Below are 50,885 nucleotides of genomic sequence, written 5' to 3'. Positions count from 1 at the left end.
CGGGCGGCGATTCGCCGCACCCGAACCCTCCAGGAACGCAACACCTCACGTAACGCCCCGCCCTGGATACCCCCGGGGCGGCGAGAACGACCCCATCCTGTTCGGGGGCGGCGGTGCGCCGCCCTCGATCTTTTGTGTCGGGCGCGGAACCCGAGAGCCGCAGCGGCATGGCTCGGCGCAATGAATCGCCGGCAGACGGCCGCCATACGCAACGATCAGCGGTAGGACGCAACGGTCGCCGGTGGAATCGGCCGGGCGGGCGCGCATAGCGTGGGATACCGGCGCCAGCCCGTGACCAGCGGTGGTCGGGCGCGCCCGACCACTGGGAGCCCGACGATGACGACGGTGGATCCGATCACCACCCGCGAGACCGCACCGGCCACCGGCGCACCCGCGCCGAGCGGCCCGTCGGCCACGGCGCGACGGTACCTGATGTGCCGGCCGAGCCACTTCGCCGTCGACTACGTGATCAACCCCTGGATGGACCCGACCAGCCCCGTCGACGCCGGGCTCGCCGTCGCCCAGTGGGAACGGCTCCGCGAGATCTACCTCGACCTCGGGCACACCGTCGAGGAGATCGACCCGCTGCCCGGGCTGCCGGACATGGTCTTCGCCGCCAACGGCGGTACCGTCGTTGACGGCATCGCGCTCGCCGTGCAGTTCCGCGACCCGCAGCGCGCCGACGAGGCGCCGGCGTACCGGGCCTGGTTCGAGCGCGCGGGCTTCGAGGTGCACGACCCGAAGCACGTCAACGAGGGCGAGGGCGACATCCTGCTCGCCGGGGACCTGCTGCTCGCCGGCACCGGTTTCCGTACCGCCCACGCCGCGCACGCCCAGCTCCAGGAGGTCTTCGGCCGGCCGGTGATCACGCTGCAACTGGTCGACCCGCGCTACTACCACCTCGACACGGCGCTCTGCGTGCTCGACGAGCGGACCGTCGCGTACCTGCCGGAGGCGTTCTCGCCGGGCAGCCGGGCCGCACTGCGCCGCCTCTTCCCCGACGCGATCCTCGCCCGCCCCGCGGACGCCGAGGTCTTCGGGCTCAACGCGGTCAGCGATGGCCGTTATGTCGTACTCCCCGTCCAGGCCGATGGGCTCGCCGCCCAGCTGCGCGAGCGGGGTTACGAACCGATCGGCGTGGACCTGTCCGAGCTGCGCAAGGCCGGAGGCGGTCCGAAATGCTGCACGTTGACGCTGCGCGAACGGGAGGCGAGCAAGTGATAGTGGACGACATGCTGGGGACCCCCTCGGCCGTACGGGACGCGGAGCGCTGGACCGCGCACAACTACCACCCCCTGCCGGTGGTGATCTCGTCCGCCGAGGGCACCGCCGTCACCGACATCGACGGTCGGCGCTACCTCGACTTCCTCGCCGGCTACTCGGCGCTGAACTTCGGTCACCGTCACCCGACGCTGATCGCGGCGGCGCACGCCCAGCTGGACCGGCTCACGCTGACCAGCCGCGCCTTCGTGCACGACCAGTTCGCCGACTTCTGCCGGGAGCTGGCGGAGCTCTGCGGCAAGGACATGGTCCTGCCGATGAACACCGGCGCGGAGGCGGTGGAGACCGCGATCAAGGTGGCGCGCAAGTGGGGCTACCGGGTCAAGGGCGTACCGGACGGGCAGGCCACCATCGTGGTCGCGGAGGGGAACTTCCACGGTCGCACCACCACGATCGTAAGCTTCTCCACCGACTCCGACGCCCGCGACGACTTCGGGCCGTACACCCCCGGCTTCAAGGTCGTCCCGTACGGCGACCTGGCGGCGCTGGCCGAGGCGGTCGACGACACCACCGTGGCCGTGCTGATCGAGCCGATCCAGGGCGAGCAGGGCGTGGTCGTACCGCCGGCCGGCTACCTGACCGGCGTACGCCAGCTCTGCACCGAGCGGAACGTCCTCTTCCTCGCCGACGAGATCCAGTCGGGGCTGGGCCGCACCGGCCGGACCTTCGCCTGCGACCACGAGAACGTGGTTCCCGACATGTACCTGCTCGGCAAGGCCCTCGGCGGCGGCATCGTGCCGGTCTCGGCGGTCGCCGCCAACCGGGACGTGCTCGGCGTGCTGCGCCCCGGCGAGCACGGCTCGACGTTCGGCGGCAACCCGCTGGCCTGCGCGGTGGCGATCGAGGTGGTCCGGCTGCTGGCCACCGGCGAGTTCCAGCGCCGCTCGGCCGAGCTGGGCGCCCACCTGCACGCCGCGCTGGAGAAGCTGGTCGGGCAGGGTCTGGTGGCGGTACGGGGCCGCGGGCTCTGGGCCGGCCTGGACATCGACCCGGCGCTGATGACCGGCCGGGAGGCGTGCGAGCGGCTGGCCGAGCGCGGCATCCTGGCCAAGGACACGCACGGCTCGACGATCCGGCTGGCGCCGCCGCTGGTGGTCACGGTCGAGGAGTTGGACCACGCCGTCGAGCAGCTCGCCGCCGTACTGCGGCAGGCCTGACCCGCGCGCGGCCCCGCCCGTCGATCTAGGGCAAATCCTCGTTAGTGGATCTCTAATCACGACGATTTGCCCTAGATCGACGAGGCCCGGCGGGGGCTGGGCGGCCCGTCCGGTCGTCAGATCTGCTTGGGCAGGCGCATCGCCATGGTCGGGGCCTCGGCCATCACCGAGGACGGGTTGAACCCGCCGCCGGAGGCCAGGCCCGCCGCGCGCCCGACCTGCACCCCGGGGTACAGCTCCACGAAGTCCTTGCTGGCCAGCACGCGGCTCTGCTGGTTGCCGAGCGGCACCCGTTCGGTCTCCGCCATCGAGCCGCCCGGCCGCACACCCGAGCCGTTGGTGCTCACGTCCTGCGCGACCAGTTCGTTGCCGCGCAGCTCGAAGCGGACGTGGTTGCGGCTGATCCAGCGCCGCGCCTCGTCGTTGAGCCACTGGCCGAGCCGGATCCCCTCGGGCTGCTCCGGAGCCCGCCCCACGATCACGGGCTGGTCGGGCGAGACGACGAACCGCTGGCGTACCTGACCGCCGATGCGTACCGCGAGCACCTCGACGCGCGGACGCGGCCCGCCGTCGGTGAGGCGGTGGTCGTGCCGGGGACAGGTCGGCGTCCCGGTACGCAGGCTCGGCGGCGCCTGCGCGGCCGGCTTGCGCTCGACCCGGGCCAGATCGGCGAAGGCCCCGCCTCCGCCCGAGCCGAAAAGCGCGCAGCCGGGTTCGGGGCAGCGCCACAGCCGGGCGAGGACCTTCGCGCCGGCCGGCGACGGACCGATCGCGGTCGGGTAGTCGTTGCCGAAGCGGGCCTTGAGGGTCGGGCCGTTCGGCCCGGAGATCGGGGCCAGCAGGCGGCCCGGTCCCTCGGCCACCCACGGGTACCGCCCGCGCATGCCGTCGAAGCGCTGCCGGCTCAGCACCGGCAGGCCGAGCAGGTCGGCCACCTCCAGCACCCGCTCGGTCGGGTTGTTCAACACCTCCACCAGGCCGTCGTCGGCCCAGCGGCGCACCACCATCCGCTCGTTCGAGGTGAGGTCACCGTCGGAGAGCACCCCCCGGTGCACCACCGCGTAGACCTGCACGCCGTCCTCTTCGAGCTGCCGGCCCAGGGCGTCGATCGTGATGCCCAGCCGCAGCATGCTCGCCGGCCGACCGCCGTCCAGATCCGCGTACCGGATGATTTCCGCCAGGTCGACCACGGCCCGGACGAGTGACGGGTCCACGCAGACCCGGCCCTCGATCGCGTCGAGGACCTTGCTGATCTCGAATCTCACGCTGCTCCCCGGACAATCTCGTCGATGCGGCGGGCCAGCTCGAGGTCCCGCCGGGTGACTCCGCCCACCGAGTGCGTGGCGCAGCGGAAGGTCAGCGTGCGCCAGCGGATGTCGATGTCGGGGTGGTGGTTCAGCTCCTCCGCGACCACCGCGACCCGGTCGACCACCGCGATCGCCTCGGGAAAGCTGGACAGTTCGGCGGTACGACCGATGCCGGCCGGATTACCGGTCCAGCCGTCCAGTCCGTCCAGCGCGCCCCGTACCGCCTCAGCGTCGAGCACCTCTGCCATGCCGCAGACCTTACCGTCGCTGGTCGCGCCCGTGGCGCCAACCGGCAGGGGCCATCCGGCCAGCGGATCGGCACCGCCCGGCCGGCCGACCATCGCCGTCGATCTAGGGCAATCGCGGTGATTAGAGATCATCACACGATGATTTGCCCTAGATCGACGAGAACGCCGGGCCGCGCCGGTCGGTCGGAGCCGGCGCGGCCCGGCGGGCCGAACTGATCGGTGGTGGCGGTCAGACGGCGGTGATGCGCACGGCGTCGGCGATGACGTACCCGGAGGCGCTGCTCCACCGGCTCACGCCGACGACGTCCTTGTCGCCCGCGGTGAGGGTGAAGTTGCCGAGGGTCCGCCAGGCCCCGCCGCCGGTGGTCTGGTTGACCACGACGGTCTGGTTGCCGTCCTTCGCGAGCACGATGTACGGCGTGGCGGTGTTGTAGCCGGCGATGCCCGGATACCAGACGTCGATCTTGTAGAGCCCGTCGGCCGGGATGTTCGCCTTGTAGTACGCGGGGTCGCTGATCGCCTCGGGGTTGGCGTACCGGTAGTCGGCGCCGTACCGCTGGGTGGAGTACGACGAGGTGAGCCAGTTGGCGCTCGCGGTGAAGCGGCCCGTCGTGGTGTTGTCGATGATCGTGCTGAACGTGGGCGGCGGGGTGCTGCCGCCGGCGAGCAGCGCGGCGACGTCGGAGCGCAGCTGCGGCAGCTTGGCGTAGAGCACGTCACCGGGGCAGGCGGTGGCGAGGTAGTCGCGGTGACCGTAGATCTTGGTGGCGTTGATGTTGTACTGGTCGCAGATGTACGCGCAGAGCTGCACGAGCCGGTTGTAGAGCGCCGCCGGCGGGGTGGCGCTGGTGTAGAGGCCCTCGTTCTCGATCCCGATGGCCTTGTCGTTCTGCCCGGGGCAGTGCGCCCCGACGACCATGCCGCTGCCGGCCTGCAACCGGGCCAGGCTGTTGTGCCGGCCCTCCATCACGTACCCGCCCCGGCTGACGGTGAAGTGCTGCCCGGTGTCGGACCAGCCGTTGTCGTCCATGTGCGTGTTCTGGATGCTGCGCGCCACCGCGTACGCGTGCGCCTGCGAGTAGTCGGTGCTGTTGGCGCCCGCGGTGTGGTGCACCAGGATCTTGTCGGGCGACGTGGAGATTACGCTCAGCGACGACGACGGCGGGCGCGCTCCCCAGGTGGCGCAGCTGGCGATGGTCGGCGCGGCGACGGCGGCCATGGCGGGGGTGGCGCCGGCGATCGTGAAACCGCCGGTGGCGGCGCCGACGCCGAGCATCACGGCGCCGCGCATCACGTCACGACGGGAGAGGGGGTTGCCGGTCACGGTAGGCCTCCAGGCGGGGGTTGAAAGATTCTTTGATGCCACCGACCGATGTTGAAGGAATTCTTACCAGAGGATCGACGCCCACCGCTAGGCCCGTTAGCGGGACCTTCCGGACACGCGGAAAGCGCCGGACGCTGAGCCGCCGGTCAGCGGGACAGCGAGGTGGCCGAACAGCGGCGCCGCCGGACGGCGACAAGCGGCTGGCGGTTGGCGGCAAGGGACCGAACAGCAAGGCGGCCGGACGACAAGGGTCCGACGACAAGGCGGCCGGACAGCAAGGCGGCCGGCTCGCCCCCCGCGAACCGGCCGCCCCACTTCCCGCCCCGGCCTCCGTCACCCCCGCCGGACCGTCCGTCACCCCCGCCGCACGGGAGTGGCCGTCACGACCGGCGCAATCCCGCCCCCACCTCGTGCAGGTGCCGCAGCGCCTGCCGGTACGAGTCGACCAGCCCCGTCTCCTCGTACGGGATGCCCTGCTCGGCGCAGTACGCCCGGACGATCGGCTGTGCCCGGCGCAGGTTCGACCGGGGCATGCTCGGGAAGAGGTGGTGCTCGATCTGGTAGTTCAGCCCGCCGAGAGCGAAGTCCACCACCCGCCCGCCCCGGACGTTGCGCGAGGTCAACACCTGCTTGCGGAGGAAGTCCAACTCGTCCTCGGCCGTCACCACGGGCATGCCCTTGTGGTTCGGCGCGAACGAGCAGCCCATGTAGAGCCCCCAGAGCCCCTGGTGGATCGCGATGAAGACCAGCGCCCGCACCGGGGAGAGCACGCTGAACAGCACCAGCGGATAGGCGACCAGGTGCACGGTGAGCAGCAGCGCCTCGACCCGCCGGTGCCGGATCGGCGTACGGTGGGCGCCCGTCGCGCGGTCCCGTTCCACCAGCGCCCGCACGCTCGCGACGTGCAGGTTCAGCCCTTCGAGCAGCAGCAGCGGGAAGAACAGGTACGCCTGCCGCCGCGCCATCCAGCGACCCAGCCCCCGAGTCTCCGCCGCCTGCTCCTCGGTCCAGACCAGCGCTCCCGCCCCGACGTCCGGGTCCTCGTCCTCGTGGTTCGGGTTGGCGTGGTGCCGGGTGTGCTTGTCGATCCACCAGCCGTAACTGAGCCCGACCGCCAGGTTCCCGGCGAGCATTCCGGCCACCTCGCTGGTTCGCCGGGTGCGGAACATCTGCCGGTGCCCGGCGTCGTGACCGAGGAACGCGACCTGGGTGGTCGCGACGGCGAGGAAGGCCGCCACGAACACCTGCGTCCAGGCGTCGCCGACGAGCGCGAACGCCACCCAGCCGGCGACGAAGAGGCCCACCGTGAGTGCGATCTTCGCGACGTACCAGCCGGGGCGGCGTTCGAGCAGACCGGCCGCACCGATCTGCCTTGACAACTGTGCGTAATCACTCCCCCGCCTAAGGGCAGGTTCCGCCACCGCGCCGACCGCCATAATCTCCCCAGTTCCGGTAGATCTCCCCGCGCCGGTCGGCGCGGTACCGTCAAGTTTGAAGATCGCGGTAGCTGTGCGTAACCCTGGTTACCCCCGTATGGCGGGTAGGGCCAGCCCTACCATCGGCGGCTCCGGCGGCGCCCCACGAGGCGTCCCGCCCGCCCCGCCGGGCGGCCGCCGGTCCGCGTCCTACGTCCCGGCGCGTACGCCGCTACGCGCCCGGACGTACCGGAATGGCCGCGCCGCGCCGGATGCCCCGACCGTCCCGTCCCAGCAACATGGGCGGCGATCGACGCGACGCGCGGGCGCTCGCCCGCGCGTCGCCTCCGGCCAAGGGGAGGAAGAGGCGATGGTACGAGGGGGTGCCGGCGCGGCCGGCGGTGGTGTGCCGGTGGAGCGCCGGGAGACGGGCCGGGAGTCGTCCCGATCGCCCGAACCCGGCGCGAACGTCTTCGTCGGCCCGGCCGGCGTGGGCACGACCGCGCGACCGGGCGGTGGCGGCGACCGGAGCTGGGGATGGTGGGCCCCGGTCTTCGTCGTCGCGTTCGTCGCGAGCATCGTCGCCGGTGGGGTGCTGCAGACGGGCGAGAGCCTCTACCTGCCGGAGGCGTCGGTGGCACAGCTGCGGGACTTCTACGGCGGCAACGCGACGGCCGTGCTGGCCCAGTCGGCGCTGCAGCTCCTCGCGGCGGTCGCCCTGTACCGGTTCGGTCGGCGGCTGCGCGCCGCGCTGCCGGGCGCGGGCCCACGGGCCGCGACGGCGCTGACCTGGGGCACCGCGCTGGCCGCCGGCGCGCTGGTCGCCTCCGTGCTCTGCGCGCTCGTCCTGCTGCCGCTCGCCACGTCGGCCGGCGAGGCGGTCGTCGCCGGTCTCGGCAGGGCGGCGCTGCTGTTCGGCGGCGCGCTGCACCTGCTCGGCACCGGCGCGCTGATCACCGCCGCGTCGGTCCTCGGGTGGCGGGCCCGCTCGCGTCCGCGCTGGGTCCTCGGCTACGGCCTGGGCGCGGGCCCGCTGGTGGCGGCCTCCGCGCTGTCGGCCGTGGTGCCGCCGCTGGTCCGCCCGGAGCCCGCGTTCCGCCTGCTCGCGATGGTCTGGCTGGTCGGTGTGGCCGTCGGCGTCCTGCGGGGTCGTCTCGCCGCCGGGTCCGCCCCGGAGGGGGAAACCGCCGGGCGCGGGCCGGGCACGCGGTGACGGGGCGGCCGGGCACGCGGTGACACGGGAACCGGGGTACGCGGTGACGGGGCGGCCGGGAGCGGCTAACCGCGGGTCTGCTCGTGCACCCAGGCGGCGTAGGCGGGCGTCGTCTCCACCCGGGCGACCACGATCTCCGGTACGTCGTACGGGTGGGCGGTCCGGATGTGGTCGACGAGCGCCGCGCTGCGGTCCGCGGCGGTCTTGAACTGCACCGACCACTCGCGGGTGGTCTCCATCCGCGACTGCCACCAGTAGGTGCTGTCCACCGGCCCGCCGACCTGGGCGCACGCCGCCAGCCGACCGGCCACCGCCGCGGCGGCGAGCACGTCCGCGACCGACCGGGAATCGACCACGGTCGTCACGATGCAGATCTGCTCCACGCCGCGCACCCTATAACTAGACCGGGGTATTGCGGTTGGCATCCACCCATTCGTCTATCCGCGCCCACCAGTCGTACAGCCACTCGATCCGTTCCTGCCGCCCCGCCGGTATCTCCTCCGGCGGTACCGACCAGAAGCGCATCACGATCCGCTTGTCCATCGGCAGTTCCCGCCAGACGTCGGTGACCGTCACCATCCGGTCCAGCCCGGTGTGCGCGACGAAGACCACGCCCGAGTCGGGCGCGGCGTCGAGCGCGGCGAGCACCCCGCCGGGCTGCGGCGCGAGCACGTGCCGCAGCCCCTCGGCGCGTACCGCCATCTCCTCCAGTCCCCGGGCCCGCAGCCGGTCGATGGCGCGCAGCCGGCGGCGCGGGGTGAAGTTGCCACCCTCCGGGAAGATCACGAAGGCGTCGTCCTCGTCCAGTCCGGTGGCGAGGTGCCGGATTTGTTCGATCATTGCCTCGCCCGGGTCGTGGCCCGGGGCGATGAAGCGGTTGGGCAGCCGGTTGAGCATCACGTCGACCGCCGGGTCCCACTGGAGCGTGTGCTTCAGCACGATCCGCGGCTCCCGGTCGAACCAGTTGACCAGAGCGTGGATCAGGATGAACGAGTCGCCCGGCCCCGCGTGCCGGCAGAGCACCAGCTCGGGGCGGCCCGGCACGGCGGTGTCGGGGTCCGTGCCGACCACCTCGATGCTCAGCCGCAGCGTCCACTGCGCCTGCCAGAAGAGGAAGGTGAGGAACCAGCCGGTCAGCCGGTAGTGCGCCCGCTGGAACGCCGGCGCCCGCTTCTTCCAGCCGAACCCGGAGGCCAGCCAGAGGCCGAAGAGCGCGAGCACCGCGGCGGCGTCCCAGGCCAGATAGATCACGGCGAGCCAGAGCACCCGCAGCGGGCGCAGGTAGCCCGGCACCAGCGGGCTCGCGGCCGCCGCCAGGATCAGCCAGACCGGCAGCGCGCTGATCACCACAAGGGCGAGCAGCACCACCCCCGGCGCCAGGACGATCCGGCGCAGCCAGCGCGGCGGCAGCGGCATCAGGCGCCGTCCACCTGCGCGAGGTAGCTCCGGGAGGCGATGTAGGCGCGGCTGATCCGCCGCCCCACGGCGGCCATGTCCCGGTACGCCCAGGGCGAGTCGTCGCGCGGGTCGAGCCCGCCGGTCGGCAGTACATGCACCTCCACCCCGTCCGGCAGCGAGGCCATCTCCCGGGCGAAGCGGTGCCGGCGGGCGACCTCGAAGGCGACCTGGGCGATCTCCCAGGGGCGCCGGGGCGGGGCCAGCGACCGCTCGATCCGCCCCACCTGGAGGACGAAGATCCGCTTCGCGCCCTGCTGCACCGCCTCGCCGATCGGGATCGAGTTGACGATCCCGCCGTCGATGAAGTGCTCACCGTCGATCTGCGCGGGTGGCAGCAGGCCCGGTACCGAGGCCGAGGCGAGTACGGCGTCGACCAGCGGTCCGCTGCTGAACCAGTGCTCGGCGGCGCGTTCGATGCTCGCGGCACAGCAGCGGAACGGCACCGCCAGCCCCTCGAAGGTGGCGTCCGCGCCGAGCGCGCCCTCCAGCAGCCGGCGCAGCGGGCCGGGCGAGTGCAGGTGGGTACGGGTGGCGAAGCGGCGCAACTGCCGGGCGACCGAATCGCCGTAGACCTCGCTCGCCTCGGGCGAGGACCAGAGTCGTACCAGCCGGTCGGTGACCTCGTCGGACGGGTCGGCGGCGACGAGCGCCCCGTTCACCGCGCCGATCGACGTACCGACGACCAGGTCCGGGTGGAACCCGGCGCGGAAGAGCGCCCGCAGCATCCCGACCTCGACGGCGCCGAGCACTCCGCCTCCGCCGAGCACGAACGCCACGGGACCGTCGACCATGCCGTTCATCCTGGCACGGGTGCCGCCACCCCGCCCGTCGGCGGAGCCCGCCCCCCGACCGTCCGGCGCAGCGGCGCCACCGCCCGACGACCCGACACCGGGGCGCCGCACGCGGGCCGCGCCCGTTCCGTGCGTTATGCCGGCGGTCCTCCGTCCGGTAATGCGGCAATGATGCCGACAGGTACCGAACCGTTGACAGGCCGTATCCGTTCCCGCAACCTGGTACGACCCGCAGGGCGTAGCCCGCGATCCGTGACCACGCCCTCATGCCCGGTACGACCTGAGGCAGGTGCGACGAAGATGCGACCGCTGTACCCCGGCGGCCTGCTCGCCCGCAGGTACCGTCTCATCGACCAGATCGGTGCCGGCGGAATGTCCGTCATCTGGCGCGCCCGCGACGAGGTGCTCGACCGTACGGTGGCGCTCAAGGTCCTCGCCCCGTCGCTCGCCGCCGACGAGCGGTTCCGCGACATGGTCCGCGAGGAGGCCCGCGCCGCCGCGCAGCTGGTGCACCCGCACGTCACGGCGGTGCACGACTACGGCGAGAGCTTCGCGCCGGACGGCACGGTCATCTCGTTCGTGGTGATGGAGCTGCTGGCCGGGGAGGAGTTGGAGGCCCGGCTGAGGGACGGGCCGCTGCCCTGGGCGGAGGCGGTGGAGATCTGCGCGCAGGTGGCGGAGGCGCTCGCCGCCGCGCACCGGCTCGGCATCGTGCACCGCGACGTGACGCCCGCCAACATCATGATGACCGCGACCGGCGCCAAGGTGCTCGACTTCGGCATCGCCACGCACGTGGGCGCGCCGGACGAGGACGAGGACGGCGCCACCTTCGGTACCCCGGCGTACGTCGCGCCGGAACGGCTGGACGGTACGCCCGCGCAGCCGGCCACCGACGCGTACTCGCTCGGCGTGCTGCTCTACGAGACGCTGACCGGTCGCGTCCCCTTCCCGGCCGAGACCTGGGACGACCTGACGGTCGCGCTGCGCGCGACGACGGTACCGCCGCCGCTGACCGGCGTACCCGGCCTGCCGCCCGGGGTGGCCGAGATCTGCCTGCGCTGCCTGGCCCGCGATCCGCTCCACCGCCCGACCGCCGCGCAGGTGGCCCGGGCGCTGCGCGACCAGTTGCGCTCCCCCGGACCACCGGCCGTTCCCCGGCCGACGGCGCCGGGGCCGGTCGGGCCGGCCGTGCCGACTCCGGCCGTCGAGGCCGCGGCCGGGCCGGAAGCGGGAGCGGCGGAATCGGCCGCGGCGCCGGGAGTCGCGGGATCGGCTCCGGCGGGAGCTCCCCCGCCGCCGGCCCGGCCACGCCGGATCTCGCTGCGCGCCACCGCCCTCGGCGCGGCCATGCTCATCGGCCTCGCCGTGGCGGTACCGGTCGGTCTGGCGCTGCGCGGCGGCGACGGCTCGCCACGCGGCGGCCCCACCCCCGCCGGCCCCGGCACGCCTTCGTCGCCGACGCCGACCGCGCCCGCCGGCCGGAGCAGCTCCCCGCCCCTGTTCGCGCCGGGGCCCCTACCCGACGCCACGGGGGCCACCGGGGTCCACGACGCGATCGCCCGGCTCGATCGGGCGATCGCCGACGGGGTCGCCTCCGGGGACATCCGCGACGACGCCGGCCTCGACCTGCGCAACCAGGTGCGCAACCTGCGATCGGGGCTGCGCACCGGCTCCGACGGTCTCGCCGGGGAGGTGGCCGGGCTGCGGGACAAGATCGCGGTACGGGTCGGCGAGGGCGCGATCAGCGCCGGGTACGCCCAACTGCTCGACGCCGCGCTCGTCGACGTCGCCGCCGCGGTGTGAGGACGGGCCCCTTGCCATCGCGCCGATGACAAGGGGCCTCGGTCGACCGGACTGGTGGCCCGGTCCGGGCCGGCGGTCCGATCGGGACAGGTGGCCCGGACCGGGCGGGTGGTCCGTCCGGTCAGGGCAGCGCGTTCAGGAACGGCTCGTGGCTGTTGCGGAATTCCCAGCCGTAGTACCGGTCCCAGTTGATCGACCACGTCATCAGTCCGCGGAAGCCGGGATTGGTGCCGCTGCGCGGGGCGTACCCGCCGCAGCCGGTGCCGCGAACCAGGCAGTTGACCGCCTGCTGCACCCCGGCCGGCGCCACGTAGCCGTTGCCCGCGCTGACCGCCGCCGGCGTACCGAAGGCCACCTGGTCCTCGCGCAGCGCCGGGAAGACGTTGGCGGTGTTACCGGCCACCGGGAACCCGGCGAGCAGCATGTCGGTCATGGCGATGTGGAAGTCCGCGCCGCCCATGTTGTGGTACTGGTTGTCCAGCCCCATGATCGGCCCCGAGTTGTAGTCCTGGACGTGCAGCACCGTCAGGTCGTTGCGCAGCGCGTGGATCACCGGCAGGTACGAGCCGGCGCGCGGGTCCTGGCCGCCGAACGGGCCCGAACCGTAATACTGGTACCCGAGCTGCACGAAGAACGTCTCCGGCGCCATCGTCAGTACGAAGCCCGCCCCGTACCGCTGCTTGAGGCTGCGGATGGCGGAGATCAGGTTGACGATCACCGGGGTGGTCGGGTTGCGGAAGTCGGTGTCGCCGGCGTTGAGCGACAGCGAGTGACCCTCGAAGTCGATGTCCAGCCCGTTCAGCCCGTACCGGTCGATGATGGCGCTGACCGAGCGGACGAACGCGTCCCGGGCCGCGGTGGTGGTGAGCTGCACCTGCCCGTTCTGGCCGCCGATCGAGATCAGCACCTTCTTGCCCTGCTGCTGCTTGGCCCGGATCGCGGCGGTGAACTCCGCCTCGGACTCCACTCCGGGGCACTCGCTGGCCGGGCAGAGGTTGAACCGGATGTCGCCCGAGGTGACCGAGGTGGGCTCTCCGAAGGCCAGGTTGATGATGTCCCATTCGGACGGCACGTCGGCCATCCGCAGGTACCCCGAGCCGTTGGCGAAGCTGGCGTGCAGGTACCCGATCAGGGCGTGCTTGGGCAGTCCCGTGTTCGGGGGTGGGCTGGTGGGTGGCGGTGTGGTGGGTGGTGGCGTGGTGGGTGGTGGCGTGGTGGGTGGTGGGGTCGTTGGTGGCGGGGTGGTGGCCGGTGGGGTGGTGGGGGTGGTGCCGCCGGCGCAGGGTTGGTTGTTGATGGTGCAGTTGGTGGGGGTTCCGGGTCCGGTGGCGTTGAAGCCGAAGCTGGTGGTGGTGCCGGGGGTGAGGGTGCCGTTGTAGGTGCGGTTGGTGAAGGTGTGGTGGGTGCCGGTGGTGGTGAGTTGGGTGTCCCAGTAGGTGGTGATGGTGGTGCCGGTGGGGAGGTCGAGGGTGAGGGTCCAGGTGGTGATGGTGGTGGGGCCGGGGTTGGTGATGGTGTATTTGCCTTCCCAGCCGGTGCCCCAGTCGCTGGTTTTGGTGAAGGTGGCGGTGGGTCCGGCGGCGTAGGCGGGGGTGGTGAGCGCGATTGCGGCGGTGGTGGCGGTCAGGGTGGTGGTGAGGGTGGCGAGTAGGAGGGTGCGGGTGCGGGGGCGCGAAGGTGGCCGGGAGCGTGGGTGGGGTGTGTGGGGGCGGGTCATGGGTGGCCTCCACTGGGGGTGTGGGGGTATTGAGGTGCGTCGACGGTTCGCCAATTATTAGGACTGTTAACTGTTCCTGTCCAGACCCCGCCCCATCGGGATTACCGGACCGGACCACGAGCGCGGGTCGCCGCACCCCGCGTCGGGATCACGGCAACGTGATGCGCTCCCCCGCCCGGTCGAAGAGCAGCATCCGCGCCAGGTCGACCGCGAGCACCATCGACTCGCCCCGGCGCACCCGGGCCGGCCCGGCGAGCCGTACCACCAGGTCCGCGCCGGCCGCCTCCGCCGGCAGCTCCGGGTCGTAGACGGGGTAGAAGCCGTACTCGGTGCGGGCGGTCGCCGGGACCTCCGCCGGCCGCCGCGACGGGATCATGCGGGCGAGCGCCTGCCGCAACGGCCGCATCGGGCCCGCACCACCCGTACCCGCGGTCGCGGTGCCCGCGCTCCACGCGGCCGGCCGGGCGCCCGGCGCCCGGTCCCCGGGCGGCTCGGTCAGATGCCGGCCGGGCTCGGGCAGTTCCAGCCGCGACTGCGCGGGCGCGGCGGGCAGCGCCCCGATGTCCACCCGCACCAGCGACTCGTGGCCGAGGTTCTCCACCGACCGGACGGTCCCGCGCAGCTCCGGCCCGCGTACCGCGCCGGGCGCGACCGGGGTCAGCGCCTCCGGCCGCAGCACCACGGTGACCCGCTCGGTGTGCCGGTCGGCGAGCGGCGCCCAGCGCGGGTCGTCGCGGGGCAGCTCGATCGTCTGCGACCCGAGGTCGACGACGACCCGGTCGGGCTCCGCGTAGACGGCGGCCTGCGCGAGGCTCGGGCGCGGCGAGCCGAGGAACGCGGCGACGAAGAGCGTGCGCGGGTCCGCGTAGAGCCGCGCGGGCGTGCCGATCTGCTGTAGCGAACCGCGCCGGAGCACCGCCACCCGGTCCGCCATCGTCATCGCCTCGACCTGGTCGTGCGTGACGTGGAGCGTGGTCACGCCGAGCCGGCGGGCCAGCGCCGCCACCTCCGTACGCAGCTGCGCGCGCAGCCCGGCGTCCAGGTTGGAGAGCGGCTCGTCGAGCAGGAACGCGGCGGGTTGCCGGACGATCGCGCGGGCGACCGCGACGCGCTGGCGTTCGCCGCCGGAGAGCTGGCGCGGGCGGCGGTCCAGCAGCTCCACGATCCCCAGGTGGCGGGCCACCTCGGCGACCCGGGCCGGGATGTCGACCCCGGGCTCCGGGTCGCTGCGCAGCGGAAACCCGATGTTCTGCGCCACGGTCAGGTGCGGGTAGAGGGCGTAGTCCTGGAAGACCATCGCCACCCGCCGCTCGCGGGTGGACAGCTCGTCCGCGATCCGGCCGTCCAGCAGCACGTGTCCGGCGGTCGGCTGCTCCAGGCCGGCCACCAGCCGCAGGATCGTGGACTTGCCGCAACCGGTCGGCCCGAGCAGCGCCACCACCTCGCCCTCGGCCACGTCGAGGCTGACCCCGTCGACCGCGACGACGTCGCCGTACGTCTTGGTCAGCCGGTCCGTGCCGATGGTGACCATGACGACCACCTCCCGCCGCCATCGTCCGGGTCGGGCCGCCGCCACCGCCACCCCGCTGCGCCGGACGGTCGGCCCCGGCCCGCCGGACGGTCGCCCGGCAACCCGCGCCCGGCCCGGCAGCGGGCCCGCCAGAGGATCGCCCGGCACCGGCGGAGGAGCACGCGCTCCGGCGGCGGACGCTCAGTGGCGCGCGGTCGCCGGGGCCAGGCCGGCGCGGACCGGCTCGGGGGCGGCGGAGACCGCGAAGTCGCGGTAGAGGGCCTCGTAGCCCTCGGCCATCCGCTCCGCCGAGAAGCGCGTCCGGACGTGGGTCACGCAGTCTCCCGGGTCCAGCACCGCGGCCTGGCGCAACGCGTCCGGAAGCTCGGCCGGGTCCCGGCAGACCACCCCGGTCACCCCGGATCGGATCAGCTCCGGCACCGCGCCCCGGTCGAGCGCCACGACCGGCGTACCGGTGGCCATCGCCTCCAGCATCACCATGCCGAACGGCTCCTCCCAGCGGATCGGCAGCACCATGCTCCGGGCGGCGAGCAGGAGCTCGAGGCAGGTCTCCCGGTCGGGGTTGCGCACCACGCGCACGTCCGGCCCGAGCATCGGTTCGACCACCTCGGCGAAGTAGCGCTTCTCCAGCGGATCGTCGAGCTTGCCGGCGAGCACCAGCGGCAGCCCGGCGGCGCGGCAGGAGCGGATGGCCAGGTCGGGCCCCTTGTCGGCGCTGAAACGCGCCAGCCAGAGGACCGGGCCGGTCCCGGGCGTCGACTTGTGCGGCAGGCCGTCCCAGCGGATGCCGTGGTGCACCGTGGCCGCCCAGCGCAGCTCGGGGTGGAGCCGGCGCTGCGCCGCCGAGATCGCCACCAGCCCGACGGAGGGGTCCACCTCGCGGAGGATGTCGCCCAGTTCCCCCTTCGGCCGGCCGTGCACCGTCGCGACGGTCGGTACCGGGCGCAGCGGCGCGACCAGCGGTCCGGTGGTGGTGTGGTCGTGGACCAGGTCGAATACCTCCGGCGAGATCAGGCGGTTGACCCGGGCCAGGTGCGCCAGCTCGGGCAGTGCCTGGCCGAGCCGGTGCGCCTGCAACTCGGCCTCGGTCGGCACGAACCGGGCGGAGGTTCCGGTCGAGGCGCCCGCCCCGAAGAGTGTCACCTCGTGCCCGCGCTCGACCAGGGCGTCCACCAGCGCGGCGCAGACCTGCTCCAGGCCGCCGTACCCGGGGGGCGGCAGCTCGTACCAGGGCGGCACGACCATCGCGATCCGCAGCGCGCCCTGCCGGGGCGGGCGATGGACCGAGGTCTGGTTCACGTACCCGAGCCCTCCTGGTCGTTCGTGGACGGAGACCGCCGGCCCGCGTATCGGCCGGATGCCCCTGCCGCTCAGCCGAGTACTCCGAGCCTGGTCCGCACCGCGCAGACCCCCGGCGCCGACCAGGCGGTCCGTTCCACCAGCTCGCGCTCCTGCCAGGAGCGGACCGTGCCGACGACGACCACCTCGTCGCCGTCGACCTCGACGGTGATCCGTTCCATGTCGACGGGGGTGGTACGGATCAGCGCCTCCCGGACGTCCCGCTTGATCTCGTCCGGCTCCGGCCGGACGCCGGGCCGGACCGCGATCAGGTTCGTGACGCCCCGGACCCCGGCCAGCCGGCGTACGCCACGCTCGGCGGCGAGCCGCTGGTAGCCCCACTCGACCTCGCCCCGCAGCATCACCCAGCCGTTGGAGACGGTGACGTCGAGCCCCTCGGACGGTACGAAGGCGTCCCACTCCAGCGAGCGGGTCACCGCGGTGGCCAGCTCGGTGTCCGTACGCTCGGCCGAGCCGGGCAGCCGCACCTCGATGTCGTTGGCGACCCCGCGTACGCCGCGCAGCCGGTGTGCCGCCCGCTCCGCCGCCCACCTCTTGGCGTAGTTGTCCACCCACCCGGTCAGCACCACCACGCCGTCCCGCACGGTCACGCCGACCTCGTTCGGCTGTACCCGCGCGTCCCAGCGCAGCTCCTCCAGGACGTCGCGCTGGATCTCGGTGTCCCCGCGCCTGGCGGTCTCCGTGGTCATCGGAAGCCCTCCCACGGTCGGTCCCTCACGTTCCCGCTCTGGCGATCCTCGGCCGCGCCGGGGTGAGCGTCCCTCACCCGGGACGGGTGAAGCGCGGCCGCAGACGCGAGGACCGGCCCGAGGCGCACGGACCGGCCGGAGACGTAGAAGCGGCGGGTGACGTGACCAACCCCCTTGGTCACATCACCCGCCGCTCGTGGGGAGGGACAAGCCTCCGGATGAGGGAAGCCTGCGCCCGCAGGTGGTCGGGGTGCTGATACTTACGACGTCTCAGCCAGCGTCACGGTTGCAGTCTTTTCCGCCCCGTTCCGGGTGAAGGTCAGCTGTACCTGGTCACCGACCTTGCCGGACTGGACGGCGGCCACGAGGTCGTTCGAGCCGTTGATGATCTTGTCGCCGAACCTGGTGACCACGTCGCCCTGCTGGAGGCCGGCCTTCTCAGCCGGGCTGCCCGGCGTCACGGAGCTGATCACCGCGCCGCCGCTCTCGTTGTCGCCGACGCCCACACCGAGCGACGGGTGGCTGACCTTCTTGCCCTGGCGCAGCAGGTCGGCCACGGCCTTGGCCTTGTTGCTCGGGATGGCGAAGCCGACGCCGATGTTGCCGTTGCTCTGGCCCGCGGTGGCGATGGCCGTGTTGATGCCGATCACCTCGCTGCGGGTGTTGATCAGAGCGCCGCCCGAGTTGCCGGGGTTGATCGGCGCGTCGGTCTGCAGCAGGCCGGAGATCGAGCTGACCGGGGCCTGCTGCTGCGGCCGCTGGAACGGGTTGGTCGGCTCCTGCTCGTCCTCGCCACCGGTCTGGATGGTGCGGTCGCGGGCGCTGATGATGCCGGCCGTAACCGAGCCCTGCAGGCCGAGCGGGCTACCGAGCGCGAGCACGGTGTCGCCCACCTGCATCGCGTCGCTGTCGCCGAACTTGGCCGGGGTGAGCCCGGAGACGCCGTCCGCCTTGATCACGGCGAGGTCGGTCTTCGGGTCGGTACCGATGATCTTCGCGCTCGCGGTCTTGCCGTCGGCGAAGACCACCTTGACCGTGTTGCCCTGGGCGCTCGCCACCACGTGGTTGTTGCTGAGTACGTAACCGTCCGCGCTGAGCACCACCCCGGAGCCCTCGGCGCTACCGGTGGTGATCGAAACGACGCTGTTCTCGACCTGCGCCGCGATCTTCGGCAGGTCCGCGCTGTTCAGCACGGGCGCGGCCGAGTAGGTGCGGGTCACGCCGGCCGGGCCGTCGTGCCGGATGGCCAGGGCGGCGACGCCACCGGCGATACCGGAGCCGACCATCAGCACCAGCGCGGCGGCGCCGACCGCGGCCACCTTCGCCAGCCGTCCGGCGACGGCGTTGGGCCGGGGACCGGCCGGTCCCTGGGCCCACGGCGGCAGCGGCGGACCGGCGGGGTGCTGTCCCGGCGGGGGTACGTTCACGCCCGGCCCGTGCTGGCCGGGGTAGCTGGGGTTGGCCGCCCAGCCCGGCTGGTTGTGCTGGGCGCTGTGCTGGTAGCCGGGGTGCCACGGGTTCGGCTGGTAGCCGACCTGGTGCGTACCGTCCGGCAGGCGGCCCGCGCCCGGCGCGGAGGGGACCGGCCCGGCCGGGTACGGCGACCCGGTGGGCGAGCTGATCGGGGTGACCGGGGCGGTGGGGGCCTCGCCACCACCGGGGGCCGCCGGAGCGCCCGGGGCGCCGGGCGCCGGACTGCCGAACGGCGCGGGACCGCCGGCCGGGGGGAGCGGGGCGGTGCTGGGCTCGCCGGTACCGGCCGCGGGCGGCTGGTGCGACGGCGCGGCCCAGGCGGAGCCGGTGGTGCCCGGCTCGGACGCCGGCGTGGCGGAGTCGGACTGCCCGCGATCACGAGGCAGCTCGGCGGTGGGATGCGACGGCTCGGCGTCTGGGGTGGCCGGCGGCCGCTGCGGGTCGGTCTCGTACTCGTTCATGTCCCTCACTCTGCCCCTGCGCTCTGCGACTGAACTGGATTGCGGCTGGGTTTTAGCTGTGAGTGTCGCTGTCCGTTTCGGCCGGATCCGCGAGCGGCAGGCGGACCCGGAAGGTGGCGCCGCCGCCCGGCGTGGTCAGCACCTCGACGGTGCCGTGGTGGGCGGCGACCAGGGCGGCGACGATGGCCAGCCCCAGCCCGGTACCGGTGGCGCCGCCCGCCCGGCGGCTGCGCGCGGCGTCCGCCCGGTAGAACCGTTCGAAGACCCGTTCGGCCTGCTCCGGCGTGAGTCCCGGACCGGTGTCGGCGACCTCCACCACCGCCACGTTGCCCGGTTCGCCGCGCAGCCGCAGCGTCACCGAGGCGGTCGGTGGGGTGTGGGTGATCGCGTTGGTCATCAGGTTGCCGAGCACCTGCCGCAGGCGCGCGTCGTCGCCGAGCACCACCAGCTGACCGGCCCCCGGCGCGATCTCCAACTCGATCTGCCGCTCGGGCGCGACGGCGGCCGCGGCCTGCACCGCCTCGGTGGCGAGCACCCGCAGCTCGACCGGGGCGAGCGCGAGCGGGCGCTCCCGGTCCAGCCGGGCCAGCAGGAGCAGGTCCTCGACCAGCAGCCCCATCCGGGCCGCCTCGTCCTCGATCCGGCGCAGCAGCCGGGTGACATCCTCCGGCGAGGTCGCCGCGCCCTGCCGGTACAACTCGGCGAAGCCGCGGATGGTGGTCAGCGGGGTGCGCAGCTCGTGCGAGGCGTCCGCCACGAACTGCCGCATCCGCTCCTCGGAGCGGCGGGCCCGGGCCTCGGATGCCTGGGCCGCCACGGCCGCGTCCCGGGCCGCGGACTCGGCCGCGCGGGCGGCGGTCTCGGAGGCCGCGCGGGCCCGGAAGGCCGCCTCGATCTGGGTCAGCATCATGTTCAGCGCCCGGGAGAGCCGGCCCAGCTCGCTCTGCGGCTCGGCCGCCCCGGGCTCCGGGTCGGGCACCCGACGGGTCAGGTCCCCGCCGGCGATCGCCGCGGCCGTACGCTCGATGTCCACCAGCGGCCTGAGGCTGGTACGGACGCCGGCCGCGCCGAGCGAGGCGAGCAGGATCAGCACCGCCCCGCCGACCAGCACGTCGATCCAGATGAGCCGCTTCACCACCAGGTCCACGTCGATCAACTGCTGCCCAGCGGCGATCATCGGCCCGCCCGGCAACCGGGTGTAGAGCATCCGCCACCGCACACTGCTGTCCCGGGCCCGCACGGTGAACGGCGCGCCCTGCAGCTTGGCGAAGCCGTCGGCGTCCGCCGGCCACTGCGGCAGGTCCTGCACCCGGAAGCGGCCGGTGTCGTAGACGACCTGGTCGTCCACCCGACCGGTCTGCGGGTCGGTCATCACCACCAGGTAGTCGGTGGGCAGCGTGACCCGGACCGTACCGGGCTGCTGCGTCTCCTGGAGCTCCTGCGCGATCGACGAGAACGTCTGGATGGAGCCCTTCAGCTCCGAGTCGACCTGGCCGACGAGGTAGCTGTGCAGGAAGAACGTGGTGCTGACGCTGATCACCAGCAGGGCGGCGGCGACCAGGGCCAGTACCGCCGCGACCAGCTTGATCCGCAGGGGCGTACCGCGCAGCTTGCCCTTGAGCGGCAGGTGGTCGTGCAGGCCGGACCGCGCCACGCGCTCACGCAGGTCGGCCAGCGGCTGCGGGCCGTTCACGCCGCCGGTTTACGCAGCACGTAGCCGACCCCGCGGAGGGTGTGGATCAGTCGAGGCTGCGTGTTGTCCACTTTTCGGCGCAGGTAGGAGATGTACGACTCGACGATGTTGTCGTCGCCGCGGAAGTCGTAGTTCCAGACGTGGTCGAGGATCTGCGCCTTGGAGAGCACCCGGTTGGCGTTGAGCATCAGGTAGCGCAGGAGCTTGAACTCGGTCGGCGAGAGCTGCACCCGCTGGCCGGCCCGGTGCACCTCGTGGGTCTCCTCGTCCAGCTCCAGGTCGGCGAAGGTGAGCCGGGACGGGGCCCGCTCCCCCGTGGCCGTACGGCGCAGCACCGCCCGGATCCGGGCGGTCAGCTCCTCCAGGCTGAACGGCTTGGTGACGTAGTCGTCGCCGCCGAGCGTCAGCCCGCGGATCTTGTCGTCGGTGGCGTCCCGGGCGGTCAGGAAGACCACCGGGGTACGCGTGCCGCCCTCGCGCAGCAGCCGGATGACCTCGAAGCCGTCGAGGTCCGGCAGCATGACGTCGAGCACGACCAGGTCGGGACGGCGCTCCTTGGCGGCTGTGACCGCCCCGCTGCCGCTCGTGGCGGTGGCGACGTCGAACCCGGCGAAGCGCAGGCTCGCGGAGAGCAGTTCGAGGATGTTGGGGTCGTCCTCGACCACGAGTAGTCGTGCCTCGGTCTGGGTTGCGGCGGCCATGCGCCCATCTTGCGCCCCGCCGCTGCGTCTCCGCTGGGGGCGGCCTGAAAAATTCCTGAGAAGCGCCACAGGTTCCGCGGCGGCGGGCGGCCCGCCGCCGGCCGCGCCCGCCCGGGGCTACCTGAGCAGCCGCCGCAGCCCGTCGAGCGCCCCGTCCAGCACCCGGATCGCGGTACGCAGCTGCGAGTCGGTGAAGCGCCGGCCGCGTACCAGCGCCCGTACCTCGTCCACCAGCGCGACGAGCCGGCGGTCGAACTCGTCGGCGACGTCGCCACCGCCATTGTCACCGCTGGGCGCGGCCCGCGGGACGGTACGGGGCGGGAGCACCCGCTCGCGCCGCGCCTCCGCCCGCAGCTCCCGCTTGAGGTCGCGCACCGAGCCGCGTACCTCGCTCTGGATCTCCCCGGCGAGGCTGGCGAGATCCGCGACGGAGTTCCTGATGTCCGATTCGAGCGTCGCCAGCTCGCCGGCGCGCTGTCGCAGCTCGGCGCGGCCCGCGTCGGTGATCTCGTAGACCTTGCGCCCGCCGGCGGCGGTGTGGGTCACCAGACGCTCGGCCTCCATCCGCGCCAGGCGGGGGTAGATTGTGCCGGCGCTCGGCGCGTAGAGCCCGAGGAAGCGGTCCTCCAGCAGCCGGATCAGCTCGTAGCCGTGCTTCGGACCGTCGTCGAGCAGCTTGAGCAGGTAGAGCCGGAGCCGACCGTGGCTGAAGACGGCGGTCACGGCCTCGCCCCGCTTCCCGTACGCCCGGGCCGGCGGGCGGGATCCGTGCGCGCCTGGGTCACCGCTCCTCCTCCTCGTGTACGGGCCGGGCCAGCAGCGCGACGCTGCCCGAGGTCGAGGAGGCCCACAGCTTCCCCTCCCCGGCGCCCAACACGCCCCGGCTGTCCTTCGACCAACTCGGCCCCTCGCCGGCGCGCAGCTGCGGAAAGGCGCTCGTGATCCGCCCCGACGTGGTGTGCAGGTGCACCGCGAGGTCGCTGTCCTCGCGGACGCGTACCGTCACGCTACCGGAGGTGGCGCTCAAGTTGATCTCACTTCCCCGCGGGTTGTCGAGATCGCAGGTGATCGCGCCGGAGACCGTGGTGGCGCGCACCCGGTCGGCGGAGCTGTCCGCCAGGATCAGCTCGCCGGAAATGGTCTCCATGGTGAGGTCGCCGCCGACACCGAGCGCCTCGACCGGCCCGGAGACCAGCTTGGCGAAGGTCCGCCCGCGCAACCCCATCAGGGTGATCTTGCCCGAGGTGACCTCCACCCGGGTGTCGGACCGCAGCCCGGAGGCGACCACGGACCCGTCGATCAGTCGCAGCTCGGCCCGGACCTGGGCCGGTACGGCGATCGAGACGTCGACCCGGTAGCGGCGCCCGATCTGCCAGAGCCACCAGAAGAGGCCGGGCCACTTCGGCACCCGGGGGTGGCGGATGCCGAGCCGCCCGTCGGTGTGCTCCACGGTGAGCGGCTGCCGACCGGTCCGGGTTATCTCGACCCGGGCCGGCCCGTCCGTGCCGACCACGTTGAGCCGCCCCGTGATCAGATAGACGTCGAGCCGGTCGACCGGGCCGTCCAGGGTGAGCCGCTCCGGCTCCTTGATGGTCCAGCTCGGCATGGTCTCCCCCTCGCGTCGACGGTCCGCGCCGGTCGTCGGGTACGGCGACGACCGGTCGCTTCACGATAACGCGATACATCGCGATATGCCAAGGAGGCGACCGGCCCGCGCGAGAGGCGGTACGCCGCACCCGAGCCGGCCCGGGTGCGGGTGCCCTCGTACGTGGTCAGGCGGCCAGGTCCAGCACCTCCCCCGCCGCCGGCGGGACCGGCTCGGCCGGAGCCGACGGCGCCGGGACGGCCGGCGGTACCGGCACCGCGGGCGGCGTGCCGACGGCCGGCCGCGGCGCGGCGAGCCGTACCGCCGACTCGGCCGCCCGGGCCAGCCGGCGCCGGTCGGCGGCCGGTTCCGGATGCAGCGCCGCGGTGGCGGTCGCGCAGACCACCAGCTTCCGTACGGCGATCACCCGGCGCACCGAGGCCCAGAGGGTGTCGTCGCCCAGGAAGGCGGCGGCCGTGGTGGTGGCGTCGCTGCTGCGGCCCGTCTGGTAGCGCAGGGTGAGCGGCACCACCAGCGCCCCGGCGTCGATCGCCGCCTGGAACACGGCCGGGCGGAACCGGCCGGAGGACCCGCAGCCGCAGCCGGCCGGGCAGCCGACCACCCCGCACCAGGTCGTACCCTCCGGGAAGGTGGCGACCACGCCGTCCGCGCGCAGGACGTCGGCGATCCGCCGCACCGTGTCGGGCAGGTCCCGGGGGCGGGTCCGGTTCACGAAGATCGTTCCGCCGGCCGCGGCCAGCGCCCCGATCAGAGGCCAGCCGCGGACCTCGTGCTTGGCGAGGAGCCGCGCCGGGGTGATCGCCAGCACGGCGACGATGTCCAGCCAGGAGATGTGGTTGGCGACCAGCAGCACCCGCCGCCGGGGCACCCGGCCGCGGACGAGGAGTTCGACCCCGAGCGCCCGCAGCACCGTACGGGCCCAGGCGCGGCCGGCGAACCAGCGTCCCGAGGCGGGCAGCACCGGCAGTACGGGCAGCAGCAGCGCGCCGAAGAGCAGGGCACCCACGAGGGCGGCCAGCCGGCCGGCCCGGCGCGCGGCGGAGACCGTCCCGACCTGTTCCGGCCCCGGCAGGCAGTCCGGGCCGCAGTCCGAGCGGGGCTGCCAGAGCGTGCCCGAGCCGTACCGGCCGGACCGGGCGACGGTGAGCATCACCGCTCCCCGAGGAAGTGCCGGCGGTACCGGGGGTGCATCCGGTCCAGCGAGAGCAGCACGTAGAGGTCGGCCACCCGGAAGTCCGGGTCGTACGCGGGCTCGCCGCAGACCCAGGCACCCAGCCGCAGGTACCCGCGCAGCAGCGCCGGTACCGCCGCCCGGACCTCGCCCGCCGGGTCGGCCTGCGCCGCCGCGACCGCCTCCGGCTCGGCGAGCCAGGGCCGGTGCGGACGGACCCGCATGGGCGGCGGGGAGAGGTGCCGGGCGGAGATCTGCCGCCAGACCGCCAGGGCGTTGGCGCCACCGTCCTCCAACCCCACCGAGGCGCACCCGCCGAGCCAGCGCAGGTCGCGCAGGTAGAGGTAGCGGGCGATGCCGGCCCACATCAGGTTGATGACCGCGCCGGACCGGTGCTCCGGGTGCACGCAGGAGCGGCCGATCTCCACCACCTGGTCCCGCAGCGGGGCGAGGCTGGCGAGGTCGAACTCGCCCTCGGAGTACCGCCGGCCGGCCCGGGCGACGCGGTCCGGCGGCAGCATGCGGTACGTGCCGACCACCTCGCCCGTCGCGTCGTCGCGCACGATCAGGTGGTCACAGTGCTCGTCGAACCCGTCGGCGTCGAGCCCGGCGAGTGCGGTGTGCAGGGTCGCGCCGAGTTCCTCGGCGAAGACCTCGTGCCGCAGCCGCTGCGCGGCGGCGACCTGTCGCTCATCTTCGGCGATCAGCAGCGTGTACCCGCTGGTCCCGGTGGGTGCGGGAGCGGTGAGCAGAACGGCCATGATGACTGTGTAAGGCCGCTGACCACCCGTGACGTGTCGGCCGTTGGTTAGCCGGGTGTCGATCGGGTGAACGCCGTCCGCACGCGCGGCCCGACGCCGGCAACCGCTTCCCCGCGCCCGCCCCGACCTCCCCGGCGTCCCCCGCGGCGACGGGCGCGGGTCATGCGCGAGGAGGAGCACATCCTGCCGTGGTAGGACGCGGGTTTGCGTACCGAGCCGGATTGATTTCCCCACCCGCAGCCGTCACGCTTTGCGACGGCGAGACCCGCCAGGTCACGCCTTTCAGGGGGAGGAGAGAAATGTCCGACGGGCAAGCACGTCCCGCGGCGACGGACGGCCAGATAGTGGTGTCCAACCTGACGAAGCAGTACCGCAACGTCCGAGCTGTCGACAATTTGTCGTTCACCATCCGCCCCGGTCGGGTGACCGGGTTCCTGGGGCCGAACGGCGCCGGCAAGACCACGACGCTGCGGATGCTGCTCAACCTGGTCACCCCGACCGCGGGGAGCGCCACGATAGGCGGCCGGCGCTACGCCGACCTGAGCGACCCGCTGCGCCACGTCGGGGCCGTACTGGAGGCGTCGAGCGCGCACAAGGGCCGTACCGGCATCAACCACCTGCGGGTCGTCTGCGCCGCCGCCGGACTGCCGCGCAGCCGGGCCGACGAGGCGCTGGCCCTGGTGGGCCTGACCCCGGCGGCGAACCGCAAGTTCAAGGGTTACTCGCTGGGCATGAAGCAGCGGCTCGGCATCGCCGCGGCGATGCTGGGCGACCCCCGGGTGCTGATCCTCGACGAGCCGGCCAACGGGCTCGACCCGGAGGGGATCCGCTGGATGCGCGGGTTCCTGAAGGGACTCGCCAGCGAGGGCCGTACGGTCCTGGTCTCCAGCCACCTGCTCTCGGAGATGCAACTGCTCGCCGACGACGTGGTGATCATCGCGGCCGGCAAGCTGGTCCGGCAGGGGTCGGTCGAGGACGTCGTCGGGTCGATGGCCCAGGGCGGCCGGGTACGGGTCCGTACCCCGCAGACCGCCGAGCTGACCAAGGCGCTGGAGGCGCAGCGGGCGACGGTCAGCGCGGGCGAGGACGGCGCGCTGCTGGTCGCCGGGGTGGACGCGCCGGCCGTGGGGCGGGCCGCGCTCGCCGCGCAGGCGGAGCTGCACGAGCTGACCACGGAGCGGCTCGACCTCGAAGGGGTCTTCCTGGAACTGACGGCCGGAAAGGCGGGCATCCGATGAACCTGGTCCGAGCCGAGCTGTTGAAGATCCGTACCACCAGCACCTGGTGGTGGCTGGCCATCGGGGCCTTCCTGTCGATCGTGTTGGCGTTCGCGTTCAACGCCTGGATCGCCAGCGAGGTGCTCAACGGCAAGGGCGAGACGTACGGCGTCACCGGGGAGAGCGCCGGGGTGGCGGCGCAGGCCGCCAACATCTACACCTCCGGCCAGTACCTCGGCCTGATGTTCGTGATGCTCATCGGCATCCTGATGGTCACGAACGAGTTCTTCCACCAGACCGCGACCACCACCTTCCTGGCGACGCCCCGGCGCAGCACGGTGATCGTGGGGAAGCTCGTCGCCGCCTGCGTGCTCGGCTTCACCTTCTGGCTGGCCACCACGGTGATCGACCTGATCGCGGGCGGGGTGTTCCTGGGCCTCAACGACCAGGGTCCGCAGCTGGGCGAGTGGACCGTGCAGCGGGCGCTGCTGTTCAACCTGCTCGCGTACGCGATCTGGACGGTCCTCGGCGTGGGCATCGGCACCCTCATCACCAACCAGCTCGGCGCCGTGATCACCGCGGCGGTGCTCTACCTGGTCGGTACGCAGGTGGTGCAGCTGCTGTTCCTTCTGCTGTCGCGGCTGCTCGACAACGAGGTCGTCATGAAGTGGCAGGTGATCTGGCCGGCGGTCGCGTCCCAGGTCATGATCAGCTCGTCGCCGACGGAGTTCACGCCCGCCTGGTGGGTCGGTGCGCTCGTGCTGGTCGGTTACGCGGTGCTCAGCGGCGCCATCGGCATCATGCTGACCCGACGGCGCGACATCGCCTGATCCGCCGGAGTCGACCGGGGGCTGGCCCCGACGCGGGCCACCCCCGGCACGGCCGTGACGCTCCCCGGATTGAGCTGGAGTTGCCCCGATTTGCGCCGGTCTGACGCCCACACTTGAACAGTGGCTGTATTTTTTGTGAATCCCGACACGGCCAGCATGCGGCAATGCCGCCGGGTGGGGCACAGCGTAGCCTTGGACAGGTCTTGACAGCCTGTGTGGCGACAGACCCCGCGAGACACACCACCCGCGTGAAAGAGGCGATTACCGGCCGTGTCGACCCAGCAAACTTCGCAGGAGAACCCACTGGCGGGCTTCGGCCCGAACGAGTGGATCGTCGAGGAGATGTACCAGCGCTACCTCGCCGACCCCACGAGCGTCGATTCAGCCTGGCACGACTTCTTTGCCGACTACCGCCCGACGACCGACGCCAGGGCCGGGACCGCGCCCGCCAAGCCGGCGGCCGACGGTAAGCAGCCGGTCGCGGACGGCAAGGCGCCGAGCGCGGACGGGAACCAGCCGCCCGCCACGACCGCCGCACCGGCGGCTCCCCCGGCCCCGAGCAAGGCCGCGCCGGCCAAGACCGCCCCGGCGGGCAAGGCCGCCCCGGCCGCCGCCCCGAAGACCACCCCGGCCGCCAAGGCCGCCGCGCCGGCCCCGGCCGAGGGCGCCCGGACCACCCCGCTGCGCGGGGTCGCGGCCCGGATCGTGCAGAACATGGACGCCTCGCTCTCCGTACCGACCGCGACCAGCGTCCGCGCGATCCCCGCCAAGCTGCTGGTGGACAACCGGATTGTGATCAACAACCACCTCGCCCGCGGGCGGGGCGGCAAGGTCAGCTTCACCCACCTGGTGGGGTACGCGCTGGTCAAGGCGCTGGCCAAGCACCCGGAGATGAACGCCTCCTACACCGAGGTGGACGGCAAGCCCGCGGTGGTGCAGCCCGCGCACGTCAACCTCGGCATCGCCATCGACCTGGCCCGCCCGGACGGCACCCGTACCCTGGTCGTGCCCTCGATCAAGGCGTGCGAGCGGATGGACTTCCGCCAGTTCTGGCAGGCGTACGAGGACGTGATCCGGCGCGCCCGCCGCAACGAACTGACCATGGAGGACTACGGCGGCACGACGATCTCGCTGACCAACCCGGGCGGGATCGGCACCGTGCACTCCCAGCCCCGGCTGATGGTCGGCCAGGGCGCCATCATCGGCGTCGGCGCGATGGAGTACCCGGCGCCCTACGCCGGCATGTCCGAGGAGACCCTGGCCGAGCTCGCGGTCAGCAAGGTGATCACCCTCACCAGCACGTACGACCACCGGATCATCCAGGGTGCCCAGTCGGGCGAGTTCCTGAAGGTCATCCACGAACTGGCCCTCGGTGAGCACGGCTTCTACGACGAGATCTTCACCTCCCTGCGCATCCCGTACGAGCCGGTGCGCTGGATGCGCGACGTCGCGGTCAGCTCCGAGGGCCAGATCGACAAGACCGCCCGGGTGATCGAGCTGATCCACGCCTACCGGGTGCGCGGTCACCTGATGGCCGACACCGACCCGCTGGAGTTCGAGATCCGGCGGCACCCGGACCTGGACGTGCTCCAGCACGGCCTGACCCTCTGGGACCTGGACCGCAGCTTCCCGGTCGGCGGCTTCGCCGGCAAGCGGACCATGAAGCTGCGGGACATCCTCGGTGTGCTGCGCGACTCGTACTGCCGCCGCGTCGGCGTCGAGTACATGCACATCCAGGACCCGGAGGAGCGGCGCTGGATCCAGGACCGGATCGAGCGCAAGTACGAGAAGCCCTCGGCGGACGAGCAGAAGCACGTGCTGAACCGGCTCAACGCGGCCGAGGCGTTCGAGACCTTCCTGCAGACCAAGTACGTCGGCCAGAAGCGCTTCTCGCTGGAGGGCGGCGAGTCGCTGATCCCGCTGCTCGGCGAGGTCCTGGAGGCCGCCGCCGAGGACCGGCTGGACGAGGTCGTCATCGGCATGGCCCACCGTGGCCGGCTGAACGTGCTCGCCAACATCGTCGGCAAGCCGTACGAGAAGATCTTCTCGGAGTTCGAGGGGCACCTCGACCCGCGGTCCACCCAGGGCTCCGGCGACGTCAAGTACCACCTGGGCCAGGCCGGCAAGTTCACCACCCCGGACGGCGAGCACTCGATCAAGGTGTCGGTGACGGCGAACCCGTCCCACCTGGAGGCCGTCGACCCGGTGCTGGAGGGGATCGTCCGGGCCAAGCAGGACCGCATCGACCTCAAGCTCGAGGGTTACACCGTGCTGCCGGTGGCGGTGCACGGCGACGCGGCCTTCGCCGGCCAGGGCGTGGTCGCCGAGACGCTCAACCTCTCCCAGCTGCGCGGATACCGCACCGGCGGCACCGTGCACGTGGTGGTCAACAACCAGGTCGGCTTCACCACCGCCCCGGAGTACTCGCGCTCCAGCCTCTACAGCACCGACGTGGCGCGGATGATCCAGGCGCCGATCTTCCACGTCAACGGCGACGACCCCGAGGCCGTGGTCCGGGTCGCCCGGCTCGCCTTCCAGTACCGGCAGGCGTTCAACAAGGACGTCGTGATCGACCTGGTCTGCTACCGGCGGCGCGGCCACAACGAGGGCGACGACCCGTCGATGTCCAACCCGCAGATGTACCAGATCATCGACGCGAAGCGTTCGGTCCGGAAGCTCTACACCGAGGAGCTGATCGGCCGCGGCGACATCACGGTGGAGGACGCGGAGGAGCTGCTCCGCGACTACCAGGCGCAGCTGGAGCGGGTCTTCAAGGCGACCCGCGACGCCGCGTCGAGCCCGGTGCGCCAGGTCTCCCGCCGCCGGTCGGAGGAGCCCGAGCCCGTGGTCGAGACCGCCGTGGACGCCTCGGTCGTCCGCGCGATCGGCGAGGCGCACCTGGCCCTGCCGGAGGGCTTCACCCCGCACAAGCGGATCCAGCAGCTGCTCGACCGGCGGGCCAAGATGGCCGTCGAGGGCAACATCGACTGGGGCTTCGGCGAGATCATCGCGTTCGGCTCGCTGCTGCACGACGGGGTGACCGTGCGGCTGGCCGGCCAGGACTCCCGCCGGGGCACGTTCGTGCAGCGGCACGCGGTGATCGTCGACGCCCGTACCGGGCAGGAGCACATCCCGCTCTCCGCGCTGACCGGCGACCGGGCCCGGTTCTTCGTGCACGACTCGCTGCTCAGCGAGTACGCCGCGATGGGCTTCGAGTACGGCTACTCGGTGGAGAACACCGAGGCGCTGGTGGCCTGGGAGGCGCAGTTCGGCGACTTCGCCAACGGCGCGCAGTCCGTGGTGGACGAGTTCATCTCCTCGGGCGAGGTGAAGTGGGGCCAGCAGTCCGCGGTGACGCTGCTGCTGCCGCACGGGCACGAGGGGCAGGGCCCGGACCACACCTCGGGCCGGCCGGAGCGCTTCCTGCAGATCTGCGCCGAGGACAACATCCGGGTCACCAACCCCACCACCCCGGCGAACTACTTCCACCTGCTGCGCCGCCAGGCGCTGTCGCCGAAGCGCAAGCCGCTGGTCGTCTTCACGCCCAAGTCGCTGCTGCGGCACAAGCTCTGCGTCTCCTCGGTGGAGGACTTCACCACCGGCCGGTTCCAGCCGGTGCTGCGGGACACCGGGAACCTCGACGCCGCGTCGGTCAAGCGGGTGCTGCTCTGCACCGGCAAGGTCTACTACGACCTGGTGCAGGCCCGGGCCGAGCGGGGCATCACGGACACCGCGATCATCCGGATGGAGCAGCTCTACCCGCTGCCCGTCGAGGAGCTGCGCGCGGCGCTGGCCGAGTTCCCCAACGCCGAGGACTTCGCGTGGGTCCAGGAGGAGCCGGCCAACCAGGGCGCCTGGTCGTTCGTCGCGCTCAACCTGCTGGAGCACCTGGAAGGCGTACGGCTGCGGCGGATCTCCCGCCCGGCGGCCGCCGCCCCGGCGGTCGGCTCGGCGAAGATGCACGAGGTGGAGCAGACCGCCCTGGTCGAGGCGGCGCTCCCCCGGCCGTGACCGGATGATCCCGGCGGGCCGGCGACGGCCCGCCGGGCGGGCAACGAACGACGCAGGGGGTGTTCCCCGGGCTCCGGCCCGGTGCGGGCACCCCCTGTCCGGCACTGGAGGAAGACGTTGTACTTCACCGATCGCGGCATCGAGGAGCTCGTCACCCGGCGTGGCGAGGAGACGGTCACCCTGGAGTGGCTCGGCGAGCGGCTGCGCGACTTCGTGGACCTGAACCCGGAGTTCGAAACCCCGGTCGAGCGCTTCGCCACCTGGCTCGCCCGGCTGGACGACGAGGACGACCTCTAGCCGTCCCGCATCCGCCAGTCAGGCCCGCATCCGCCGGCCGGGGCGCGCGGGCGCGGCCGGGTGGACTCCGGCGACGGCTCGTACGGTACCGGCGCCCGGAGGTACGTTGACTTCCACGGCGGCGACGAGCGGTGCGGAGGAGGGGTGTTGACCCGGGTCCTGGTGCTCAACTGCGGCTCCTCCTCGGCGAAGTACCGCCTCTACGACGGGGAGCGCGAGACGGCGCACGGCGTGGTCGAGCGGGTCGGCGAGCCGGGCGGGCCGCCCGACCACGAGCACGCGCTGCACCAGGTCTTCTCGGCCCTCGACCGCGCCGGGCTGACCGCCGTGGGGCACCGGGTGGTGCACGGCGGGGAGCGGTTCACCGCACCGACGCTGATCGACGACGAGGTGATCGAGGGGATAGCCGCCCTGGTCCCGCTCGCGCCACTGCACAACCGGGCCAACCTCACCGGCATCTCGCTCGCCCGCCGGATGCTGCCGGGCGTACCGCAGGTCGCCGTCTTCGACACCGCGTTCCACGCGACGCTGCCCCCGGCCGAGGCCAGCTACGCGATCGACGCCGGGGTGGCCGCGGCGCACGGCATCAGGCGGTACGGCTTCCACGGCACCTCGCACGCGTACGTCTCCCGCCGCACCGCCGAACTGCTCGGCCGGGCGTACGCGGAGACCAACACGATCACCCTGCACCTCGGCAACGGGGCGAGCGCCTGCGCGGTGGCGGGCGGTCGCAGCGTCGCCACCTCGATGGGGATGTCGCCGCTGGCGGGGCTGGTGATGGGCACCCGCGGCGGCGATCTCGACCCGACGGTGGTGCTGCACCTGCAGCGGACCGCCGGGTTCGGCACCGACGAGGTCGACCGGCTGCTCAACGAGCAGAGCGGGCTGTCGGGGCTTTGCGGCGCCAGCGACATGCGCGAGGTGCTGCGCCGCCGGGCCGACGGGGACGCGGCCGCCTCGCTCGCCTTCGACGTCTACTGCCGGCGGATCACCGCGTACGTCGGCGCCTACTACGCGCTGCTCGGCCGGCTCGACGCGGTCACCTTCACGGCCGGCGTCGGCGAGCACGCGGCGCCCGTACGCGCGGCGGCGCTGGCCGGGCTGGAACGGCTCGGTATCGCCGTGGACGAGAGCCGCAACGCGGCCGGCGGCGATCGGGTGATCTCCCCGCCGGACGCCGCGGTGGCGGTCTGCGTCGTGGCGACCGACGAGGAGTTGGAGATCGCCCGGGAGACGCGGGCCGTCACCGCCGGCTCGGCCGGATAAGGGCTCAGCCGAGCGCGAGCCAGGCCACCAGGGCGATCACCACGACCGCCGCCACCACGACACCGATGATCAGCGGCAGCTTCGAGGACGGCTCCGCCTGCTCGGCCCGCTCCGGGGTGTTCGCGAAGGCGCGGAACGCCTGGGTGTTGCCGCTCGGGTCCACGTACTCGTCAGCCATGCCGAAGACCATATCGAACGGCAGCACGGTGGCGGTGGCCCTACCCGCGCCGCAGCGCCCGCCCCGTCCCGGCCCGGTGGCCCGAGCCGCCCCGTCCCGGCCCGGTGGCCCGAGCCGCCCCGTCCCGGCCCGGTGCGCATAACACCAGCCGCCCGGCCCCGAAGAGGAAGACCAAAGGTTGGGTCCGCCGGATGACAACGCGCCGTACTGTCGTCTCGTGAGTGCTCCGCGGCTGATCGCCGGACTGATCACCCTGCTCCTGCCGCTCGCGCTCACGGACTGCGGGCGGGCGGTCACCGCACCCGCGCTGGCGCAGAGCGCCAGGTCGGCGCCCGAGGGGTCGTACGCGGTCGGCGTGCGTACGTTCACCCTCGGCCGCGGCACCGCTCGCCCGCTCAGCGTCACCGTCTGGTACCCCGCCGACGGGGAGCCCGTGCTCCCGGCCGCCGCGGCCTCGACCGCCGCCCCCGGCCGGGCGCCCACCTGCCCGGCACCGACCGGCGGCGCGTCGACCGTCGGGGTGGCGCCGGCGCCACAGCCGAAGCGGGACGCGGCGATGGCGCCGGGACGCTTCCCGGTGGTGCTCTACAGTCACGGGCTCTACAGCCTGCCCGAGCTGCACGCGCCGCTGACCAGCCGCTGGGCCGCGGCCGGGTTCGTGGTCGCGGCGCCCACGTACCCGCACACGAACCGGCGGACGAAGCACTTCAGCCGGGCGGACATCGCCAACCAGCCGGGAGACGCGTGGCGGGTCATCCAGTACCTGCTACGCCTCAACGCCGTACCGGGGGATGCCTTCGCGGGGCACCTCGACGCCACCCACGTCGGCGCGGCCGGTCATTCCGCCGGGGGCTACACCACGGCCGGCCTCTTCAGCGCCGGTCACTCGGAGCGCCTGCGGGCCGGCATCATCATCGCGGGCGCCGGCATGAAGGGCGCCTTCGCCGGTCCGCCGGCCACGATGCTCTTCGTACACGGCAGCGCCGACCAGACCGTGCCGAGGTCCCGGGCCCGCGCCGCGTACGACCAGCTGAACTGGCCGAAGGCGTTCCTGACGCTGGCCCGGCAGGGCCACGGGGAGTACCTCAGCCCCGGCCGGGCCGGCTTCGAGCAGGTGCTGCGCACCACCACGGACTTCCTGCGCTGGCAGCTGTACGGCGACACCGCCGCGCACGAACGTATCCCCGACGACGCCCGCTGCCCCGGCCTCACCGAGCTGGTCACCCAGCTCTGACGGCCGAGGCGGGCCGGACCGGCTCCGGCGCCGTTTGGCGCGTACCTCGCCCGGCGGGGCAGAATTCAGCTCATGTACCGCTACCGCGGCCCGAGGCGGGCGCTCGCCGCCGGCGTGGCCGCGCTCCTCGGCGCCGCCTCGCTCGGCGCCTGCTCCTCCCCGCCGGAGCGGCCGGCCGGTTCGGCGTCGCGGCCGGGCCCCTCGGGTACGGCCACCGCCCCGACACCGCGCGCCGGCGCGACGGATCTGCCGCACACCTCGGTCGCCCCCGGGACCGCGCCGGACCGGCCCTTCGCGGTCGGCGTACGGGAGCTGCGGCTCCACCGGGGCGACCGGCCGCTGCCGGTGACCGTCTGGTACCCGGCCCGGGGATCGGCGGGTGGCGAACCGGAGCGAGGGGCGGCGGTCGCGGCGGGCCGTTTCCCACTGGTGCTCTTCAGCCACGGCCTGACCGGGCGCCCCGCCGACTACGAGGCACTGCTCACCGGCTGGGCGGCGGGCGGCTTCGTGGTCGCCGCGCCGGCCTACCCGCGGACCAGCCGCCGGAACGCCTCGACCGCCGACGCCCTCGACGTGATCAACCAGCCGGCCGACGCGTCGTACGCGCTGACCCAGGTGCTCGCGCTCGACGCCCGCTCCGGTGATCCGCTGCGCGGCCACCTCGATCCGGAACGGGTCGGCGCGGCCGGCCACTCGGCCGGCGGCATCACCACGATCGGGCTCTTCACGGTGGCCCGGGACGCGCGGCTCGACGCGGGCGTGGTGCTCGCCGGCAGCGCCCTCGGGGTCGGTACCACCTTCACCGGCCCGGCCGCCCCGCAGCTCTTCGTCCACGGTCAACTCGACGAGGTGGTCTCGTACGCCTCGGGCAGGGCCGTTTACGACCAGGTGCCCTGGCCGAAGGCGATGCTCAGCCTGCCCAAGGGTGACCACGGCGGCTCGCTGCGCGACGGGGACGCCGCCTTCGACGTGATCGCGGCGACCACGCTCGACTTCCTCCGCTGGTCGCTCTACGGCGACCCGGCCGGTCGACGCCGGCTGCCGGCCACGGCGGCTCGGGGTGGCCTCGCCGCGCTCGACGACCGGCTCTGAGCGGCCGTACCCGTCCCAAGCGCGGCGCGGTGCACCGGAACGGGCCCGCGCCGGTCGCGCGGGCCCGTCGGGGTGGGGTGAATCCGGGGCCGCACCGGAGGACCCCACCGGTACCGGCTCCCGCCACCGAGACGGCGGGGCCGGGGGTACCGGACGCCGGCTACCGGACGACCGGCTTGCGGTTGTCCGCCCAGACGTTGGTCGACTGGTGCCAGAGGATGCCCGGGTGGGCCGGTCGGGCCACGATGCCGAAGCGGCAGTCCCGGCCGAAGACGTTGTTCTGAATCTTGACGTTCACCGCCCTGAGGTCCGTCCGGATCCCGATCGAGTAGTTGCCGCCGTTGCAGTAGTTCTCCTCGAAGACCAGGTTCGACACGACCGGGCCGGTGGTGGAGCCGAGCATCAGGCAGGCGTTGAGCGGGTCGTCGATGTCCGGGTTGTACGCCTCCAGCGTGTTGCCCCGGACCACGATGTTGGACGCGCCGGTGGTCTGCAACGCGTCGTTGTGCGAGTCCCCGACCCGGACCAGGTGGTGGATCCAGGAGTCCTCGACGACGGTGTTGTCGGAGAGCCGGGGCCCGTCGATGACGTTGCGGATCTCCACCCGGCGCAGCGTGTAGCCGTCGCAGCAGACCGCCGCCCCGTTGCGTCCCATGCCGTCGATCTCCACGTCCTGGACGAGCAGGTTCTCCGACCCGAAGGTCTTGATCGAGTACGGTCCGCCGCAGGTGATCCGCGACCGCTGGATCACGACGTCGCGGGCCGTCACCGTGACGCAGCCGACGATGTCCAGTCCGCTGACCACCTGCCCGTCCCGGGTGAGGGTCAACGAGCCGGAGCGCTTCAGCGTCGTACCCGCCGGGACCCCGGTGTCGTCCGGGCCGGGATGACCCGCGCCCGCGGTCGCCGCCGCACCCTCCCGGGCCGTGGCGGTGGCGCCCGGCGTCGGTCCGCGCGCGGGCAGGGTGGCGGTACCGCTCCGGGAGGGTCCGGCCCCCAGTCCGACCTCCACCACGGCCACGGGCTCGCCGTTCCAGGTCGAGTCGACGATTTCCGCCGGCGCCGACTCGCCGTACATGAAAGCCTTTCGACAACCGACGACCGTCACGCGCCGGGCAAGATAATTTCCGAAGACCACACCATTGGTCCGGTCACCCTCGCAGTAAATCCGACTGTCCTCGATCACGATCCCCGTGAAGCCGTCGAATACGCGGACGGCGTGGCTGCCGCCATAGCGTACGGTGACATTTCTGACGATGACATTGTCGGCCCTGATGTGCAGGTAGCCATGGATGACGCGGTCGGCGACGACGGCGCCTGCGGTGGTGACCGTCATCGATCCACTGGGCGGCGCGGAGCTGCCCGGGGAGTCCGCCAGCGCCGCGCCCACCCCGATCGTACCGGTGGTGAGCACGACCAGACCGAGCACCAGCGAGCGCCTGGGGCGCCAGCCCCGGCCGCCGCGCCGGGCGGACCGGGGTGCCCGCCGAATACCTTTGTATGCCGCCGAGAGCCTCAAGTTTTGATCCTTCCACGCAGGTGCCGAATTTACGGTCAGCAGCAGAACGGGGCCGACTGTACCCGGCATTGCAATTGATCGGGATCAACCGCCGAAGAGGCCGTGGCGGCGAGTCTTTAGTTTTCCTGAGGCGAGCTTTTGCGAGGACTTATCCGACCGTCACGCCGCGCCGGGAAAACCCGCCACGCCGAGGCGCGAAAGTCCTGATTTTCAGAATACGAACCGGCGTGTTCCCGCGTTCGTCGATCTAGGGCAAATCGTGGTGATCGGAGATCAGCTAACGAGGATTTGCCCTAGATCGACGAGGCTGGGTCGCGGGTCAGCGCGAGTGGTCCAGCACGATCTTGCCGAACGCCTCGCCCGACGCGAGCCGGTCGAACGCGGTCACCACCTCGGAGAAGCCGTACACCGTGTCGACCACGGGCCGTACCCCGCGCTCCTGGCAGAAGGCGAGCAGGTCGGCCAGCTCGGCGGGGGTACCCATCGAGGTACCGAGTATCTCCAACTGCAGGGCGAAGACCCGGCGGAGGTTCACCTTCGGCTCGTGGCCGGCGGTCGCCCCCGACACCACGATCCGCGCGCCCGGTGCCGCCGACTTCATCGAGTGCTCGAAGGTCGCCGCGCCGACGGTCTCGATCACCACGTCGACCCGCTCGGGCAACCGCGCCCCGCTGGCCAGCGCGGTGGCGCCGAGTTCGGCCACCCGCTCCCGCTTGGCGGCGTCCCGGCTGGTCACGTAGACCCGCTTGCCGGCCGCGACGGCGAGCGCCACGGCCGCCGTGGCCACGCCCCCGCCGGCGCCCTGGACCAGTACCGCCTCGGCCTCGTCGAGGCGGCCCCGGGTGGTCAGCATCCGCCAGGCCGTCAGCCAGGCGGTCGGCAGGCAGGCCGCGTCCGTGAAGGAGATCGCGGCCGGCTTCGGTACCAGGTTGGCGCGCGGTACGGCGACCCGCTCGGCGAGCGTGCCGGGGTGGTTCTCGGAGAGGATCGACAGGCCGCGCGGGTCGCCCGGGTCGGGCACGACCGGGTAGACGACCACCTCGTTGCCGTCCGGGTCCACCCCGGCGGCGTCGCAACCGAGGATCATCGGCAGGCGCTCGGCGGAGAGCCCGACGCCGCGCAGCGACCAGAGGTCGTGGTGGTTCAGCGAACTCGCCCGGACCTCGACCGTCACCCAGTCGGGCTCGGGGTGGGCCGGCTCCGGCCGCTCGCCGACCGAGAGCGCGGCGAGCGGGTTGTCGGCGTCGAACATCGGGACGTAGGCGGCATGCATGCGCCGAACCTACTGAAGACGTCCCACCCCGGCCAGTGCCGGCCCGTTCAGCCGGCCGCCGCGACCGCCTTCGCCACCGCCGGCGCGACCCTCGGGTCGAGCGGGGACGGCATGATCCAGTCCGCCCGCAGCGGCGCCGGTACGCCGTCCGGCTCGGCGGCGAGCGCGGCGATCGCCTCGGCCGCGGCGACCTTCATGGCCTCGGTGATCCGGTCGGCGCGGGCGTCGAGGGCACCCCGGAAGACCCCGGGGAAGGCGAGCACGTTGTTGATCTGGTTCGGGAAGTCGCTGCGGCCGGTCGCGACGACGGCGGCGTACCGGGCGGCCACGTCCGGGTGCACCTCGGGCGTGGGGTTGGCGAGCGCGAAGATCGCTCCACCGGGTGCCATGCCGGCGAGCGCGCTCTCCGGGATCTGGCCGCCGGAGACGCCGACCAGCACGTCCGCGCCGCGCAGCGCCGCGGCGATGTCGCCGGTACGGCCGGCGCCGTTGGTGAGCGCGGCCAGCTCGGCCTTCACCGGGGTGAGGTCGGCCCGCCCCCGGTGCAGGATGCCCCGGGAGTCGCAGACCAGCACCTCGGCCGGGTTGACCCCGCCTGCCACCAGCATCCGGGTGACCGCGACCCCGGCGGCGCCGGCCCCGCTCACCACCACCCGCAGGTCGCCGAGCTTGCGGTTGAGCAGGGTGGCGGCGTTGCGCAGCGCGGCCAGCACCACGATCGCCGTACCGTGCTGGTCGTCGTGGAAGACCGGGATCGGCAGCGCCTCGTCGAGCCGGCGCTCGATCTCGAAGCAGCGCGGGGCGCTGATGTCCTCCAGGTTGATCCCGCCGAAGGAGGGCGCCAGCGCGGTGACCGTGGCGACGATCTCGTCCACGTCCTGCGTGTCCAGGCAGATCGGCACCGCGTCGACGCCGCCGAACTGCTTGAAGAGCACCGCCTTGCCCTCCATCACCGGCATCGCGGCCCGCGGGCCGATGTTGCCGAGGCCCAGTACGGCCGAGCCGTCGGTCACCACCGCGACGGTGTGCGAGACCCAGGTGTAGTCGGCGGCGAGGGCCGGCTCCGCGGCGATCGCCTCGCAGACCCGGGCGACGCCGGGCGTGTACGCGAGCGAGAGGTCCTCGCGACTGGCCAGCGGCACGGTCGAGGCGACCGCCAGCTTGCCGGCGCGGTGCAGGGCGAAGACCGGATCCGTGGGATCCACGGTGGACGATGACATTGGTGACTGACTCCCAGAAGGCGTCGAGCGGATGGACCGGCCGGCTCGGCGCGAGGTCAGCGATGACCGGCGGTGCGTTCCGGGGGTCACCCGGGTATCTGCCGCCGAGCATAGTGGCGCCCGCCGGGGGCACCTGTGAGCAGGGTCATACCGGCGAGTAACGGGGGTCGGTCCCCGGCGGACGGGGCAGCCGGCCGGGGCGGGGCCAGTAGCGCAGCACCACCCGGCCGAGCACGTCGGCGACCCCGTAGGCGCGCGAGTCGTCGGTGACGAGGTCGTTGTCCCCGCGTACCCACCAACCGCCCGCCTCGGGCCGGACCGCGCGCTTGACGACCAGCAGTTCGGGACGGGTCCGGAAGGTGGCCACCACCACGTCCCCGGGCCGGATGGCGCGCCCGCCGCGCCGCACCAGCAGCGCGTCGCCCGCCCGCAGGGTGGGCGACATCGACGGCCCGCTGACGAGTACGGCGAAGAGCGGACCGCGCGTCCCGGCCCGAGCGGTGCCGCCGTCGGTGGTCACAGGTTTCACCTCCGCCACAACGGGGACATGCCTCGGGTAGTGTCGGCTCGGATCATCGCAAACGCTTCTGGAGGATCCTGATGCGACTTCCGCGCATTCTCACTCCACAGACCGTCGTGCACGCGCACTGTGACCTGCCGTGCGGCGTGTACGACCCGGCCCAGGCCCGGATCGAGGCCGAGTCGATCAAGGCCATCTGTGAGAAGTACCAGGCGAACACCGACCCGGAGTTCCGCACCCGTGCTCTGATCATCAAGGAGCAGCGGGCCGAGCTGGTCAAGCACCACCTGTGGGTGCTCTGGACCGACTACTTCAAGCCGCCGCACTTCGAGAAGTACCCGAACCTGCACCAGCTCTTCAACGAGGCGACCAAGCTCGCCGGCGGTGGCGGCGGCGCGAAGGCCTCGACCGACCCGGCGAAGGCGGACGAGCTGCTGCAGAAGATCGAGGAGATTTCCAAGATCTTCTGGGAGACCAAGCAGGCGTGAGCCTCGCGACACCCTCCGGGCCGACGTCCGTACGGGACGCCGGCCCGGCACCGGTCGTGCGGCCGGCGCGTCCCGCGGACGTGCCGGCCATCGTCGCGATGGTGCACGAGCTGGCGGAGTACGAACGCGCTCCCGAGGAGTGCCACCTCACCGCCGAGCAGTTGACGGCGGCGCTGTTCGACCCGCGACCGGCGCTGTACGGGCACGTCGCGGTGGACGCCGACGACCGGCCGTACGGCATCGCCCTGTGGTTCCTGAACTTCTCCACCTGGCACGGGGTGCACGGCGTCTACCTCGAAGACCTCTACGTCCGCCCGACCGCACGGGGCACCGGCGCCGGGCGCGCCCTGCTCGCCACGCTGGCCGCGATCTGCGTCGAGCGCGGCTACGCGCGGCTCGAGTGGAGCATGATCGACTGGAATCCGGCGGGGAGCTTCTATCGCGCCGTCGGCGCGGTGGAGAACACCGGGTGGGTACCGTTCCGTCTGACCGGTGCCGCCCTGCGCGAACTCGCCGCCCGGGCTCCCGGGGCCGGTTCCGGCCAGGATTAGAGTCCAGGCCAGGTCTAGAGTCCGACATCGGGGGTGGGCCGCGGTGAGCCAACTGACTACCGAACCGACGATCGACGACGACGTCGTGCTGCTCTCGGTACCGGCCGACGGGGGTTACCTCGGCGTGCTGCGTACCGCGACCGCCGGACTCGCGGCCCGCCTCCAGTTCGCCCTCGACGAGATCGAGGACCTGCGCATCGCCGTCGACGAGGCCTGCGCCATGCTGCTCGCCGTCGCCGCCCCGGACGCGGAACTCGCCTGCCGGTTCACGGTCACCGAGGACGCGCTCGCCGTGGAGGTCACGGTGGCGACGGTACGCGGCGCGCGGCTGCCGGCCGAGTCGTCCTTCGCCTGGAAGGTGCTGACCGCGTTGACCACCGCCGCCTCGGCCGAGGCCGGGCCGGGCCGGGCGTCGATCACCCTGCTCACCCGGCGCGCCGGCGCGCACTGACCCGGGGCGGCCCGCACACCGCTCCCCGGCCGGCGGCACACGGCTCTCCGCCCGGCCGCCGGGCGGGCGTCAGCCGAGAGCGCGGGATGTCGGGGCGCGCGTCAGCCGGAGCGCGGGACGTCGGGGCGGGCGTCAGCCGAGAGCGCGGGATGTCGGGGCGCGCGTCCGCCGAGAGCGCGGGCGGGCGTCAGCCGACGCCGAGGGTGGGTCTCAGCCGACGCCGAGGGCGCGGGTGGTGGGCGGGCTGACCAGCAGCCCGGCGACCAGCAGCCCCAGCGCGATCAGCGGGATCCCGAGCCAGCCGAGACCGCCCTGCACCATGTAGTAGCCCACCGGCAGCAGCATGAGCTGGAGCACGATCGCCGGGGCGCGGGCGCCGGAGCGGCGCCGCGACAGGGCCGCGCCGAGCAGCCAGAGCACGACGGCCCCACCGACCGCGAACCCGGTCACGAAGAGTGCGGACGCCAGGTCCGTCGCGGTGGCGGTCACGTCCTGGTAGACGAGGAAGGCGGCGAGCAGTCCGAGCGCGACCGCTTCGCCCCGCAGCAGCCAGACCGCCCAGCGCAGGGGCCCCGGCGCGGCGGTGGAGTCGGTGGTCACGGACGGAACGATACCCGGGGCGGGTCGCGGTACAGTGCCGCCCATGCGGGCCGTCCTGGTCGTCAACCCGAAGGCGACCACCACCAGTGAGCGCAGCCGGGACGTTCTCGTCCGGGCGTTGCGCAGCGAGGTCGACCTCACCGTGGCGTACACGCGGCGGCGCGGACACGCGATGGCGCTCGCCGCGGCGGCGGCCGCCGACGGGGTCGACCTGGTGGTGACGCTGGGTGGCGACGGGACGGTCAACGAGGTCGTCAACGGCCTGCTCGCCGGCGAGGTCCCGGGCGCGGTCGAGTCCCCTCCCCCGGCCGATCGGCTGCCCGCCCTGGCCGTCGTACCGGGCGGGTCGACGAACGTCTTCGCCCGCGCCCTGGGGCTGCCGCGCGAGTGGCCGGAGAGCACGAGCGTGATCCTGGAGGCGTTGCGCGAGGGCCGCCACCGCACGATCGGGCTCGGCCGGGCCGACGACCGCTACTTCACCTTCTGCGCGGGATTCGGACTGGACGCCGCGGTGGTGCACCGCGTCGAGAAGGCGCGCCACCGGGGCCGGAAATCAACACCGGCGCTATATCTGCGGGCGACATTGGGCCAGTACTTCCTCGCCTCCGATCGGCGGCATCCGGCGATAGCACTGGAGCGTCCGGGAGAACGGACAGAGGGTGCGCTGGCGACCGTAATCATTCAGAACACGGCTCCGTGGACCTATCTCGGCGACCGGGAGATCAACCCCAACCCCCAAGCCTCGTTCGATCTCGGACTTGACGTGATGGCCTTCCGTCAACTAAGGGTCCCGAGCACTGCACGGACAGTGACCCAGATCCTGTCGCGAAACGCGGAGCCGAACGGACCACAGGTCCTGCGACTACACGATCTTGATGAGTTCACCCTGGTCTCGGCCCGTCCCCAGGCGTTCCAGCTAGATGGGGACTATCTCGGGGAGCGAGAAAAAGTTAGATTCACCTGCGTCCGGGCAGCACTAAGAGTAATCTGCTGACCCTGGGGTACCAGGATCGCGAAGCCAGTCGAACCGGGCCGAACGAGGACAGGTGCCTGAAATGCCTGCAATGTCGCGCGGACTGTACTATATTGACTATTGGCTGTGGCACACCGGGTGGCGGCAAGCGCCAAAATCCGGACAAAGGGGTCGTGAGCTTGCTCACCCGCTCAGACTTTTTCCGAGCGTTACCCTTGACATCACGGGAGTTCGTGAAAGTATTCACAAGCGAACTTGAGTCACCGGGGCATCGCCTGGACGGGCTTGTTTAAACGAGCGGTCCGGCGCGGTTTCCCACGGGCCCAACAGCCTGCTCACGCGCTGCCAAACGGATGGATGCACACCGTCGCGAATGGCACGCGGATGCATATAGGAAAGATCCAGCAATAACTGCCACCCACCCAGAATGAGGAGTGTTGCCGCCATGGACTGGCGTCACCATGCTGCCTGCCGCGACGAGGACCCGGAGCTGTTCTTCCCGATCGGGACGTCTGGCCCGGCTCTCCTGCAGGTCGAGCAGGCCAAGGCCGTCTGCCGGCGCTGCTCCGTGACCGATGAGTGCCTGCAGTGGGCGCTCGAGTCAGGTCAGGACGCTGGCGTCTGGGGCGGGATGAGCGAGGAGGAGCGCCGCGCCGTCAAGCGCCGCGGCGGCCTTCGGGTGCTGCGCGCTCACACCGCCTGACCAACCACCACAAGCACTGACGCCCTGGGGGAACCCCACTCCCCCAGGGCGTTCTGTTTGCACGGTGACCGACCGTACACCCGGGCGTACTGCCGCCCCGATCCGGGGCGCCGGGTGCGAACCGGCCGTGATCTCAGGTCCGGGTGTACCGGGCCGCCGGTTCCGCCGCCACCCGGGCGAGCACCAGCCGGGCCAGTTCCGGGGCCGCTCCCAACGGGGCCGCCACCGCCACCACCCCCTCGGCGCGGGCGGAGGCACAGGCCGTCTCGTAGAGCCGGCCCGGCGCCAGGAAATAGGCGGCCACCGCCACCCGCCGAGCCCCCCGCTCCCGCAGCTCGGCCACCGCGGCCCCGGCGGTCGGCGGCGCGGCCGAGGCGTACGCCGCCAGGCACGGCACGTCCAGCAGCTCACCCAGCGCCCGCGCCGCCTCGTCGACGGTACGGCGGGCGGCCTCGTCCCGGGTGCCGGCGGCGGCCAGCACGATCCCGTCCGCCGCCGGGGCGACCGGACCGGGCGCCGACCCTACCCCGGTCGACGCGGCGCCCCGGTCGACGGGCACCGCGCCCGTCTCGGCCGGCACCGCGCCCGTCTCGGCCGGCACCGCGCCCGTCTCGGCCAACCGTCGGCGCAGCCCGGCCAGCAGCAGCTCGTCCACCACGCCGCCCACCGGCCCGAGCACGTCGGTGACCGCCACCGGCATGCGCAACCCGGCCACCCGGGCCGCGGTGATCGCGCCGGGGATGTCCACCCGGCCGTGGTACGCGGCCGTGAGCAGCAGCGGCACCACGGCCGCGCCCCGGTGCCCGGCCGCCTCCAGAGCGCGCAGCACCTGACCGGGCCCCGGCCGGGTGTGGTCGAGGAAGCTCGCGCGTACCTGCGCGTCCGGGCGCTCGGCCTGCACGGCCCGGACCAGGGCCCGGGTCGCCGAGGCGGCCCGGGGATCCCGGCTACCGTGGGCCACGAGCACGATCGGCCCCGCCGGACGGGCGGTCGTCGGGGCCACCGGCCCGGTGCTCGTCGGGGCCACCGGCCCGGTGCTCATACGTGCAGGCCGCACTCGGTCTTGTCGAACATCGCCCAGCGACCGGCCCGCGGGTCCTCCCCGGCCTTGGTACGCCGGGTGCAGGGCCAGCAGCCGATCGAGGTGTAGCCCTGCCGGAACAGCTCGTTCACCGGCACGTTCCAGCGGGCGATGTAGCCGTCCACGTCGGCCTCGGTCCACGCCGCGATCGGGTTGACCTTGACCTTGCCCCGCCGCTCGTCGAAGGCCACCACCGGCGTGTTCGCCCGGGTCGGGGACTCGTCCCGGCGCAGCCCCGCCGCCCACGCGTCGTAGTCGGCGAGCGCCCGCTCCAGCGGTTCGACCTTGCGCAGGGCGCAGCACTCGTCCGGCGCCCGGGAGAAGAGGCGGGGACCGTACTCGCCGTCCTGCTGACCCACGGTGAGCCGGGGTCGGATGGAGCGGACCCGGACCGGCAGCGTACGGGCCACCGTGTCGCGGACCTGGAGCGTCTCGGGGAAGTGCAGTCCGGTGTCGAGGAAGACCACGTCCACGCCGGGCGCCACCCGGGACACCAGGTGGGCCAGGACGGCGTCCGCCATCGAGCTGGTCACGCAGAAGCGCTCCCCGAAGGTACGCGCCGCCCAGCCCGCGATCTCCTCCGCCGGGGCGCCCTCCAGTTCCCGGCCCGCCTCCTCGGCCAGCGCCCGCAGCTCGTCCGGGCCGCGCCGGCCGGCGTCCGTCCGATCCGGAGTGCCGCCCCTCGGCGCGGAGGCCGAACCGTCCTCGAAGGACCGGGCCGTCGCCGGTGTCCCCGCCGGCCCGAGCGTGATCAGGCCGAGCCCGGCGGCCGAGACCGGGCTCACGGCCGCACCGCCGAGGCGAGCAGCCCGGTGAACTTCACCGTGAAGACGCGGGCACAGCCGTGGCACTCCCAGGCGCCGTGCGACTCCTCGTTCGGCCGCAGGTCCTCCTCGCCGCAGTACGGGCAGTACAGGGGCGCGGCACGCTGATCACTCATCGCAACTCCTCCTCGTCGACCCGGACGACCCACTGGGTGAACGACTCGCCCTCGGCGCGACCGGCCAGGTAGCGGCGGGCCAGTCGCTCGACGTACTCGGGCAGCTCCGCCGCGGTGGTCTTGAGCCCGCGCAGCTTGCGGCCGAATCCGGCGGTCTGCCCCTCGGCCATGCCCAGCCCACCGCCGAGGTGCACCTGGAAGCCCTCGACCTGGCGCCCGTCCGGCCCCAGCACCAGCTGTCCCTTGAGGCCGATGTCCGCGGTCTGGGTGCGGGCGCAGGCGTTCGGGCAGCCGTTGAGGTGGATGGAGATGTCGGCGTCGAAGCCGCGCAACCGCTCCTCCAGGCGGGCCACCAGCTCCTCGCCCCGGGCCTTGGTCTCGACGATGGCGAGCTTGCAGTACTCCAGCCCGGTGCAGGCCATCGTGCCCCGCCGCCAGGCCGACGGCTCGGCCTCCAGGCCGATCCGGCGCAGCGCCCCGACCAGCGAGTCGACCCGCTCCGGCGCGACGTCCAGCACCAGCAGCTTCTGGTACGGGGTGAGCCGCACCCGGTCGCTGCCGTGCGCGGCGACGACGTCGGCGAGCGCCTGGAGCTGGTCCCCGGAGACGCGCCCGACGACCGGGGCGACGCCGACGTAGCGGAGCCCGTCGCGCTGCGGGTGGACGCCGATGTGGTCGATCGGCTTCTCCGGCAGCCGCGGCGCCGGCCCGTCGAGCAGGGTCCGACCGAGGTACTCCTTCTCCAGCACCTCGCGGAACTTCGCCACCCCCCAGTCGGCGACCAGGAACTTGAGGCGGGCGCGGTGGCGCAGCCGGCGGTAGCCGTAGTCCCGGAAGATCGACACGACCCCGGCCCAGACGTCGGGGATCTCCGCCAGCGGCACCCAGACCCCCAGCCGCTGGGCGAGCATCGGGTTGGTGCTGAGGCCGCCACCGACCCAGAGGTCGAAGCCGGGGCCGTACTCGGGGTGCTCCACGCCGAGGAAGGAGATGTCGTTCACCTCGTACGGCATGTCCGCCAGCCAGGAGACCGACGACTTGAACTTGCGTGGCAGGTTGGCGAAGGCCGGGTCGCCGACGTACCGCTGGACGATCTCGTCGATCGCCGGCGTCGGGTCGATCCGCTCCGCCTCGGCGACCCCGGCGACCGGGCTGCCGAGCACCACCCGCGGGCAGTCGCCGCACGCCTCGGTGGTCTGCAGGCCGACCGACTCCAGCTCGCGCCAGATCGCGGGCACGTCCTCGATCCGTACCCAGTGCAGCTGGATGTTCTGCCGGTCGGTGACGTCGGCGGTGCCCCGGGCGTACCGCTGCGAGATGCCGGCGACGGTACGCAGCTGCTCCAGGTTGAGCTGCCCGCCGTCGATGCGTACCCGCAGCATGAAGTACTCGTCTTCGAGCTCGTGCGGCTCCAGGACCGCCGTACGCCCGCCGTCGATGCCGGCCTTGCGCTGGGTGTAGAGCCCCCACCAGCGGAACCGCCCGCGCAGGTCGGCGGGGTCGATGGAGGCGAAGCCGCGGTGGGCGTAGATGTTCTCGATCCGGGCCCGTACGTTGAGCGGGTTGTCGTCCTTCTTGGTCCGCTCGTTCGGGTTGAGCGGCTCGCGGTGCCCGAGCGCCCACTGCCCCTCGCCCCGCGGGCGGCGGGGCGCGCGGGCGGGCCTCGGCTCCGCGCTGGGTGTCGACTCGCCGGTCCGGGTGGGGGTGCTGCTGACCGCCATCGCGGCGTCCTCCGTTGTCTGCTGGGCGGGCCGCCCGGTCAACGCGCGAAGAGGGCGCCGGCCAGCCGAGACGCGAGGGCTGGAGCGACAACGATGTCGGGAGCTACCGGCGCGGCGCGCGCCCGAACGGATGGTCGGACGACGTCAGTGCGTCGGACAGATGGCGCTGCGCACGCGGCCGTAGTCGACGTGCCGCCGGGACGTGAGTCCCGGGGTGACGACGCGGCGCTCGGCGGCGGGCATGCCGTCCATGCTGCCATACGCGGTTACGCCCGGCCAATGGCAACGTCACTCGTCCCGCACCACGGACGGGCCGCCACCGGTACCCCGGCCGACCGGCCACGGAAAGCGGACAGGACACCTAAAATCTGACCCACAGCTACCAAACGGCTACTTTTGGTGATCAGCGGGGTCAGAGAGCGATGAGGCAACCGGTCTTGAGCGATTCACATCGACGGTCCACACCCGCCCGGTACGGCGCCGGGGAACCGGAGGCCACGGCCCGACCGGGGATGGGCCGGTCCGCCACGTCGCCGCCGGCACCGACCGGACCCGCCGCGGCGCCGCCGTCGACGACGACGCAGAGTCCGTCCGGGCGTGGGCAAAGGCCCGGGCCCGACCAGCCGGCGACCCGGCCGGCGCCGCTCGCCCCGCCGACCGGTACGCCCCGACCGGACCGACCGGAGCCGGGACTGCCGGACAGCCTGCGCCACACGCTCTGGGTCTGGCCCGCGCTGGCCACCCTGGCGGTCACCCTCTTCGAGGCCAACCGCGCCCAGCTCTGGCGCGACGAGCTGGCCACCTGGAGCGTCGCCACCCGCCCCACCGGTGACCTGGTCCGGGTCCTCGGCCACATCGACGCGGTGACCGGCCCCTACTACCTGCTGATGCACGGCTGGATCCGACTCTTCGGCGACTCCGTGCTGAGCCTGCGACTGCCCTCCGTCCTCGCCACGGCGGGCGCCGCCGCACTGCTGGCGCTGCTCGGCGAACGGCTGCTCGGCGCGCGTGCCGGACTCGTCGGCGGGCTCCTCTTCGCGGTGGTGCCGAGCACCTCCCGGTACGCCCAGGAGGCCCGCCCGTACGCCTTCGCCGGCCTCTTCGCGGTGCTCGCCACGCTCGCGCTGGTGGGGGCGGTACGCCGGCCGGGCTGGTGGCGCTGGATCGGGTACGCCGCCGCGGTGCTCGGCCTCGGGCTGTCCCACCTGATCGCGCTGAGCCTGCTCGCCGGGCACGCGGCGCTGATCCTGCTCGCCCGCCGGCCCCGTACCGCCCCGACCGGCGGCGGGAGCCGGGGCGGCGACGGCGGGCCCTGGCGGCCGCTGCTGCGCTGGCTGGTGGTGCTGGTACCGACCCTGCTGCTGCTCACCCCGCTGGCCCTGGTCGGGCGCGGCCAGCAGGGCCGCCAGCTCGACTGGGTGGACCCGTCCCGGCTGGGCGACATCCCGGTGCTGCCCGGCGGAGTCCTCCAGGGCAGCACCGTCGGCGGGCTGGTGGTGGGGCTCGCCCTGGTCGGTGGGCTGTCCCGGGGGCGCCGCGGGCTGGCGCTCGGGCTCTGCGCCCTGCTCCCGGCGGTGCTGCTCTACGTCGGGGGCCTGGTCAGCCCGCTCTGGGTGCCCCGGTACCTGGTCTTCACGGTGCCGTTCCTCTGCCTGCTCGCCGGGGCGGTACTCGCCGGGCTCCGGATGGCGTTGGCACTGGTCGTGGTGCTGGCGGCCGGCGTCGTCGGCGTGCCCGAGCAGCAGGGCCTCCGGCACACGCACGAGTGGCCCCGCAGCGCCGAGATCGACTACCGGGGGGCCGCCGAGATCATCGCCGTGGGACGGCAACCGGGCGACGGGATCGTCTACTCACCGCGTACCGGGTGGAAGTTCCTGGACCTCGGCATCGCGTACCAGTTGGGGGCGCACGCGCCCCGGGACGTGCTGGCGGTCCGCGGCCGCCGGGACCGGGCCGACCTGTGGGTGAGCGAGTGCCCGCAGCCGGCGAGCTGCCTCGCCCCGGTCTCGCGGGTCTGGGTGCTGGTGACCGGCCGGAAGGGCGATCCGTTGCAGGGCATGCCGGCGGCGAAGGCGGACCCGCTGCGGGCCGGCTTCGACACCGACGCGGTCTGGCACGTGCCCGGCCTCACCCTCGCCCTGCTCACCCGACGCGGCACCTGACCCGCGGCCCCTGACCGAGGCGCCTGACCGCGGCGCTTGACCCGCGGCCCCTGACCCGCGGCGCTTGGCCGGTGCTCGGCGGAGCCGGGTCCGGGCCGGCACGCCGGTGCTCGGCGGGCCGGTGCCGGGCCCGACCGGCGCTCAGCGGGATTTGGTCGGGGCCAGCGGGACGACCAGGACGGCCTCGGTGCCGCCCTCGGCCCGGTTGCGCAGCTCGATCGTGCCGCGCAGCTCACCGGTGGCGAGCGCCCGGACGATCTGCAACCCGAGCCGGCCGCCCCGCTCGGCGTCGAACTCCTCGGGCAGGCCCCGGCCGTTGTCGGCGACCGTGACGTGCAGCTGCTTGCGGAAGCGGTGGGCCGAAACCACCACCTCGGCCGGCTGCTCGGGCACCCCCTCCGCCGGGAAGCCGTGCTCCACGGCGTTGAGCAGCAGCTCGTTGAGGACCATCACGAGCGAGGTGGCGATCTCGGCGGGCAGGATGCCGAAGGTCCCCTCCCGACGCATCCGTACCGTGAACTCGGTCGCGCCGACCTCGGCCGCCGCGGAGGCCACCCGGTCGACGATCCCGTCGAACTCGACCGCCTCGTCGCTGGACATCGAGAGGGTCTCGTGCACCAGCGCGATCGACGCGACCCGCCGCACCGACTCCTCCAGCGCCGCCCGGGCGGCCGGGATGCCGACCCGGCGGGCCTGCAGCCGCAGCAGCGCCGCGACGGTCTGAAGGTTGTTCTTCACCCGGTGGTGGATCTCCCGGATGGTCGCGTCCTTGGTGATCAGTGCCCGGTCCCGGCGGCGGACCTCGGTCATGTCGCGGACCAGCACCAGCGCGCCGATCGGCACCCCGGCCGGCATCAGCGGCAGCGCCCGGGTCAGCACCGTCGCCCCGCGCGCGTCGATCTCCCGCCGCGGCGGCGCCTCGCCGCGCAGGGCGGCGAGCACGCGGTTCGCGGCCTCGGTCCCCTCCAGCGGGTCCGCGGCGAGCCGGCCGTTCAGCGCGGCCAGGTCCTCGCCGACAAGGTGCGAGGAGAAGCCGAGCCGGCGGTACGCCGACTGGGCGTTCGGGCTGGCGTAGGTGACCTTTCCGTTGGCGTCGAGCCGGATCAGGCCGTCGCCGACCCGGGGCGCCGAGGTGGTCTCGCCCCGGTGCCGCGGCGGCGGGAAGGTCCCGTCGGCGACCATCTGGGCCAGGTCGTCGGCGGTGGTCAGGTAGTTGAGCTCCAGCTGGCTGGGGGTACGGGCGGTGGAGAGGTTGGTGTCCCGGCCGACGACCGCGATCACCTCACCGGTCTCGCCGCCGGCGGCGCGCAGCCGGACCGGGATCGCCTCGTGCCGGGCGGGCGTGTCGCCGTACCAGACCGGGTCGCCCTCCCGCCAGATCCGGCCCTGGTGGTACGCG

At 73.1% G+C, this 50,885-nt stretch carries 46 protein-coding genes (1 of these 46 only partly in view); 17 read left to right on the top strand and 29 right to left on the bottom strand.

Annotated elements, in window-relative coordinates; genetic code table 11:
• The first annotated feature begins 336 nt into the window (after nt 1–336).
• Together ddaH and rocD are read left to right on the top strand one after the other, a co-directional pair.
• Nucleotides 337–1,221: a dimethylargininase gene (gene ddaH, locus AB0J86_RS24830; RefSeq protein ID WP_363859992.1), complete on the top strand. Its 885-nt coding sequence runs from the start codon at nt 337–339 to the stop codon at nt 1,219–1,221.
• Complete coding sequence (rocD, locus tag AB0J86_RS24825) at nt 1,221–2,438, top strand: ornithine--oxo-acid transaminase (RefSeq protein WP_363860019.1); 1,218 nt, start codon at nt 1,221–1,223, stop codon at nt 2,436–2,438. The genes ddaH and rocD overlap by 1 nt, the downstream gene beginning before the upstream one ends.
• 116 nt (nt 2,439–2,554) lie before the next feature.
• On the opposite strand, the gene AB0J86_RS24820 is transcribed toward rocD, so the two are convergent.
• From AB0J86_RS24820 to AB0J86_RS24805, 4 genes are all read right to left on the bottom strand, one after another.
• Entirely contained in the window at nt 2,555–3,703 is a 1,149-nt protein-coding gene (locus tag AB0J86_RS24820) for an FHA domain-containing protein (RefSeq protein WP_363859991.1), read from the bottom strand.
• Nucleotides 3,700–3,993, bottom strand: a complete 294-nt coding sequence (locus tag AB0J86_RS24815; protein WP_363859990.1) for a 4a-hydroxytetrahydrobiopterin dehydratase — start codon at nt 3,991–3,993, stop codon at nt 3,700–3,702. Before AB0J86_RS24815 ends, AB0J86_RS24820 begins: the two co-directional genes overlap by 4 nt.
• A gap of 229 nt (nt 3,994–4,222) precedes the next feature.
• Nucleotides 4,223–5,317: an N-acetylmuramoyl-L-alanine amidase gene (locus AB0J86_RS24810; RefSeq protein WP_363859989.1), complete on the bottom strand. Its 1,095-nt coding sequence runs from the start codon at nt 5,315–5,317 to the stop codon at nt 4,223–4,225.
• Between the two features lie 380 nt (nt 5,318–5,697).
• Entirely contained in the window at nt 5,698–6,753 is a 1,056-nt protein-coding gene (locus tag AB0J86_RS24805; protein WP_363859988.1) for an acyl-CoA desaturase, read from the bottom strand.
• Between the two features lie 349 nt (nt 6,754–7,102).
• Between AB0J86_RS24805 and AB0J86_RS24800 the strand changes: the two genes are divergently transcribed.
• Nucleotides 7,103–7,945, top strand: coding sequence for a hypothetical protein (locus AB0J86_RS24800; RefSeq protein ID WP_363859987.1), 843 nt, complete (start codon nt 7,103–7,105; stop codon nt 7,943–7,945).
• 65 nt (nt 7,946–8,010) lie between these two features.
• Here the strand turns inward: AB0J86_RS24800 and cutA are convergent, their stop codons facing one another.
• Genes cutA through AB0J86_RS24785 form a run of 3 tightly spaced genes read right to left on the bottom strand, consistent with a single transcriptional unit; the run spans nt 8,011 to nt 10,194 of the window.
• Nucleotides 8,011–8,328 carry a divalent cation tolerance protein CutA gene (cutA, locus tag AB0J86_RS24795; protein WP_363859986.1) on the bottom strand — a complete coding sequence of 106 codons (318 nt, stop codon included), beginning with the start codon at nt 8,326–8,328 and terminating at the stop codon, nt 8,011–8,013.
• 16 nt (nt 8,329–8,344) lie between these two features.
• On the bottom strand, nt 8,345–9,361 hold the full coding sequence (locus AB0J86_RS24790) for a 1-acyl-sn-glycerol-3-phosphate acyltransferase (RefSeq protein WP_363859985.1): 1,017 nt from the start codon (nt 9,359–9,361) through the stop codon (nt 8,345–8,347).
• On the bottom strand, nt 9,361–10,194 hold the full coding sequence (locus AB0J86_RS24785; protein ID WP_363859984.1) for a patatin-like phospholipase family protein: 834 nt from the start codon (nt 10,192–10,194) through the stop codon (nt 9,361–9,363). The genes AB0J86_RS24790 and AB0J86_RS24785 overlap by 1 nt, the downstream gene beginning before the upstream one ends.
• A gap of 300 nt (nt 10,195–10,494) precedes the next feature.
• On the opposite strand from AB0J86_RS24785, the gene AB0J86_RS24780 reads away from it, so the two are divergent.
• The gene (locus tag AB0J86_RS24780; protein ID WP_363859983.1) at nt 10,495–11,997 is read left to right on the top strand and encodes a protein kinase; all 1,503 of its coding nucleotides are present in this window, start codon (nt 10,495–10,497) and stop codon (nt 11,995–11,997) included.
• A 121-nt stretch (nt 11,998–12,118) separates the two neighbouring features.
• Here the strand turns inward: AB0J86_RS24780 and AB0J86_RS24775 are convergent, their stop codons facing one another.
• The 11 genes from AB0J86_RS24775 to AB0J86_RS24725 form a co-directional block, all read right to left on the bottom strand.
• Nucleotides 12,119–13,714, bottom strand: coding sequence for a cellulose binding domain-containing protein (locus tag AB0J86_RS24775; RefSeq protein ID WP_363859982.1), 1,596 nt, complete (start codon nt 13,712–13,714; stop codon nt 12,119–12,121).
• A 148-nt stretch (nt 13,715–13,862) separates the two neighbouring features.
• Nucleotides 13,863–15,245, bottom strand: coding sequence for an ABC transporter ATP-binding protein (locus tag AB0J86_RS24770; protein ID WP_363859981.1), 1,383 nt, complete (start codon nt 15,243–15,245; stop codon nt 13,863–13,865).
• A gap of 180 nt (nt 15,246–15,425) precedes the next feature.
• Nucleotides 15,426–16,490 carry a glycosyltransferase family 4 protein gene (locus AB0J86_RS24765; protein ID WP_363860018.1) on the bottom strand — a complete coding sequence of 355 codons (1,065 nt, stop codon included), beginning with the start codon at nt 16,488–16,490 and terminating at the stop codon, nt 15,426–15,428.
• 125 nt (nt 16,491–16,615) lie between these two features.
• Nucleotides 16,616–17,293, bottom strand: a complete 678-nt coding sequence (locus AB0J86_RS24760; RefSeq protein ID WP_363859980.1) for a BON domain-containing protein — start codon at nt 17,291–17,293, stop codon at nt 16,616–16,618.
• A 260-nt stretch (nt 17,294–17,553) separates the two neighbouring features.
• Nucleotides 17,554–19,227 (bottom strand): trypsin-like peptidase domain-containing protein, encoded by a 1,674-nt coding sequence (locus tag AB0J86_RS24755; RefSeq protein WP_363859979.1) that lies wholly within the window; start codon nt 19,225–19,227, stop codon nt 17,554–17,556.
• 52 nt (nt 19,228–19,279) lie between these two features.
• Complete coding sequence (locus AB0J86_RS24750; RefSeq protein WP_363860017.1) at nt 19,280–20,866, bottom strand: HAMP domain-containing sensor histidine kinase; 1,587 nt, start codon at nt 20,864–20,866, stop codon at nt 19,280–19,282.
• A 50-nt stretch (nt 20,867–20,916) separates the two neighbouring features.
• The gene (locus AB0J86_RS24745; protein ID WP_363859978.1) at nt 20,917–21,621 is read right to left on the bottom strand and encodes a response regulator transcription factor; all 705 of its coding nucleotides are present in this window, start codon (nt 21,619–21,621) and stop codon (nt 20,917–20,919) included.
• 117 nt (nt 21,622–21,738) lie between these two features.
• On the bottom strand, nt 21,739–22,344 hold the full coding sequence (locus AB0J86_RS24740) for a PadR family transcriptional regulator (protein WP_363859977.1): 606 nt from the start codon (nt 22,342–22,344) through the stop codon (nt 21,739–21,741).
• Between the two features lie 58 nt (nt 22,345–22,402).
• Nucleotides 22,403–23,227, bottom strand: a complete 825-nt coding sequence (locus AB0J86_RS24735; protein ID WP_363859976.1) for a DUF4097 family beta strand repeat-containing protein — start codon at nt 23,225–23,227, stop codon at nt 22,403–22,405.
• 166 nt (nt 23,228–23,393) lie between these two features.
• The gene (locus AB0J86_RS24730; RefSeq protein ID WP_363859975.1) at nt 23,394–24,377 is read right to left on the bottom strand and encodes a lysophospholipid acyltransferase family protein; all 984 of its coding nucleotides are present in this window, start codon (nt 24,375–24,377) and stop codon (nt 23,394–23,396) included.
• Nucleotides 24,377–25,159: a GNAT family N-acyltransferase gene (locus AB0J86_RS24725; protein ID WP_363859974.1), complete on the bottom strand. Its 783-nt coding sequence runs from the start codon at nt 25,157–25,159 to the stop codon at nt 24,377–24,379. Before AB0J86_RS24725 ends, AB0J86_RS24730 begins: the two co-directional genes overlap by 1 nt.
• A gap of 299 nt (nt 25,160–25,458) precedes the next feature.
• Here AB0J86_RS24725 and AB0J86_RS24720 point away from each other — a divergent pair, with 299 nt between their 5' ends.
• From AB0J86_RS24720 to AB0J86_RS24700, 5 genes are all read left to right on the top strand, one after another.
• A complete protein-coding gene (locus tag AB0J86_RS24720; RefSeq protein WP_363859973.1) occupies nt 25,459–26,397 on the top strand; it encodes an ATP-binding cassette domain-containing protein in 939 nt (312 codons plus the stop codon).
• Nucleotides 26,394–27,206, top strand: coding sequence for an ABC transporter permease (locus AB0J86_RS24715; protein ID WP_363859972.1), 813 nt, complete (start codon nt 26,394–26,396; stop codon nt 27,204–27,206). Before AB0J86_RS24720 ends, AB0J86_RS24715 begins: the two co-directional genes overlap by 4 nt.
• A 270-nt stretch (nt 27,207–27,476) precedes the next feature.
• On the top strand, nt 27,477–31,217 hold the full coding sequence (locus AB0J86_RS24710; RefSeq protein ID WP_363859971.1) for a multifunctional oxoglutarate decarboxylase/oxoglutarate dehydrogenase thiamine pyrophosphate-binding subunit/dihydrolipoyllysine-residue succinyltransferase subunit: 3,741 nt from the start codon (nt 27,477–27,479) through the stop codon (nt 31,215–31,217).
• A gap of 117 nt (nt 31,218–31,334) precedes the next feature.
• Nucleotides 31,335–31,514: a DUF6104 family protein gene (locus tag AB0J86_RS24705; protein ID WP_363859970.1), complete on the top strand. Its 180-nt coding sequence runs from the start codon at nt 31,335–31,337 to the stop codon at nt 31,512–31,514.
• A gap of 147 nt (nt 31,515–31,661) precedes the next feature.
• Nucleotides 31,662–32,780, top strand: coding sequence for an acetate kinase (locus tag AB0J86_RS24700; RefSeq protein ID WP_363859969.1), 1,119 nt, complete (start codon nt 31,662–31,664; stop codon nt 32,778–32,780).
• Between the two features lie 4 nt (nt 32,781–32,784).
• On the opposite strand, the gene AB0J86_RS24695 is transcribed toward AB0J86_RS24700, so the two are convergent.
• Nucleotides 32,785–32,958, bottom strand: a complete 174-nt coding sequence (locus AB0J86_RS24695) for a hypothetical protein (protein WP_363859968.1) — start codon at nt 32,956–32,958, stop codon at nt 32,785–32,787.
• 217 nt (nt 32,959–33,175) lie between these two features.
• Here AB0J86_RS24695 and AB0J86_RS24690 point away from each other — a divergent pair, with 217 nt between their 5' ends.
• Together AB0J86_RS24690 and AB0J86_RS24685 are read left to right on the top strand one after the other, a co-directional pair.
• Nucleotides 33,176–34,192, top strand: a complete 1,017-nt coding sequence (locus AB0J86_RS24690) for an alpha/beta hydrolase (RefSeq protein ID WP_363859967.1) — start codon at nt 33,176–33,178, stop codon at nt 34,190–34,192.
• A gap of 72 nt (nt 34,193–34,264) precedes the next feature.
• Nucleotides 34,265–35,284: a chlorophyllase gene (locus AB0J86_RS24685; RefSeq protein ID WP_363859966.1), complete on the top strand. Its 1,020-nt coding sequence runs from the start codon at nt 34,265–34,267 to the stop codon at nt 35,282–35,284.
• 160 nt (nt 35,285–35,444) lie between these two features.
• On the opposite strand, the gene AB0J86_RS24680 is transcribed toward AB0J86_RS24685, so the two are convergent.
• The 4 genes from AB0J86_RS24680 to AB0J86_RS24665 all read right to left on the bottom strand — a co-directional run bounded on the left by AB0J86_RS24680 (nt 35,445) and on the right by AB0J86_RS24665 (nt 39,816).
• Entirely contained in the window at nt 35,445–36,713 is a 1,269-nt protein-coding gene (locus tag AB0J86_RS24680; protein WP_363859965.1) for a right-handed parallel beta-helix repeat-containing protein, read from the bottom strand.
• Nucleotides 36,714–37,122: 409 nt separating this feature from the next.
• Nucleotides 37,123–38,076 (bottom strand): zinc-binding dehydrogenase, encoded by a 954-nt coding sequence (locus AB0J86_RS24675; protein WP_363859964.1) that lies wholly within the window; start codon nt 38,074–38,076, stop codon nt 37,123–37,125.
• A 47-nt stretch (nt 38,077–38,123) separates the two neighbouring features.
• On the bottom strand, nt 38,124–39,296 hold the full coding sequence (locus AB0J86_RS24670) for an NADP-dependent malic enzyme (protein WP_363859963.1): 1,173 nt from the start codon (nt 39,294–39,296) through the stop codon (nt 38,124–38,126).
• A 145-nt stretch (nt 39,297–39,441) separates the two neighbouring features.
• The gene (locus tag AB0J86_RS24665) at nt 39,442–39,816 is read right to left on the bottom strand and encodes a S24/S26 family peptidase (protein ID WP_363859962.1); all 375 of its coding nucleotides are present in this window, start codon (nt 39,814–39,816) and stop codon (nt 39,442–39,444) included.
• Between the two features lie 80 nt (nt 39,817–39,896).
• On the opposite strand from AB0J86_RS24665, the gene sodN reads away from it, so the two are divergent.
• The 3 genes from sodN to AB0J86_RS24650 all read left to right on the top strand — a co-directional run bounded on the left by sodN (nt 39,897) and on the right by AB0J86_RS24650 (nt 41,306).
• Nucleotides 39,897–40,304, top strand: coding sequence for a superoxide dismutase, Ni (sodN, locus tag AB0J86_RS24660; RefSeq protein WP_363859961.1), 408 nt, complete (start codon nt 39,897–39,899; stop codon nt 40,302–40,304).
• 98 nt (nt 40,305–40,402) lie between these two features.
• A complete protein-coding gene (locus AB0J86_RS24655; protein ID WP_363860016.1) occupies nt 40,403–40,855 on the top strand; it encodes a GNAT family N-acetyltransferase in 453 nt (150 codons plus the stop codon).
• 43 nt (nt 40,856–40,898) lie between these two features.
• On the top strand, nt 40,899–41,306 hold the full coding sequence (locus AB0J86_RS24650) for an anti-sigma regulatory factor (RefSeq protein WP_363859960.1): 408 nt from the start codon (nt 40,899–40,901) through the stop codon (nt 41,304–41,306).
• Nucleotides 41,307–41,516: 210 nt separating this feature from the next.
• On the opposite strand, the gene AB0J86_RS24645 is transcribed toward AB0J86_RS24650, so the two are convergent.
• Nucleotides 41,517–41,951 carry a hypothetical protein gene (locus AB0J86_RS24645; RefSeq protein ID WP_363859959.1) on the bottom strand — a complete coding sequence of 145 codons (435 nt, stop codon included), beginning with the start codon at nt 41,949–41,951 and terminating at the stop codon, nt 41,517–41,519.
• On the opposite strand from AB0J86_RS24645, the gene AB0J86_RS24640 reads away from it, so the two are divergent.
• Both AB0J86_RS24640 and AB0J86_RS24635 read left to right on the top strand, forming a co-directional pair.
• Complete coding sequence (locus tag AB0J86_RS24640) at nt 41,950–42,900, top strand: diacylglycerol kinase family protein (protein ID WP_363859958.1); 951 nt, start codon at nt 41,950–41,952, stop codon at nt 42,898–42,900. The genes AB0J86_RS24645 and AB0J86_RS24640 overlap by 2 nt on opposite strands.
• A gap of 424 nt (nt 42,901–43,324) precedes the next feature.
• Nucleotides 43,325–43,582 carry a WhiB family transcriptional regulator gene (locus AB0J86_RS24635; RefSeq protein WP_363859957.1) on the top strand — a complete coding sequence of 86 codons (258 nt, stop codon included), beginning with the start codon at nt 43,325–43,327 and terminating at the stop codon, nt 43,580–43,582.
• A 133-nt stretch (nt 43,583–43,715) separates the two neighbouring features.
• On the opposite strand, the gene AB0J86_RS24630 is transcribed toward AB0J86_RS24635, so the two are convergent.
• The 4 genes from AB0J86_RS24630 to AB0J86_RS24615 form a co-directional block, all read right to left on the bottom strand.
• Nucleotides 43,716–44,552, bottom strand: a complete 837-nt coding sequence (locus AB0J86_RS24630) for a CbiX/SirB N-terminal domain-containing protein (protein WP_363860015.1) — start codon at nt 44,550–44,552, stop codon at nt 43,716–43,718.
• Nucleotides 44,553–44,620: 68 nt separating this feature from the next.
• On the bottom strand, nt 44,621–45,448 hold the full coding sequence (locus tag AB0J86_RS24625; protein WP_363859956.1) for a phosphoadenylyl-sulfate reductase: 828 nt from the start codon (nt 45,446–45,448) through the stop codon (nt 44,621–44,623).
• Nucleotides 45,445–45,603: a hypothetical protein gene (locus tag AB0J86_RS24620; RefSeq protein WP_363859955.1), complete on the bottom strand. Its 159-nt coding sequence runs from the start codon at nt 45,601–45,603 to the stop codon at nt 45,445–45,447. The genes AB0J86_RS24625 and AB0J86_RS24620 overlap by 4 nt, the downstream gene beginning before the upstream one ends.
• Nucleotides 45,600–47,324: a nitrite/sulfite reductase gene (locus AB0J86_RS24615; RefSeq protein WP_363859954.1), complete on the bottom strand. Its 1,725-nt coding sequence runs from the start codon at nt 47,322–47,324 to the stop codon at nt 45,600–45,602. The genes AB0J86_RS24620 and AB0J86_RS24615 overlap by 4 nt, the downstream gene beginning before the upstream one ends.
• A 437-nt stretch (nt 47,325–47,761) precedes the next feature.
• Between AB0J86_RS24615 and AB0J86_RS24610 the strand changes: the two genes are divergently transcribed.
• Nucleotides 47,762–49,486 (top strand): glycosyltransferase family 39 protein, encoded by a 1,725-nt coding sequence (locus tag AB0J86_RS24610; protein WP_363859953.1) that lies wholly within the window; start codon nt 47,762–47,764, stop codon nt 49,484–49,486.
• Nucleotides 49,487–49,627: 141 nt separating this feature from the next.
• Here the strand turns inward: AB0J86_RS24610 and AB0J86_RS24605 are convergent, their stop codons facing one another.
• Nucleotides 49,628–50,885 carry the 3' portion of a histidine kinase N-terminal domain-containing protein gene (locus tag AB0J86_RS24605; RefSeq protein WP_363859952.1) on the bottom strand. It continues 260 nt past the right edge of the window, so the window shows 1,258 of its 1,518 coding nt (coding positions 261–1,518); its start codon lies off the right edge, out of view; its stop codon occupies nt 49,628–49,630.

Origin of the sequence: Micromonospora sp. NPDC049559 (genome assembly GCF_040676675.1) — a bacterium.
Taxonomy (GTDB): Bacteria; Actinomycetota; Actinomycetes; order Mycobacteriales; family Micromonosporaceae; genus JBFAPK01.
This window is presented reverse-complemented; position numbering and strand designations above follow the sequence as displayed.

Bases quoted from the DNA above. Each gene is read 5' to 3' on its own strand.
- sodN (WP_363859961.1), top strand. From the start codon at position 39,897: ATGCGACTTCCGCGCATTCTCACTCCACAGACCGTCGTGCACGCGCAC.
- AB0J86_RS24745 (WP_363859978.1), bottom strand. From the start codon at position 21,621: ATGGCCGCCGCAACCCAGACCGAGGCACGACTACTCGTGGTCGAGGAC.
- AB0J86_RS24655 (WP_363860016.1), top strand. From the start codon at position 40,403: ATGGTGCACGAGCTGGCGGAGTACGAACGCGCTCCCGAGGAGTGCCAC.
- AB0J86_RS24815 (WP_363859990.1), bottom strand. From the start codon at position 3,993: ATGGCAGAGGTGCTCGACGCTGAGGCGGTACGGGGCGCGCTGGACGGA.
- AB0J86_RS24715 (WP_363859972.1), top strand. From the start codon at position 26,394: ATGAACCTGGTCCGAGCCGAGCTGTTGAAGATCCGTACCACCAGCACC.
- AB0J86_RS24760 (WP_363859980.1), bottom strand. From the start codon at position 17,293: ATGACCACGGAGACCGCCAGGCGCGGGGACACCGAGATCCAGCGCGAC.
- AB0J86_RS24645 (WP_363859959.1), bottom strand. From the start codon at position 41,951: ATGGGCGGCACTGTACCGCGACCCGCCCCGGGTATCGTTCCGTCCGTG.
- AB0J86_RS24615 (WP_363859954.1), bottom strand. From the start codon at position 47,324: ATGGCGGTCAGCAGCACCCCCACCCGGACCGGCGAGTCGACACCCAGC.
- AB0J86_RS24780 (WP_363859983.1), top strand. From the start codon at position 10,495: ATGCGACCGCTGTACCCCGGCGGCCTGCTCGCCCGCAGGTACCGTCTC.
- AB0J86_RS24640 (WP_363859958.1), top strand. From the start codon at position 41,950: ATGCGGGCCGTCCTGGTCGTCAACCCGAAGGCGACCACCACCAGTGAG.
- AB0J86_RS24635 (WP_363859957.1), top strand. From the start codon at position 43,325: ATGGACTGGCGTCACCATGCTGCCTGCCGCGACGAGGACCCGGAGCTG.
- AB0J86_RS24755 (WP_363859979.1), bottom strand. From the start codon at position 19,227: ATGAACGAGTACGAGACCGACCCGCAGCGGCCGCCGGCCACCCCAGAC.
- AB0J86_RS24725 (WP_363859974.1), bottom strand. From the start codon at position 25,159: ATGGCCGTTCTGCTCACCGCTCCCGCACCCACCGGGACCAGCGGGTAC.
- AB0J86_RS24775 (WP_363859982.1), bottom strand. From the start codon at position 13,714: ATGACCCGCCCCCACACACCCCACCCACGCTCCCGGCCACCTTCGCGC.
- AB0J86_RS24620 (WP_363859955.1), bottom strand. From the start codon at position 45,603: ATGAGTGATCAGCGTGCCGCGCCCCTGTACTGCCCGTACTGCGGCGAG.
- AB0J86_RS24730 (WP_363859975.1), bottom strand. From the start codon at position 24,377: ATGCTCACCGTCGCCCGGTCCGGCCGGTACGGCTCGGGCACGCTCTGG.
- AB0J86_RS24695 (WP_363859968.1), bottom strand. From the start codon at position 32,958: ATGGCTGACGAGTACGTGGACCCGAGCGGCAACACCCAGGCGTTCCGC.
- AB0J86_RS24670 (WP_363859963.1), bottom strand. From the start codon at position 39,296: ATGTCATCGTCCACCGTGGATCCCACGGATCCGGTCTTCGCCCTGCAC.
- AB0J86_RS24800 (WP_363859987.1), top strand. From the start codon at position 7,103: ATGGTACGAGGGGGTGCCGGCGCGGCCGGCGGTGGTGTGCCGGTGGAG.
- AB0J86_RS24720 (WP_363859973.1), top strand. From the start codon at position 25,459: ATGTCCGACGGGCAAGCACGTCCCGCGGCGACGGACGGCCAGATAGTG.
- AB0J86_RS24770 (WP_363859981.1), bottom strand. From the start codon at position 15,245: ATGGTCACCATCGGCACGGACCGGCTGACCAAGACGTACGGCGACGTC.
- AB0J86_RS24675 (WP_363859964.1), bottom strand. From the start codon at position 38,076: ATGCATGCCGCCTACGTCCCGATGTTCGACGCCGACAACCCGCTCGCC.
- AB0J86_RS24805 (WP_363859988.1), bottom strand. From the start codon at position 6,753: ATGGCGGTCGGCGCGGTGGCGGAACCTGCCCTTAGGCGGGGGAGTGAT.
- AB0J86_RS24685 (WP_363859966.1), top strand. From the start codon at position 34,265: ATGTACCGCTACCGCGGCCCGAGGCGGGCGCTCGCCGCCGGCGTGGCC.
- AB0J86_RS24735 (WP_363859976.1), bottom strand. From the start codon at position 23,227: ATGCCGAGCTGGACCATCAAGGAGCCGGAGCGGCTCACCCTGGACGGC.
- AB0J86_RS24790 (WP_363859985.1), bottom strand. From the start codon at position 9,361: ATGCCGCTGCCGCCGCGCTGGCTGCGCCGGATCGTCCTGGCGCCGGGG.
- AB0J86_RS24785 (WP_363859984.1), bottom strand. From the start codon at position 10,194: ATGGTCGACGGTCCCGTGGCGTTCGTGCTCGGCGGAGGCGGAGTGCTC.
- ddaH (WP_363859992.1), top strand. From the start codon at position 337: ATGACGACGGTGGATCCGATCACCACCCGCGAGACCGCACCGGCCACC.
- AB0J86_RS24765 (WP_363860018.1), bottom strand. From the start codon at position 16,490: ATGGTCGTGCCGCCCTGGTACGAGCTGCCGCCCCCCGGGTACGGCGGC.